The sequence below is a fragment of the Anabaena catenula FACHB-362 genome, from assembly GCF_014698735.1.
GTDB lineage: Bacteria > Cyanobacteriota > Cyanobacteriia > Cyanobacteriales > Nostocaceae > Anabaena > Anabaena variabilis_A.
Window position 1 is genome coordinate 173,015 of record NZ_JACJTQ010000002.1, and the last position, 57,671, is coordinate 230,685.

The following is a 57,671-nucleotide window of genomic DNA, read 5'->3' on the forward strand; positions in this document are numbered from 1 at the left end:
TTATTGCTAACTACCTTTTAATATTTGGGAATTTAGGCTTACCAAGTTTAGGATTAGCGGGGATTGGTTGGGCTGGTACATTTGTCTTCTGGGTAAACTTTCTGGCTGCTGCTGCCGTACTTGCCTTCCATCCTGCGTTTAAAGAATACAAACTATTTGCTTCTCTACAGTTCAATAAAGATGTGTTTGGCGAACTTTGGCAAAATGGCTGGCCCCTGGGATTGGAATACGCTTCTACATTATTCTTGTTTACCTTGATTGCCTTATTAAGCGGCTATATGGGAACAACCCTATTAGCTGCAAATGAAATTGTCGTGCAAAGTATAGAATTATCATTGATTGTGCCGATAGCAATCTCTTACGCTGCCATGACGCAAGTTGGACAAAGGATGGGTGAGAATGACCCCACTGCTGCAAAGATGGCAGGATTTGCCACAATTGCCATTGGTATAGCAACAACTAGCCTCACTGCCGTTATTTTATGTCTATTTCCAGAGCAGATTGCCACCATTTTTTTAGATGCAAGTGAGCCAGATCATCTTATAGCTATCACAACTGCAATTCCCTTGTTGAGAATTTCATCACTTTTTCTCATTGCTTTTGGGCTTAACATGATTGCTTTAGGGACGTTAATGGGTATCCAAGATGCTCGCTTACCTTTAGTAATTAATATAGTATTTCAGTGGGGTATTGGGATGACTAGCGGTTACTTATTTTGCTTCTATCTCAATTGGGGTTCTATCGGCTTATGGTCAGGATTAACTATAGGAATCTCACTATCTACAGTATTTTTAATCTATCGTTTTTACCTTTTGATTTCTGAGATGATCGAATCTAGAGAAGATGAAGAAAAACTAAACAGGAGTGAATTGGCAGATGATGACCAAACTCCTGTCTTAAAATCAGTTTCTTAGTCCCATCGCAGGTTTAACAAACAAGAGCCAGAACAGATTTTTATCCTCTTTGTATAACCCCAACATTTCATAATACTCAGGGATATAGTCTTCCTCACCTCCCAAACCCTTATGATGAGGAAAATGATGTTCCCGATAGGAGGATATTGTTCTCAATACCGGAAATCCATAAATGAACTCTAGCCCTTCATTCCACGATTGTTTTTCAAATAAATTATTGTGTGTTGCTTCGTGTAACAACGCCTCTCCAATGGCAAATTGAAAGATACCAATTGCCCATACTGAAACCAGATAAATAAATACATTGTTTGCCCAAATACTAAATGCAGCAATCAAGAAAATTGCCATCCAGTCTCTCAGCAATGCTAGGAATCCTTTTAGATCGTTCCGTTTAACAAAGTCAATTGGTTTACTTGGTAATTTTTCTTGAAGATTAGCATCAGTCATTTTCTTGATTCCGTTGTTTTTTTGATATTGAATCTAGGTTTATATTGGACTATGTCCCTTCGATGTACTCACTCAGGCAATCTATAACTACCTCCTTAATTGCTGCTTTTGGAGACATTTTTAATAACCATCGGATCGTATTTAAAATGTCCTCTTTTTGAATCATTTCGTAAGATTGATAGGGTGTAGCTGCTTGTTGTGCCATATTCGTATTCACCCAACTCGGACAGATAGCAGTGACTTTAATTCCATGCTTGATTAGATCAAAATGAATAGCTTCAGTTAACCCGAAAAAGGCATATTTAGAAGCACTGTATACACCCCAATCAGGTTCAGCACCTTTAGCAGTGATGCATACTAAATTTACTATCTGACCAAACCCTTGCTGTTTCATAATAGGAACGACAGCTTGGAGAAAATAGAAACCTGCTTTCAAGTTAATCGAGAATATTCTGTCAAATTCATCAATTGATACATCAAGAGTTCCCTCTGTCCATGCTCCGGCATTATTGAAAAATAAGTCAATACGTCCCCAGATACTATAAATTTCTGCAACAACTTTTTGTACAGCATCACGTTCAGTAATATCAATAGGAAACAGTAGTATTTGTGAATCAGGATACAATTTGAGTTCAGCGATTTCTGAAGCAACGGCTTGCAAATGTTCAGCAGAACGCGCTACAAGAGCAACACGAAAACCATCTTCAATCAACCCAAGTGCTACTGTTCTCCCAATACCTCGACTAGCACCCGTCACCAATGCAACTTTTTGCTCCATCATTGATTATTTCCAGCCATTGCTATACTTTTTATTCTTTGTCTGTTAACTTCTGAATAGGCAAATCAAAACAATGTATATCATCAACTTCATTTAACAGATTGATTAATGTTGTAGCTGACTTTAATAATGCTTCTTTAGCAGATAAACCTATAACTTCTTCTTGGTTATCCGTTTTTATTTCTACCCCTCCTGTAAATCCAATATACCTATAATCTATAGTTAATTCATCTCCAAAGTTAATATCTTGTAAAGCAAAAAATAACCCAAGACATGACAAAAGATTGGGATTGTCTGCATGATTAATATAGTCAGCATCATGAGGTTCTTGACTACAGTAAAGAAAATAATCCCCAGCCCATCTCATGCCGGCATTCATCGGAAAATAGTCTTTTGTTTTCAACTCTTCTCGATATTGTGTTTCTGAAACAATATTATCGATAGGAAACAGAGTGATGGGCAGAAAAACTATACTTCCTTTAGGAACAAATTCCAGGCTAAATAATCCCTTGCCTGCATTAGCTATATTAGATTCTCTGACTTCTGTTTTAATGCACAACATTTATCATTTTCCTTGATAAAGTTAGTTAAATCATGACTTCAACTATGGTATCTGACTGGATTTTTTGAATATGCCAGTCGGTAATTTCTTCCCCTAGTATTAGGATGGGAATACCTGGAGGAACTGTTTTTAAACAACTACAACTTATCATGCCTTTAGCTTGCTGGAGTAAGATTTTTTTCTTCTTGCTAAAAAAAGCTTCCCTTGGTGAGCAGCGGATCACCGGAGTACGCACAAACATATTTTCATTAAATTGTTTTATTTGTGCTTGACTGGCAAGAATTTGATAAATTTCCTCAAGCATTTTGGCTACATAAGCAAAATCATCATCAGTATTTTGAAAGGAGAAGATCAGTAATATTCCTTGCTGATTTGAGTATTCATAGCTAATGCCACGTTCATACAATAGTTCACCAATCTCATCACCTGTAGCGCGATTGCTATACAGCCATAATTTTAATGGATCACTAACCAGGGAATCATAAGTTAAAGTATTGCCCCAAGTATCTAGCAGAGAGCGTAATTCCTGACAATTACCAGCAGCTTGTTGGAAAAGAGACTTTCTTTCTGTTTCAAAAGCCAACCGAATAGCTTCTTCTATACTTAATAACAGCAGATTACTCCGCGATGTAGTTTCAAACAATGACAATGCTGTCAAAACTTCTTCTTCTGTAATTCTGGAAGTTTGAGGTAAATGTAACAAAGCTGTTTGCACCAAACTACCAACAAATTTATGTAGACTATGAACAACCAAGTCACATTCTTGAGTCAGGGCTGATAAATTTTCCTCTGCTAAAAAAGGAAAGTGAGTTCCATGTGCTTCATCAACAACGAACTCAATATTTTTATCACGGCAGTAGTTGGCAATTTTCCCCAAATTAGTTGTGATGCCATCATAGCTGGGATGTGTTAAAAAAAGTGCAGTAACTTCCCCTGCTGTTGTTTCTAATGCTTGAATAACTTCTTCATCTGTTGGCATTAATGAACGCGAGGGAATAAAAAATGGCTCTGCCCCTGAAAGAATAAATCCGTGAATTGCTGATAAATGGATATTTAGACCAATAGCAATCTTTTTGTGTTTTCTTGCCATTAGAGTACAGGCGATTAAAATTCCTTGGGTAGCTCCTCCAGTCAGGCAAAATGTACGTTTAGTTTGATATAATTTAGAAATATATTTTTCTACTTCGTCAAATTTGTCACGCTTAAAGAAAGGCAAATCATAAGCGTAGATGTGATCATCAAAATATTCAGATTCTCCTCGAATTCCTTGATGAGCAGGAGTGTGTAGCCGAAGTTTTATATCTGGTTCATGAGATGCAATCATCTTGTAGGTCAACAATTTGCCATCTGTGTAGCTTGCTGTGGGTTCCATAAACCTGGTGTTTAACTTTGAATTTAATAGGTTTGAGAGCATTCCCAATTGGCAAAAATTCTGCTGCTGAATTTATATCTCAGTTGAGATGCTCTCTTGCTTCGATTTTAAATTTTTCTGACCACTGTTAGCAATGACTGAAAAGACTCAATTTTACAGAAAAATGGGTTTTATTTGGGGTAGAGGACGTGTTGTCGCTTCGGGGGCAATTCCATGCCGTAAAGCAAGGAGTAAACCAGCAGCTTCCATGTAACTATTTACGTAGTAAATTTTCCTCTGACTGTGGTCAATTCCCAGAATTGCAGGAGTTATTTCATACTGAGTGTGATTGCCCCGAACCAGAATAACTGGAATGTTTTGCTCAAGAGAGGCAAAAAAGAGAATGTTGCCTATGGCACTCTCTGGCATCACAACTGCTGAGACATTTTCTACAGAAATTCCTTGACATCCTGATGGTAAAGGAGTGTCGTATTTCACAAGACGTGGAGAGTGAGTTAATCCTTTTAAAGTTGAACAGATGAATGCATTAGAGATTAATTCAGCTCCATCCCGTGGGTCACCTAAAGTATGCACTAGGCTAAATTCTTCTTCTGAGTAGTCTAAAGATAATGGTGAATGAGCAGCAGTAAAAGGATAAAAATTCGTCGTCATGTGAGTCAGAATTGCCTCTGCTCCTCCCCAAGGATTTGGCATGACTGTTCCGTGAAAATATTGTTTTTTCACTTCTTCTTCAACTGAGAGAGTTGTAGAGAAAGCAACAGCAGTAGTTTCTGTTTTGGCAACTACATCTAATGCTTCCATCAGTTTTTCAATACCTTCAAATCTGCCAGAAGCATGACCATAGGGAGAAAAAATACATTCAGTGCTCACCGGCCCACTTGTAACTATTACAGGTTCAATATTGATACCTCCCACAGTTCTGAGAGCATTGATGGCATTGAAGATGACATTCAAATATTTATCTTCGGCTTTCTCAATAACCACGCCAATTTTGGCGCGAGCTTCTGGAATCAGAGTAGTATGCCCCAACAATAAATGGCAAATTAGATTGCCTTCTAGGTAAAGAACATTGTCACTAGCATAATAGAGGTCAGAAGCTGTAACGGAGTTGGGATTAACAACTAGATAATCGCAGGCTGAGGCTAAAAGATTTACACTTGGGGTGGCATCACCAGCAAAACCTCCTATTTCTGCACGGACTCCTGTGGGGATAATACTGATTGCTACAAAAGGTTTAGATGATGAAATTTGACGAGGACGAAGATTTAATAAGGAAGGCCAGACAGGTTTTCTATCTGTTTCTAAAAAACTGGTTTCAAATACTAACTTGTTTTCTCGAATTGCAGTTAAAATTATTCGGATTGGTGTTCCTGGTAGTCCAAGTTCTCTAATTCGGTCAGCAATTTCACTCCAAATTAATTGCTGCGGAGGACATTGGATTGCGAAATCTTTGGTAATAACTTGGGACACTGTTTAACCTACTTTATTAGCTCCGACTATTACTTATACATGAAAATTAACAGTTGTAATTGAAATTCAGAAAAAATTAAGTATTTGTATTGCCGTAAATTCACATAGTTTTGTAAGTTGGAATACTTTGTTTAAGTTTGCAAAACCAACATGAGAGAATATGGCCGCCTATGCAAATAAATCAAAAAGCTGAGACGATGCCCAAACTAGACATCGCCTTTTAATCTGTTTAGCTAACCACCGCTTCTACTTTTTCCTTTTCTGGAACATAAGGTTTTTCTGCACCTTGGGCTAAATATGCGGCTAATTGACTTTCAATTTCATCGCGCACAATTTGCCGATATTCCATAAAATGCTCGATGTGAGCGCAGGTAGAAACGTATTGTTCGATCACTTTGGGGTTATGCTTGAGAATGCTAAAGAAGTGATGCCAGAATTTCCAGCGGGTTTCTCTTTTAAAACCTTGTCTCCAAATCACAATTAACAATGCTTTGATAACTACCCATTCTGGCTTTTTAGCTGGTGCTGTCCATTTGGGAGAACCTAACATTAGGAAACAGCGATAGGTGCGATCTAAATAAGCTACAGGATCATATAAAGCACAGAAAGCTTCTACATATTCCCTAGCAAGTTCTTCTAGGGGACGGGTAGGAATGAAGTTCATCAACGTGGTTTGATTGATATTCCCGTCTTTATTTTCCCGCAGTCTACCTTCTTTTGTGAGACGATGCCACAACGCTGTATTTGGTAGCGCTTGCAACATGGCAAAGGTAGTGGAAGGGATGGCTGCTAGTTCTGCAAATCTGACAATGCGATCGCCTGCACCAGCTTTTTCACCATCAAAACCAATGATAAACCCAGCCATTGGCCGCAGTCCAGTTCTGATGATTGTTTCTACTGACTCAGTTAAAGAACTGCGAGTATTTTGGAATTTCTTAGTTAGTTGTAAACTATCTTCATCTGGGGTTTCAATACCCAAAAATACGGCTTTAAATCCACAATCAACCATCAACTCCATCATTTCTTGATCTTGAGCCAAATCAATAGAAGCTTCTGTGTCAAAATTGAAGGGATATTGATGTTCAGCCATCCAAATTTTTAACTCTTTTAGCAACAATTTCACATTGCGTTTGTTGCCAATAAAGTTATCATCTACCATGAACACACCACGTCTCCAACCCAACTCATAGAGATAATCTAATTCTGCTAAAAGTTGTGCAGGTGTTTTGGTTCTGGGTTTGCGTCCATATAATACAATGATGTCGCAGAATTCGCACTGGAAAGGACAACCCCGCGAAAACTGCACTGACATCATGTCATAAGCATCAAATTCTAATAAATCAAAGCGGGGAATGGGTGTACCGGTGACATCAGGTTTTTCTGTAGCGCGGAAAACGCCTGATTTTTCACCTTTCTGCACTGCTTCCACAAACATGGGTAAGGTGATTTCTCCTTCATCGAGAATAAGGTAATCTGCACCTGCTGCTTCCACTTCATGGGGTGTAGATGTGGGATAAGGTCCACCTAATGCAACTAGCTTACCACGCTGCTTTGCTTCTCGAATTTGATCCAGTAAATCTTGTTTTTGGACAATCATGGCAGAGAAAATCACAATATCTGCCCATGCCCATTCTTCCTCAGTTGCAGCGCGAATGTTACGATCTACAAGTTTAAATTCCCACTCTTGGGGTAAAATCGCCGCTACTGTCACCAAACCCAAAGGTGGTAACAGTACCTTGCGATCAACTAACGCTAGAATTTTCTCATAAGACCAAAAGGTTTTGGGAAATATTGGATAAACTAGCAAAATACGCATAGTATCACCCCTCACGATTTATTTGTGATCTAACTGTAACTAAAATTAAGACTATTTGACTTTTTTCTCAATTTGCCTTTAGGATTAATTCTTTTCTCTGGTATTGTCAGAGTATTATGGTATTTTGGATACGGAGCTTTGACAAAAAAGAAATTCTATAAAAAGACAATTAGAGTTATGATGTTGTAGTTATATATTAAGAGTATTGAACTCATGAAGCTTTATGACTAAGGCTTCCCAGCTAGAGCTTTTCAGCTTTGTACCCGAATCTCGCGAACACACTCAATCAAGAGTTATCCAAGAGAGGTCGGGTACTTTTACCGATAACATGAAATTACCCATTCATAGATGGTTCCGCTATTCTGCGGGATTCTCCGCAGCTTGGGTTGAAGGAGTCATCGCAGAATTGGAGCCTCAAACTATCCTTGATCCGTTTGCAGGTTCTGGTACTGTGTGTGTCGCGGCGGATAAGCTTGGTGTAAATTCCTTTGGTATTGAAGCTCATCCTTTCGTTTACAAGCTTGCAAAAGGCAAACTTTCATGGGAAGCCAACATTCATGAGTTTTTGGAAGCAGTTGCCGAAATTAAATGTTCTGCTATAAATCTCCAACCTAATCTTCCCGAAACACTTCCAGACTTATTAAATAAATGCTATTTACATGAAACGTTGATAGATCTTTTCAAAATTAGGCAAGCCTATTTTGAACTAGCTCCATCTTTAACTGAAGAATTACAGTCTCTCATCTTTCTAGCCATCTCTGCTATTTTACGCATATCCAGTCACGTAGGTACGGCTCAATGGCAATATATCCTTCCTAACAAGCGTAAGCTTAAAGTCTGTAAACCATTTGATGCACTAGAAAAACAGATAGCTATGATGCAGGAAGATATGTATTACCTGCAATCTCTTGCTCAATCGAGTCAAGCTACCTTCATACAAGAAGATGCCAGAAGCCTAAAGAGTATTCCTGATCAGCTGGTAGATTTAGTAATAACTTCTCCTCCTTATGCAAATAACTACGATTATGCAGATGCTACGCGTATTGAAATGACTTTTTGGGGTGAAGTTGATTCTTGGGGAGATTTACACAAGGCAGTTCGTCAATTTCTAATCCGCTCAAGTTCACAACACGTTTCCAAAGATCGACTAAGTCTAGATACTTTGATAAGTGAATCACTTGTTGATCCAATTCGGGATGAGTTAATTCCTGTCTGTCAAGAACTGGAAAGAATTCGAGGAACTAAGGGTGGTAATAAGGCATATCACACAATGATTGCCGCCTATTTTAACGATTTAGGATCTGTTTTCCACGCTCTTCGTCGAGTTGCAACACCTGATTGTAAAGTTTGTTTTATAGTAGGAGATTCGGCTCCCTATGGAGTATACGTTCCAGTTGAGCAGTGGCTCGGTAAACTAGCTATTGCAGCAGGATTTGATTTCTGGTCTTTTGAGCAAATTAGGCAACGTAACATCAAGTGGAAAAACAGAAAACACGATGTTCCACTGCATGAAGGACGACTTTGGATAGAAGGTAAATCTATGGCACAATCGCCATCACATAAATTTGGGCAAGATCTAGGCAAACTTCTTGAAGATATCGTACTCGATGATATCCTCAAACCTCAACTACTACAGTTTGCACAAAGCAAAAGCTACTATCTCGATTGGCAACATCCTCGTCCAGCTAGAACTGGTAAAAAAGTTACTTGGGAAGATAAATATAAGAACAGACATGATTTAGATTTTGTGATTGAGATAAACGGTACAGATGACCAGATTGGTAAACCTGTTGCATTTATTGAGTCCGCATGGCGTAGATATACGAAACACTCGAAGAATAAGGCTCAAGAAATCCAAGGTGCTATATTGCCTATTATTGAACTTCATCATTTATCAGCACCATTTTACGGTGCGGTATTAGCTGGAGATTTCACTAAACCAGCTTTGGATCAACTAAGAAACAATGGATTTGCAATTATCTACATTCCTTATAAAGATGTAGTAGCAGCATTTAAGGAAATTGATTTTGATGTCGCATTTGACGAAGAAACTCCCGACGAAATTTATACTACAGCCTCAAAAAAATTAGCTGGTCTCACTAATTTTGATAAACAGAAGCTTCGACAGGCTTTAATGCGAGTTTCAAAGCAAGAAGTTGATCAATTTATGAATAAGCTTAGAAACTGTCTTGAGCGTTATATTACCAAAATAATTCTCATTTCTCTCTTTGGTAAAAGATATGAGTTTGAGGGTATTGATGATGTACTCACTGAAATAAATACACTTGACATTAATAATCCAACTGGTGAGTTTGAAAGGTTTGAAGTCATAATTGATTACAGCAATAATGATACAATCCGAGCAACTTTTCAGGATAAGACTTTGCTTGCAGACTTCTTGAGAAAGCTGGAAAATTGAGGTCAGCCTAGCACTGTGCTGGAACTAAAATTATAGATATCTTGGTAGAGTGATGCCTGCGGTGAGGGAAGCGATAGCGAAGCGCTGCTGCAAGCAGATCGCCATGTTTCATATAGGAGGGTAAAGCGATCGCTGATCTTTCCCTAGATTATGATGTTGTCATTAGCTGTCTTTTCATGGACGAAACCCACTACCAAACCCGCAACGGCTCTTTGCTTCGTAATATCCGTAAAGAAGGCGTTCTTCTATGACGGACGAACAACGGAAACTCATCCTCAAAGCCCAACAGAGTTTAGAAGCTGCAAAACTCCTAATATTCATTTCCCAGCTTTCACACCGCTAATTCTCAAAATATCACTCATAGTTGCACAGTAATTTGGCAAGTCGAAACTAGCGGGATTAATTGCGTTAGCGTAGGTAAAATGGCGATATTTCATGCAGAATCTATCCCATGCAGCCATTTGAATCCGAAACAAAACAATAATCAAATTAGCTAAAGATAAAGATATAGGAATGCGAAGGTAAATCTTTTTGCCTAAATAAGCGCAGACTTCCTTGACTGCTTGATTGACAGTTAATGCAGATTGACCTAAAACAAATCGACGTGGTTCCCCTTTTTCGGGTGGATAATCAATTAAATATTGGACAACTGTGGCAATATCGCGTCCATGAATAAAGTGAAAACTGCCATCTGCTTGTAAGAAGCGAATTATATCAATATATTTGGTAACTTCGGGAATGCCTGTTGTGACAGCGGAATAAGGTTTGTTGTCATCACCACCTAAAACAATGGTGGGAAAAACAGTGGTAATTTTGGGGAAAATAGCTAATTTTTCTATTTTCTGTAAACAATCATACTTAGACCGGATATAATCCGTACCGATTTCTCCGGCTTCTTTTAGTGGTTGGTTGTTGTAATCTAATACACTTGCGGTTGAAAAATATATTACCTGTTGACATCTTTCTGGATTTAATAGATTCATCAACTCCAGAGTTTTAAAGACATTAATATCAAATATGCCCTCCCCACCCCAAGATGTCGCTGTTAGTACTGCCGTATCAATGGTTTTTAGTAAATTAGAAAACTTACTAATTTCTTGCATATCACCCTGCAAAATTGTGATACCTGAACGGGCTGTAGTATCAACTTGTAGTTTATTTGGGTTTCTAACTAGTAGATACAATTCGTGATTGGTGTTTTGAATTAAGGCTTCGCTGATATAGTGACCGATACAGCCACTTGCGCCGGTGACTAAAATGCGTTTTTTGGTCATGAAATTTTCAGTTTTGGTTGTTAATATCAGATTTAGCCGAGTTCTAGACTTGTTACCCCAAATATACGCTTAATGGGTAAGTCTGGAGTTTCTTTAGTGTACATCCGGGCGGCTTCAAATACTGGCTGCATTTCGTGGCGTTGCACTAAGGCTATCGCCTGTGAGTTAATATCTGGAATATCTATAAATACGGAAGAATCAATACTTTTGGTTAGCAAGGCTTGAAATATTTCCTCAGCAATCTCCTCATTGTTGGCAAATAATGGACCAATTCTGTAACCTGATTCGCTGGGTCGAATGACTCCGTAACCCACCAGATGTCTATCTTTGAGAACACCCCAGGCAGCACTGTCTGGCAAAGAGAGCCAATTTTGTAGAAATTTCGCTCTCTTTGTGGGGAAAAATTGACTATCATAAGTCACTAATTCCTGAAAAGGAACTGTTTTCAGGGGGACAATATCAGAAGATACCACACCACTGCCCATCCCTTGGTAGCGAATATGTTTATAGGCGATGTGGAAACCGGACTTTTTGTAATTCTCCTGTTGGGCAATTACCCCATCTAAGCCGATGTTGCGGTTAGTACCAAGATAGTCCATTGCGGCTTGCCAGATTTTTATCCCAAAACCCTGCCCCCGATACTCTGGTTTGACAATATAAAAACCTAGAAAGCCAAAGTGCTGGTCGTAAGCAACAGCGGAAATACACCCTATTGGTTCACCGTTTAACTCGCCCAATAAAAAGCCCTGCGGGTCAGTCTGATAAAAAGACTCAGCATCATAGATACCTGGATTCCAGCCTTCAATTTTTGCCCATGTAATGGCTAAATCTACTTCTAGTCTGCTCATTGGGCGAATTGTTAAGGTGTCTGTATTCATAATATCTTGCTAATTCTATGAATCAGTAGATTAACTTGTTTTCAATAGGGCGAGGATACCTCATCCCTACTGAAATTGCCGGAAAAAGCAGTATCCAGCTATACCAAAGCATTCAGGCTTTTTGCGGTTTCAAAGAAGAAAGCGACGTTTTCCTCTGGTGTTTCTGGGAGTACACCATGACCGAGATTGAGGATGTGTCCCCAGTTGCCGGCTTTGCGAACGGTGTCAAGAATGCGATCGCGGATGAACTCTTTAGAACCAAATAACACACCTGGATCAAGATTACCTTGTACTTTGACGTGCTTACCCAATCTAGCCCGTGCATCTGCCATATCCACTGCCCAGTCTACAGTAATGATATCTGCACCAGAAGCAGGCATTCTTTCCAAAAGTCCGGCACTACCTGTCACCAACAAAATTAATGGTGTGTCAGGATGAGTTTCTTTAACTTTCTCGAACACCATTTTTTGATAAGGTAGGGCGAAGGTATCATAATCTTGAGGGCTTAATTGTCCCGCCCAAGAATCGAACATTTGCACCACTTGAGCGCCACAGTCAATTTGGTAGCGCACATAATCTGCAATAGACTCAGCTAATTTAGTTAATAGCTGATGCAGAATCGTCGGATCTGTGAATGCCATGTTTTTGATGATGGAATAGGTTTTAGAACCTTTACCTTCCACCGCATAAGCTGCCAATGTCCAAGGTGCGCCCACAAAGCCTAACACCGTTGATTGATTGCCTACTTCCTGACTTAATGCCTGCAAAATCGTTTTGATAAATGGCAGGGATGCTTCTGGATCTAATGGATGCAGGTGATCAACTTGTTCTTTAGTGCGTATGGGCGAATAAATAATCGGTCCCTTCCCTTCCGCAATATCCATGTCAATCCCCATTCCAGGTAGGGGGGTGACAATATCGGAAAATAAAATAACTCCGTCGGGTTGGAAAGCTCTCCAGGGTTGGAGGGAAACTTCGATCGCTACTTCTGGAATTTCTGAGCGATCGCGGAATGAAGGATATTTTTCCCGCAAATCCCGATATGCTTTCATATAGCGTCCCGCTTGTCGCATCATCCAGACAGGGGGACGATCTACTTGTTCACCACGAGCAGCCTGAAGGAGGAGAGGAGCCTTTAAGGAAACACCCATTTAACACTTCATCCTAAGTCACTTTTATATTTCACTGTTTAGCTTATCATTCCCAGATTACCCTTTATCAACACACATCAAAAGCTCTTAGAGTTGCTTTACTTAACTTCATAAAACGTCATAAATTGCGCTTTCGACAACTCAAGTAGAGTGGGTTAGAAATTGAAACTTTGTCAAGAATTGCTAATTTATTTTTCACTCCAAATCACTTCTAACCGTTCTTGAGCCTCTTTTAAAGCAGTTTTAGCAGAAGATTTACTTAGTAAGGTTGCCTCAATTGCTCTACCTAAACTTTCCGCTATACGACTATATCCAGCTATGGAGGGTAAAGAATGTGCTAAAGGTAATTGATCAACAAATACTTTTAGTAATGGTTTGCTATCGATGAACTGTTGATAAGTTTGACTGTGAGTAGAAGAAAATGTCACTGGGAAAAATCCCGTTTTTGTACTCCATTCGGTTTGAAATTCCTCACTTAAGACATACTCTAGAAATTGAAATGCAGCTTTTTTTCTGGCTGGTGATGTCTTCATGACAAAAAAGCTGCTAGTGCCTGTGACTGTAGCAGGTATCACTCCTCTGGGTATAGGAAATACTTGGTGATCAACTTCAGATTTCATAATCAATGTCCAAGGTCCAGTAATCTGCATTGCCACACGACCATTAAGAAAAGCATCTTCTTCATAACCTCGTTCGGGAGCAGAAAGCAGAACTGAGCCATCTTTTATCAGGTCTTGCCAAAATTGTAAAGCAGCGATCGCACCTGCATTTGTTAAATTTGGGTAATTATTAGTGACAACCTCTCCCCCAGCACTAAATAAAAAGGGGAACCAGCTAAATACAGTCCATCCTCCTTTCCCTAAAGGCAGCAATATTCCATACTGTTCAGGTCTATGATCTCCATTTTTGTCTATAGTCAATTTTTTAGCAACTTCTCTCAATTCTTCCCAAGTCTTAGGTATTTCTGTGATTCCCGCAGCTTGAAAAAGTTTAGGTCGGTAAAAAATACCAATATTACTAGTGTGCATTGGCACTGACCAAATGTGACCATCTAACTGCATTGCTGTTAATAAATTAGGTCTAATATCTGACTTTAGTGGCAATTTTTCCAACCAATCTTCTAATGGTTGAATAGCTCCTAATTCTGCAAATTGCCCAGTATATTCTGGATAGAATGACAGAATATCTGGCAGTGCTTTACCAACAAATGCTGTTAATATTTTTGGTAATTGAGGTTCAGGTTCAAAGATAGCTTCAACTTGAATATTCTGATGAGTTTGATTAAATTTGTTCACCAGGGTTTGAAAAAAGTATCTATTTGCAGGTGGATTGATTGAATGCCAGAGTTCTAGGTGAATTATACCTTTGTCTTTTGGTGTTATTGGTTGACAACTGAATAAAAATATCAGACAAAAAGCAAAAATCATTACTAAGCTAAAAAATCGACTTATCCATTGTAAAAATTGATTGTCAAAATTAATTATTTTCATTAATAAAAAATGAATATTCATACCTAAGATTCATCTAAACAATAGGTTGTTTTGGACATTATTACTAACTAATTAGATTTGTTGAGCAATAATTTGATGAAGCAGCATTTCTAAGCTATTAGCACAACTAGACTCACTAAATAATCGTTCTATTTGCTCAGAACGGTCTATTATCTCCTTTGGAGTTTCCACTTGATTAATAATTGCTTTTGCCAAAGCATCCACATCATTTGGTGGTACTAAAGTTCCCGATGCTAATACTTCAGAAATTTCACGTGGTCCAACTGGACAATCACTGGCAATAAAGGTGACTCCACTAGCTACAGCTTCTACCAGCACCATACCAAATCCTTCATAATGAGAAGCAAGTATTACTGCCCTAGATAATGAAAAATAAGCTCTAGGATTAGTAACAGTTCCTGTAAAAAGAGCAATATCACTAATTTTTAAAGAATTTGCCAATTCTTGCATTTCTGTTTCTAAATTACCATCTCCTAGTAAAATTAACCGGATATTAGAATGATGCTGACTAGCTAGAGCAAATGCTTTCAGTAAAGTTGGATGATCTTTTTGATGATGAAATCTAGCAGCAGATACAAAAGTAATTAACTCATGATTTTTTAACCATGACTCAGCCGTAGAATTTAACGGCTGATTATTTGTATCAGGTATAGCGGGATTATAGCATATTGCTATGTGACGAGGATTTAAACCCAGATTTAAGAATCTTTCATATAGACTTTTACAAACAAATACTAATCCACTAGCTTGCTGAAGACTACGCAAACTCATCCAATTATCAATACTTATAGATAAGTTTTGAAATATTCCTATCAGTGAGTTGGTTTTGCTTTCAGCCTGTAATTCAGAAATAAAATCAGTATGAATATAACTAATATAGGGAGTTTTTAGACTTCCTGGAATCAGTTGAGAAAGATAAAAAAGTTTGGTTATAAATGCAGTATGAGCAATAACAATATCTGGTTTTAATTCAGCAATTAATTTACTTAACTGTATAGCTATCCATATTTGATGTATCGCTCCCCCGATATAAAATAAACCGCCAGCAACTTTCATAATTATGAGTTTTTCAGCAGCTTGAAAATCAACTATCCATCGTGAATCTAAATCAGTCAATACTATTGTTGAGACTTTGTAACCAGCTTGAGATTGGGAAGCAATTAGGGAATTTGCAGTTCTAGGCGCTCCACCAATATTACTTAAAACTAAATGACAAATATGCTGATTAGATTTCACTATTTTATTGGTTTATTCAAGGTAAACACAGGAATGTTTTAGAGTGGAAACAACGATTGATTGAAATAAAATAAACTAGAAAATTATTGCGTGGCTAAAAAGCTTTTGGTCACACTTGTTTCTGCTCTTGTATAAACATAAGTTTCTGGTGCAGTGATTTTTTGAGTTTTAAATATTTTTTCTGCTCTTTCCCAAAAATCTGTATCTTCCCCATAGGTAATATGTTTAAATCCACCTAGTTCAAAAAAGACTTTTCTTTTGCCAAAAAATGTCGGACCCAAAACACATTCTCTTAGATTAATTAATTTACCTGGTTGATAATAATCAGCAACAATAATTTCTTCTTTACTAAAAAAACCGCCTTCAATCAAATCAATGTCTGGATTACCTTTCATGTATTCAATGCGCGATTCTAAATGGTTGGGTTTATATGAATCGTCACTGTCGAGTAATGTGATGTATTTGCCAAATGATGCTTGAATTCCCGCATTTTTAGCATAACATTGTTTTTTGTTTTGCTGTTTTAAATAACGAATATTGTTGAATTTTTCTAGATAAGGATTCACTACTTCAAATGTATGATCCAGACTACCATCATCTACTATAATTAGTTCCCATTCTGTAAAAGTTTGATTGATAACGCTATTAATAGTATTATCCAAATATGTTGCTCTATTGTAGGTACAGATGACTACAGATATTTCAGGAATTGGATCAAAGTTGATAGGAGTCATAGAAGATTAATTTGGGCTGATTAATTGAATTAAAGTAAGTTTATGTCAGTAATAAAATCATGAACATATAATATATATCATGATTCTATTTAACAATTTATCTGGAAAAGATTTTGGAAATTTATCCAAATTTATTTTAGAAAAAACTCAGTACACATATTTGTGCCTTGTTTCCCTTCTTTCCTGTCCTGTACCCTGTTCCCTCTCTACGCAAATCAATTCATAAATCAAATCAGATTGCTGTAGCTATTTCCATTTAAGTGAGGTACAGGAAGAAAGAATTAACCGCAGATAGAAGAAGATGGTCGCAGATAAACACAGATAAATTTGTACTTCAGTAGGCTAGGATATGCTATATCTAGTTGCTGATTTTATAAACTAGCATGAGTATCATACCAAGGTTCTTTGATTTTCAGACTTTCTAATATAATTTTACCGATAGAAAAACGATAAATAATACCCTTAACTCCAAATATTTTATAGTTTGTAAAAATGCCTTTATATGCTTTGATTAATTCACTTTGTGATAGCCAAGTACCTGGTGTCTCTTCTCCAAAAAGTCCACTAGCACCATATTCAAATTGATAGGGAATATATTTACCTTCTCGTGGTGGTGATGGAGAAACTTGTTGAGTTACTTTTGCTTGGTTGACTGCTTTAAATTTCTGATAACCAAGTTCTTTCAATAACTGAAGTTCTGCTAATAATGCATCCCAAGAAGCCTTGGTTGATTCTATGGATATAAACTGTGGTTTAGTGTCAAATTGCTGTAATGCTTTGACGCATAATAAATCAGCACCTTCAATGTCTACTTTCAGATAGTAGGGAATGCCAAACTCCTCCAAAATGCTTTCAAATCTGCGTCCTTGTACAGTCATCTCCACCGAACGAGTCCCAAAAGAGCGATCGCTTTCCTTTACTCTCTCTGGTGAAATAGTACCCCAAAAACTTCTGTCTAAGTTGGCATAAAAAGTGATAGGTTCGTCCTTGGGTGAAACAGCAACATTTAAAAGGGTAAGTTGACCACTTTCTACATAAGACTTGAGGCGATTTTTTGCAGATTCATAAATGTCAGGATGAGCCTCAATACCAATAACTCGAAAGCCTTTTTTTAAGTAAAATTCTGTATCTTGACCTGTGTGAACACCAACATCAATGATTAAGTTTCTATCCATAAATTATTTACTCCTCGAATAAATACGATGATTAATTTATCTCGATTTACAGTAATTTTACACTATTGATGATATCAGCATACAGGTTGATATGATTAAAAATTATAATTAAATTTCAATGAAAAAAATGATACAATTTCTGCTACAATAGAAAAACAAAATTTACTTCATAGTCAAATCTCAATTTATTGCTCAGGTTGCACTCCCAGCTTTTTTAAGTGATTCTTACCAAGATTCATTTAACTTAAAACAGCATTTACAAGAATTTTTGCATTTGGATTCAGAAACACTAGAGCAAAAATTAGCCGCAGGTACACAACAGTTAGCCGAGTTAGGACATAGAGATTTTGATTGGGAAACTGCAACTACTTTTTATAGTGACAAAGTATGAGAAATGTATTTATTTGAGTTGGGAGCATGTCATTTAGAATGCCCTGAAAATATTGAAAATACGTTATTTTTGATTGTAGATCATGCCCAAAATCGGGTGTTAGATTTTGGTGGTGGGATTGATTGGCACTCATACTATTTGTGCTGCCCTTTGTCCTCAAGTTGAACAAGTAATTTATTGTGATATTAATCCTCTGAATCGTGATTTTGTTCGTCATCGAGCCGAACAGTTAGGGCTAAGTCAAAAAATAGTTTTTTGTTCAGAAATGCCTCCAGAAAATACTTTTGATACAATCATTTCTTTTGATGTTTTAGAACATTTACCAGATCCCTGTGAACAGTTGCTTTCGTTCCATCAAGCCTTAACACCAGAAGGTAAAGCTATTCTGAATTGGCATTTTTTCAAAGGCTTTAATCAAGATTATCTTTTTCATTTGGATGATCCGCAAATAATAGAAGCTTTTTTCAAAACTATTCAGAGTAAGTTTTTGGAAATTTTTCACCCTTACTATACCACGGCTCGTTGCTACCGTAGGTGGGTTTGAAGAAAATTCCTAGTATGCTGGAATTTCCAATATTCCCTGATTCGCATCTAATGTTACTGGTACACCCACAGGCAAAGCTGCATTAGGGCTATCATGACCAAAGGGTAAATCTGAAACGATGGGAATTCCTAAATCACCCAACCGTTCCCTCAAAACTTCCTCTATACTCAAACTCGGTATATGAGGTGGTGCTTCACACTTGGTAAACCCTCCCAAAGCAATACCACGAACTTTAGATAAAACTCCACTTAATCGCCACTGAGTTAACATTCTATCAATTCGATAAGGTGCTTCTGTGACATCTTCCAACGCCAAAATTACACCATCAAGGTTAGGTAAAATCGGTGTTCCTAAAAGATGCGTTGCTACTGTCAGATTACCAGGAAGTAGCACACCTGTTACTGTACCACCACCCCAACCTTTGCCTTTTAAAGGTGCGAGGGGACGACCTTCTAAAATGTCAAATAACCGCTGTATTGACCATTCTGGCTCATCTAACAGGGTAGTGAGTACGGGTCCATGTACACTGCAAATCCCGGCGTTATAGAGACTCCAGAGTAGGGCTGTGATATCAGAAAAGCCTATCAACCATTTAGGATCTGCTGTATTTTGTTGCCAAGTCCAATCTTCTAAAATGCGGGTACTACCAAAACCACCTCTAGCGCAGATAATACCACGACATTCTGGGTCTTGCCATGCTGCTGCTAGTTGGTGACGACGGTGGGCATCTGTACCGGCAAGATAACCATGTCTATCATCTATGCGATCGCTGATTTTAACTCGGTAGCCGTGGGATTTGCAAATTTCTACACTTTTATTAAAAGCCTCAAATTCTCGCAATGCACCGCTTGGGGCAATGACGCGCAATAAATCACCAGGTTGAAGGGGTGGGGGAATGAACATTCAGAATATTCTTAATTATATAGGGCTTGCTGATAGCGGAGCGTGGCGTAAGCCATATAAACATAAAACCTTGATATATTAACACTTTCAGGGTTGAAAAGGATGAATTAGGTGCAAGGAATAGGCGTTGAAACCGTTCATTTACCTATCACTTTTACAGATTCGAGACTATTCTTACCTCCTTCTAATTCTTCCTCCGGTCACTGAGCGTAGTCGAAGTGCTGACTCCTGACTCCTGACTCCTGACTCCTGACTCCTAGCCCTCACGAAAAGACTTTTTCAGCAAGCCCTATATAGACTTAAGGTTGCGGTTCTGGGTGTGAATCTTCCAGATGTTCATCTAGATTCGGTAAAACACGCACTCGATTCATATGATTTAACGCATATTGTGCTGTAGCTTGTACTTCTGGATCTTCGTCTTCCATCGCATGGCGCAACATCTGACTCATTTGACTCATCATGTCATAAATGCGAGATAAATCACGAATAGCATTTTGTCGGACTTGAGGATTTTCATCTTGGATAGAAATAGCTAAAGCTCGGTTCATCGGTTTGAGTGTGCGAATGCCGATTTCTGCTAACGCTGACAAAATTAAACTATGTTGTCGAGAATCAGCACTAAGCATCAAGTCTACTAATGGTTTAATGGCACGGGAGTCTCCTTGCTGCCCTAAATGCCAAATAGCCTTGCGTCGTTTTGTAGCATCATTGCTGTGTAAGTCTTTCATCAATTCATCGGCAATACTCAATGCGGAAATTACAGTAGTTTGTTGAGATGTTAATAATTCTGTTGATCTTGGTGAGGGAACGGTGGGTGCAGGGTTTAAAAAAAATTGTGGACTTTTTTGAGAGGATGGATTTAAAAGTAGTTGTTCTGAGTCTGTCCCTTCTATAAGTAGTTTACTTTCAGATAACTTTTGTGCTAGGTAAAACAATACACCCAGAGTTCCTAAAACTCCAAAACTTATTAATCTCCACCAAATGGAATTTTCTTGTTGGGATTGTATGTTAGGATTTTTTTCTTCAGTGATAGGAGCAGAAGTATTACATTGAATTTTCCCTGATAAAACTGATTTAAGATGCTGTCTGGTAGTCCAATCGGCAACACCATCTGCTCTTTTCAAACCTTGTGCTTGCTGAAATTGAGCTAAAGCATTTTGGGTGCTGGGACTGTAATCTCCATCTATGGAGCCGCTATAGTAACCTAAGGCTTTGAGTTGGACTTGGATGACTTGTACTTCTGCACCTTTAACCCCTGGACTGAGAACTGTTGTTGGATTAGGTGTTGATTCCACTGTAGCCGTGATAGCGCGGCTGGGGTACAAACCCAGTCCAATACAAGAAGTTAATATGAAAATGGAATAGGGAATTACTGATTGGTAATTGGTAATTGATCTTTGCGGTTTAACCCTCATTTTCCTCATCTCCCACTGACTTGGTTAGGGTAAAATTTCTAGTTGATATTCTCTTACATCTAAGGTGATTGTATGCTACTTTTTAGTGATAGATGCTTCTAAAATAGGTTGCTGTTGATTAGTGTTTTCATTGATAATAACTTTGTGATTTTGTCCTGCTAGAGTTTCGCGTTGGTTGATTAAATAAATACTAATTAAAGTTAGGAATACTCCTACCCACTGAATGGGGGTGAGGACTTCTGAGAGAAAAAGATGACCAAATATCAATGCAAAAACGGGTGTGAGAAAGGTAAGAGAACTCAGGCTAGTCAGATTTCCACTAGAAGCAAAGTAGAAAAATAAGCCGTAAGCGATCGCACTTCCAAATATGGTGGCGTAACTTAAAGCTAACCAATCAGATATTACTAGATTTTGCCACTGTTGTACTTCCACCACTGAGGAGATGCCCCACAAAGGCAACCCAGCCAAAATCATATGCCATCCTGTAGCCGTTACTGGGTCAGTATACTTACATACATAGCGGATGAGTACGGTTCCCACAGCCATTGACAAAGCTGCAAGTAACATCAACCATTCACCACTAGCAAATAATTGTTGCCAATTGTCGGTTGTGATATTTACTCCTGAGTCGAGAAGATGAAAAATCCACTCTTGGGGTAAGCCGATTAAACTAATACCCATAACTCCCAATCCTAACCCCAGCCATCCCCACAAACCAATATGTTCTTGAAATAGCCATAAGGACAACAAAGCCACAGCCAAAGGTTGAGAGTCAATCATTACAGAACCTAAGCCTGCACTGGTTCTTACTAAACCCTCTGCCAAAAAACCTTGAAACAGCGTACCATCCACAAGGGCAAATAGGATAATCCACAGCCATGCTAACCACCCTTGAGGTTGGGGTTTACCCATGAATGCGGCAGCTATCAAAATTAACACACCCGCAGGTAATAACCGCACCCCTGCCATGAATAGTGGTGTGGTGTGAGGGATTACCCCTTTCATTGCTACCATTGCCGTACCCCAAAGGAAAAAGGGGGCAATTAATAGTAGGGAAGCTAGGGTAGATTTAGATCCACTGAGTTGCAATTGCATGAGTTAGCTATGGTCTTTGGTGAATTACGTTAAAAATTTAGTTTACCTAATTTTACAGAATCATGTCTTTTTGCGATACCTTCTCTATGTTTGCGGAGCGTATCGTAGACAGAGGCTGAGTTCTACAGACTATCACTGCGATCGCGTAGCATCTTGGAAAGAAGGAATTAATATTTAACAGTAGCTAAATTTTCGCTTCAGAGAGATTGATCAAATTTCGCTGTTATGGGTATTGATTACGTAATAATACTACTGTTAAACTATGTATTCACAAGTAAAAAATTTATACATTTTACATCTAGTTTTGTTTAAACAGGAGTATCTAAATGCCAGTTGGTTTGCCTGAATTCGTGGAAAACCCGGAAAATCGTTGTCCGGTAATTCTCTTACTTGATACCTCTGGCTCAATGTCAGGACAACCCATACAGGAGTTAAATAGAGGTTTAGCGGCTTTTAAAGAAGATGTGATGAAAGATGCTCAAGCTTCTTTAAGTGTAGAAGTTGCTATTGTCACCTTTGGCCCTGTGCGACTGACGCAAGATTTTGTCACCATTGATAATTTTATAGCGCCCAAGCTAGAAACAGAGGGTGTGACACCAATGGGTGAAGCCATAGAATACGCTTTAGATTTATTGGAAACCCGCAAACAGTCTTATAAGGATAACGGTGTTCTCTATTATCGTCCTTGGGTATTTTTAATTACCGACGGTGCGCCTACAGATTATTGGGAAGGTGCAGCGCAAAGGGTGAGAGAAGAAGAAGCACAGCGCCGAATGTTGTTTTTTACTGTTGGTGTTCAAGGTGCAGATATGAACAAACTTAAACAAATTGCACCTCGTCCTCCAGTGATGCTGAATGGCTTAGATTTTCGCTCTTTATTTGTTTGGCTTTCCACTTCTATGAAACGGGTTTCTAGTGGCAAAGTAGGGGAAGCTGTAGCATTACCGCCGGTGGGATGGGGTCAAATTACTACTTAGAGGGTGTATAAGCTAGAAGAACCTCTCCCTAACCCTCTCCTCTTAGGAGAGGGAACATGAAAAGAAAAGATAAGTGGTGAAACGGGGAGTTTTAAAGCCTCTTCCCTTGTAGGGTAGAGGTTTACCAGAGGGGTTTTGAGTTACAAACATCCTATAAAATCTAATAAAATATACAGGATTTATTTATTGTGGGTTGGAAAGCGATCGCTCGTTCTGCTATGGGAACAAGTCATCAAGAGCAAAAAATACCTTGTCAAGATTGCGGAGATTATCGCATTTTTAATGATGTGATTGTCGGTGTGGTTGCTGATGGTGCGGGTAGTGCTAAATCTTCTCATATTGGTTCTAAATTGGCGGTAAAAACTGTAATTAAATGCTTTACTGATATTAATGAACTTCCTGATAAACAAGGTTTTTCTCAACCACTTTCGGAAATAGAAGCTAAGGAAGTTTTTACTAAATTTGTCAAGGAAGTTATTACTGCGTTAAACAAACAAGCAGTTAATAAAGGTTATTCATTTCATGATTTAGCTTGTACTCTTTTAGTTTTTGTGGCTACTCCTGAATGGGTTGCAGCGATGCAAATTGGGGATGGATTTATGGTGGTGCGTTCCCAAGATGCGGAATATCAATTGTTGTTTGAACCAGATAAGGGGGAATTTTTCAACGAAACAACTTTTGTGACTTCAGCTAATGCGCTGGAGGAAATGCAAGTACAGGTAATTTCAGGAAAACAAGAGTTTATTTGTGCTTCTACTGATGGATTAGAAAAAGTTGCAATTCGCTTAAGTGACTGGAAACCTCATCCGCCATTTTTTAAACCTTTGGAGGAATATTTGCGAGAAACAGATAACCCAGGAGGAAATGATGATAATTATATTATTGATTTTCTCAATTCGGAAAGGTTAAATTCTCGCACTGATGATGATAAAACTTTGCTTTTGTGTCTCTTTGAAGAAGAGATTTAGAAATTGTAGGTTGGGTTGTTCGCGTTAGCGTTGCGAAGCAATAGAATGAAACCCAACATTTTCAATATTTATGAGATTTTGTTGGGTTATGCCTTCGGCACGCTCCGCGAACGCAAAGCCTCAACCCAACCTACAGATTTTAGGATTTTAGAAATATATAACCCATCTAATTAAAATTCTATGACAGTTCTTACTTGTGCCAGTACGGGGAAATCAATTACTCTATTGGGTGAAGAGATTGCTAATAGTGGTGAAGCGAAAGTTTGGCGAACTAATCAAAATGGTTATTTAGCTAAAATTTACCATACTCCAACACCTGAACGGGTGCAGAAGTTAGCGGTAATGATAGCACATCCACCCACAGAGCCAAATTCCCATCTTAATCATGTTTCTTTTGCTTGGCCTAAGTCGGCGTTGAAAAATGCTCAGGGTGATTGTGTGGGCTTTTTGATGCCAGAAATTAAAGATGGAAAAGAACTTCTTGATGTTTATAATCCCCGTCGTCGTCAAGCTTTAAAACTTGAGATTGATTGGCGGTTTCTGCACACAACGGCGCTGAATATTGTTTCAATTATTGAAGCACTGCACGCTGCTGGTTATGTTTTGGGAGATATTAAACCACAAAATATTTTAGTGAATAATCGGGCTTTACCTTCAATTATTGATACAGATTCTTTTCAGGTGAAAAATCCGAAAAATGGTAAGGTTTATAATTGTTTAGTTGGTTCTGAGGGATATACACCACCGGAACTGATTGGTAAAGATTTTGATAGTATTGAGCAAACGGAAGTACATGATAGATTCCGGTTAGGAGTAATTATCTATCAATTATTATTTGGTGGTAATAATCCTTTTCAGGGAAAGTGGACTGGTGCGGGGGAAACTCCAGACATAAATGAACTTATCCGTCAGGGTTTATGGGTTAATGGATCAACTAATTTAATTGCAGCAGTAGCAAGAACAATTCCCCTGGAGATTGTTCATCCAGAGATTCAGCAATGTTTTCTGAGATGCTTTAATGATGGGCATAAAAATCCTAATTTCCGCCCTACGGCTAGGAAGTGGTTGGAGGCGTTAAAGGTAGGGAATGATAGGCTAACTATATGTGGCAGGGTAGATAGTCATTACTATAGTAGAACTTATGGTAAATGCTATTGGTGCGATCGCTCTACAAATCTTGGTATTGATATTTTTCCTGGTGTTGTGACAGCAAAACCATCTGTTGTTGTGGAATCAACAGCAACATTTACTACAAATACTTCATCTTTAGTTCAGCAAACTCAATCTCAACCTCATAGTCAACCTGTAACAACTCACGCACTTCAAACAACCCTTTCCGTAAAGAATACCAAGCCGAGAAAATTTGTACTAGCAAGTGCCATATTGGGATTAATGGGAATTTCAATTTCTTTTTTCTATGTGCGTCATAGTCTGTTGCAGACTAATATGCAAACCAATAATGCTTCCTCACAATCAGGGGCAAGGGCTGCTTGTCGGGAGTGTAATACAAATTATCCAGATTGGGCGAGAAGAAGAGGCGTTGAGGGCAGGGTTGAAGTAGCTGTTGATACGGATGCAGAGGGCAATGTTACTAATGTGCGTTTGTTGAGATCCAGTGGTAATGAGAGATTAGATGCAGAACATTTGGAACGAGCGCGGAAGTGGAAACTAAAGCAAAGTTCAGGTGGTAGACAAGGGGTAACGATTGGGACTGAATATGCGATCGCAGGTTCTCAACGTTATCGTGAACTTCAAAAGAGGAAGACACTCCAAAAGCAGAATAAACAGATATGATCACCTGTTAAATGAGGTCAAGAAATAAAATGCTAAAAATATTGTGGTTTTAGCATCTTGCCCGTCTTTGTGTACCTGGATTCAAGGAAAATATATATGATCATGCTGATATCTTTGCTCAAGCTGAACCGACGCAATACCAAATAGCATTGGATATTTTCAATTCAGCCAAAGAATACTGGGAAGCTAATAATATTTCTTTCAAGTTTTTAGTTATTAACAAATAGGTAAAGTGGCTTTTTCACTATTTGGAGATTGTTTATTGTCGTTGTCTGAATCAGGATGTCCAGGATTTAAGGATGTAGAGGATTGCAATTTGTAGATTCTCTGTGAATATTGAATGCTGATGAATATTAATTCAGATAAAAAATATATTTATTTCCTATCATTTACAAAAACCATAAGTGATCAAAAATATCCTGTTAATCCTCTAATCCTGGATATCCTGATTCAGACAATTTAATTATTCCCTGTCTTCCTTTATAATCAAAATACTAAACAATAGAAATAGCCAAACAGGAGTAAATAGATTATTAATAATCAACCTCAACTACTTCCAGGAGAAGGAAGTGTAGGCACTTATGGATACTTACTCAAAGCCGGACGTAGAGGTGATAACCTCACACCTCATCATATACCTGCGGATGCTTTTATGAAAGCCAAAGTTCCGCTTAATTATACAACAGATCAAGGATTTGCCATTATGATGGAACATTTATCACCAGGAAAAGGAGGTCGTCATCGGCAAACAATGTCTTACGGTAAACGCCCTAATTTAAACCTATCGCCCAGAGAAGCATTAGCACAAGAAATTTGGGATGTACGTTGTATTTATCTTCGTCAAGGTTTGTATAATAGAGAAATCAGGGAAAGTTTGCAAACATTAATCAGACAGAATAAATCTACTTGGCCATGGATTTTTGAGAAATAAGGGACAAAACAATGAATCAAAATAATTTATTGGCAACCTTGCAAGAAAATCGCTTAATGCAAACAGAAGAACAAGTTACAAATTTTGAAAATGCTTTAGCTGAAATAGCTGAAAATCCTGATGAAAATAATTTATCTGCCTATCATCTAATTTTAGATGATCAATGTCAACAGCCAGAAGTGATGTTTAGCTTAATTCATTTTCTCGAATCTTTTGATATGGAAAAACAAATTACAGCATTTATTAATGTTGTGCCTCAATTAATGATAACAGCACCTGAATGGACAAAAATTATTCACAACCGGATTTTAAATGATGTATCAGCGTGTGGAGTTTATTGTCACGATCTAGAATTAATAAATCGTAAAAACCCTCATCATTTTATCTATGATCTGTTAAAAGAAAGTGTTATTAATCATATAGAAAGACCTCGTGGTATTTTAGTAGGAGAACTAGCAGAACCTCATTCTTTGGCAAGACTACAAGTAAATGAGGTCAAGAAATAAAATGCTAAAAATATTGTGGTTTGAGCATCTTGCCCGTCTTTGTGTACATGAATTAAAGGAAAATATATATGATCATGCTGATATCTTTTTTCAATCTGAACCGACACAGTACCAAATAGCATTGGATATTTTAAATTCAGCCAAAGAATACTGGGAAGCTAATCATATTCCTCTCAAGTTTTTAGTTATTAACAAATAGGTAAAGTTGCTTTTTCATTATTTGGAGATTGTTTGTTGTGGTTGTCAGAATCAGGATAACCAGGATTTTAGGATGTACAGGATTGTTATTTATAGCTTTTCTGTGAATATTGAATGCTCATGAATGTTAATTCAGATAAAAAATATATTTTCTATCATTCAGAAAAACCTATATTTCCTAAAAAATATCCTGTTTGTTAATCCTCTAATCCTGGATATCCTGATATGGCTTGCGCCACGCTATCAGACATTTTTCAACAAATGTATGATAAAATAATTGACAAACTAGCGTTGGGAAATTTTAAAAATATGCAAGTAACAATTGATTTACCAGATAAATTAACAGCGAAAATTCTCAATAAATGGGGAAATTTACCGCAAAAAATACTCAGCAATCTTGTGTTAGAAGCCTTTCGTGAAAGATTAATTGATTTTGATGAACTAAAAGATTTACTAAATTTTGCTTCTGATGCTGAATTCAAAGAATTTTTGATACAAAAAAATATTCTCCATTCCGCAGGTTTAATTAATTTATATGGTGCTTGTGCTGATATTGATTTTGCGACGGATGAGAGAGGGATTTATCCTGAAACAGATGATGATTTAATTGGGGTTTTTAATGGAAAATAATTCTTTAATTTATTTACTAGATACCAATGTTTGTATCATGTATCTCAAGGGTAAATCTCCTAGCATTAATTATCATCTTGATAATTTAGAACCTGAAAAAATAGCGGTTTGTTCTGTAGTTAAGGCTGAGTTATTTTATGGGTCTATGCGTAGTAATAATCCTCAAAAAGCTATCAATGTGCAAAAGATGTTTATAAAACAGTTTATTTCTTTACCTTTTGATGATGAATGTGCAGAAATTTATGGCAAAATTCGGGCTGATTTAGCAAATACTGGAACTCCTATTAGTTCAAATGATATACAAATTGCTGCTATTGCTTTGGTTAACAATTTGATTTTAGTTACTCACAATGTCAGGGAATTTAGCCGAGTAAAAGGGTTACAAATTGAAGATTGGGAAGGGTAATAATGGGTAAGTACCAGGGACATTATCTGTTTGATAACACTGATTAATAAACTGAAGGGATAATCCATTTTATTATCCTGTTAATCCTTTAATCTTGTATCCCTGACGCACGCTACGCTATCAGACATTTTTCATCTAGTCAGGTATTTTTGGCTTAATTGTGACTGCTAATTCCTTCAGTGGTTCGTCCAGTCATCTCACTAGGATGAATACGGTATAGTGCCATCTCCTCCCCACGACCCCAGGCATCAATCCAGGTGCGATTAATAGCCGGAGAAAGCGTGGGATTTTGCATTTTCACAAATTCCATCACCCGATCAATTTCTTGCTGTTCTGTAATGTGTTCGGCTCGACCTGTTACAGTAACGCTGCGCCAATGCTGGAGATCATTCACTTCTTCAACTTGCAAACATACCTCTGGATTTGCATCCATATACTTGGTCTTCATCCCCAGCGTGGTGAAAATATAAATATCTGGCTCGTCGAAATAATATTGCATTGGCACAACATATGGATGTCCTTCCAGCGCACAAGCAAGATGTCCATGTCCTACTTTTTGCAAGAGATTATGGATCTCTTTTGCGCCCATTTCATCGATATCTAACATGGTTATTCTCCTGTTAAAGATTTAATTGATTTACAAGTAAGTTATGATGCACAAGTAAAGGAAAAATGATCCACTCCGCCTGTTTTTGGACTATCAACAATATCAGCTATGTATTTACCTAGTTTTATACAATCTATGAATACAAATTAGTATGATATCCTACTGTTATAAATCATGTTTAATTAACCTAATGCTTGCAAAAATTTGCTATTTGAGTTGAGCTTAAATGCCATTCTCATATAGCCACATCATATGATCAGTTCTAAGAATTAACCCTCTAACTTTAGTTAGAGACAACTAAGTAGTCCGGCATAAATATTTATTTGATTTATTTGTCGTTGGGATCAGTCTGCTCTTCCAGGGAGCGATCTTGCAGAGGGAAAGACAGTTTTAGCCTAGTTCATCTTTCTTCACATAGTTGGAGACTTTTGGACTGGATGTTGTGTAATCATCAAAACTTACTATCACAAATCATTTAATAATATATATAGAGCATCTAAAAAACAAGTGCTATGCCCAAACGCCTCCTAGTTGTTGAATCACCCGGAAAAGTCAAAAAGCTGAGTCAAATTCTCGGTTCAGATTGGATTGTTCGCGCTAGTTGTGGACATATCCGCGAACTCAGCAATGAGGGTGATGATTCACTGGGATTCACAATGGATGGTAATAGTGTCCGCTGCAATTATATCCCCCGTGACCAACGGGCAAAAGAAACAATTCAACAACTAAAAGCCGCTGTCAGACAAGTTGATGAAGTCGTTTTAGCAACAGACCCAGACCGAGAAGGAGAAACAATCGCATGGCATCTTAAAGAAACGTTAGGATTAAGAGAACCAAAGCGAGTAGTTTATACAGAGATTACACCATCAGCGGTCAAAAGTGCGATCGCTAATCCCCGGAAACTTGACACCAACTTAATCGGTGCAGGATTATGTCGAGATTGCCTCGACAAACTGGTAGGTTACAAAGGTAGTCCCCTAGTTTGGGCATTAAATAACGGCGCAAAAAGCGTAGGTAGAGTTCAAAGCGCCACATTACACCTTATTTGTCAGCGCGAAAGAGAAATTCAAGTTTTTGTCCCCCAAGATTACTGGAGTGTTTGGGTAGATTATCAAGAAGGATTCCGGGTTTTTTACAAAGGTACAGCCAATTCTGCCACAGACACACCAGAACCAGAAACTGAAACTCATGATGATGCAACTAGTAATAACACAGAAAAACCCGAATCTAAGCGCGTTCTCTCAGAAGCAGAAGCAACCAGATTAGTTGAGGAAGCAAAACGTTATCCTCATCAAATTATTCATGTGGAAGGGAAACTTGTTAATCGTCAACCACCTCCACCATTTACCACCTCCACCCTGCAACAAGCAGCCGGTTCCAAGTTGAAATTTGCTCCCGATAAAACCATGCAGGTTGCCCAAAAGCTATATGAGGCAGGGTTAATTACATATATGCGAACAGATTCAGTGATGTTGAGTCCTGAGTTTTGTGCCAGTGCGCGTCAATGGTTAGAGCAAAATGACCCCCAGAATGTTCCCCAGCAGGTAGCCAAGCACCGCAGTAGTAAAACGGCTCAGGAAGCACATGAAGCTATTCGTCCCACAGATGTCTTTCGTCCTTCAGTCCAATTGCGTGCAGAACTCCCTACTGATGAGTTTAACCTGTATGTGATGATTTGGAAAAGAGCAGTTGCTTCCCAATGTCGTCCCGCACAAGTTCGCAAAACTCTGGTAATTACCCAGTCAGGTAATCTTTTATGGCAAGCTAGAGGGCAAGTAATTGAATTCTACGGTTATGCAAAGTATTGGCCTAATCTTAGCAGAGATGCGGTTTTACCTTTATTGCAACAAGGACAAACGCTGACTTTAGAAAATGCAGGACATGACCAAAAACAGACGCAACCACCACCACGTTACAGTGAACCAAAACTTGTACAACTGATGGAACGTAAAGGAATTGGTCGTCCTAGTACCTATGCTCCTACAGTTGCTACTTTAAAGAAACGCAATTATGTGGAGTTGAAAAAAGATAATCTTCAACCTACAGCTTTGGGTTTGGAAGTGGATGAGTTTTTACAAAAGGCTTTACCAGATTTATTAGAAGCGGAATTTACTGCCAAGATGGAGGATGCCCTAGATGCAATCTCTGAAGGAAAAAACTCTTGGCAACATTACCTAACTAGTTGGAATCAAAATTATTTTGTACCTGCGCTTTCCAAAGCTAAAACTGTGGTTGTTAATTCATCAGCTACAGCTAAAACTAATGGTGTGGTTGAGCGCAAATATGAAACTTCTAAAACTCGTTGTCCTAATTGTCAGAACTGTTTAGCTAAAATTCCCAGTAGTAAAGTTAAAAAGAAATACTTTCTTAAATGTGTGAGTGGATGTGAAAATATTGTTTTGTTTTGGAGCGATTTTAACAAAACTTGGGAAGCACCCAAAACTAAAACATCTCCAGATGAAAATGTTCCCAAGCCTTCAGCAAAGATCACTTCATATCCTTGTCCGGTATGTAAGAAACCTTTGGAGGAATACAGCTATATTAAAGATGGGCAGAATAAAACTATGTTGCGGTGTTCTGGTCAAGATTCCTGGAAGGATAAAAAACATAAAGATGTGGCTTATTTTAATACACCAAAAGGATGGTGGAGTCCTAAATTTGGGAATTTAAATAACACATAAGCCAGCTTGCACAAAAGCAACAGTATTTTAAAATCCCAGATTTGTCCATTTAGTACGAAGTACGTTAGGCGCATTAGCGAAGCGAAGCACGAAGTGCGTTAGACGCAAAGGAAGAAAGGAATAGAAAAATTAGCGTGTGGTGCAAGTTGGTATTTGTTCACGATAATAAGCTAATCGGCATTTAAATTGCATATTTTTCATTTTGTGGAAAAAGCTTTAATCCTTCTCCCCTGCTCCCTGCCCCCTGCTCCCTGCCCCCTGCCCCCTGCTCCCCTGCCTCAATGTACAAGTTAAAGGTTTAACAGCTTAGTTTTACAGGTGCGCTAAACTGCGTTAACGCACCCCCGACAAATTAGGAAAACCTAGCGCTGCCAGTATTAACTAAATTCGCCACTATTTTCAATCCAAACTCTTCCTCAAACACTCCTTTCTTATAATCTAAATTCCACAGTTCTAAGGCACAATCATCACCTAAACTAGTAGGGAAAATTAACATCTTAAATTCATGCAGATGGGGAAAGTATTCACACTGCACGCGAGAAATAGCGCCAATCTGTCTTCTATCCAAAGCAACGGCTAATCTTAAAATTGCACTCAATTGACTGACCATTTGCCGATGCTCTTTATGCAATAAGTTCCGGTAATTTTCATGCTTTTTCTTTGGTGCTGATTTGCGGTGATAACGAGCTAAATTAGCAATGATTTCGATCTCAGTTTCGTTATAACCAAGTAAGTCACCATTTCTAATTAAATAGTATGAATGCTTGTGGTGTGAAGAATGACTGACGTAGTGACCACTGTTATGTAAAATGGCAGCAGCCCAGAGTAATTGTCGTTCGTCTTTTCCCCAATTATGTAGTTTAGTTTGAGTTTGATCAAATAAACTCAGTGCAAATGCAGCCACGCGATCGCTATGTTCTAAGTTAATCTGGTATTTCTTGGCAGTTTTCAGGACATGACGCTGACGAATTGAACTTTGGTAGCGCAGTTTATCTTCAATTAAACCATGTGTCAGCATCCAGTCTACAATCACACCTTCCCGCAGAGAACGTTCACAAAGTGTGACTGAGTCCACACCCAACAGGGTCATAGCTTCATGTAAAATTACTGCCCCCGCTAGTATCACTTCTGACCGCTTATCTGGCATTCCTGGAATCGTCGTCCGTTCGACGTTGTTCATGCGCCGTAAGCGATTTACCCAGGTTCGCAAGTCTTGTAGACTAAATTGATAACCACTGAGAGTAGAAGGAACAACACCCAATTTTTCCCTAGCATGAATAGTAGCTAAGGTTTCAATTGTGCCAGATGTTCCTACCAACTTAGGAGATTCACCTGGCTTAAGTTTTCCTAGTACCTCTTCTACCGAACGTTCTAACATTCCCCGCGCATAGGCTTGCAGATATTTAAACTCAATATCGTTGATGGGGTCAGAGGTGATTAATTCTCCAGTCAGTCGCACTGCACCGACTTTGGTACTGGTGAGACTGCGCGGTTCTTGAGAGTCACCCAAAATTAATTCTGTGGAACCACCACCAATATCAACGATGATGTGCGGTTGGTTGTTAAATTCCATCCCCGATAACACACCTAAGTAGATGCGTCGAGCTTCTTCTTGACCAGAAATCAAGTCAACGCTTACACCTACCTCTGTTTCTACCTTCTGCAAAAAATCTTGACCATTGGGGGCTTCACGGACTGCACTAGTTGCTACGGCGATAATGCTTTCTGCTTCTAAGGTTTTGGCAAGTTCTTTAAAACGCCCCAAACAAGCGATCGCTTTTTTGATCACTTCTGGTTTCAATTCTCCAGTTTCCAAATTGCGATCGCCTAATCTCACCGTTTCCTTTTCTTTGGCAATCATCGTAAAAGCTGGTAGCATCGGTTCAATGCTCACTATTACCATGTGTAAGGAATTAGTGCCGATATCAATGGCCGCAATAATCCGGTTGTGCTTGACTGGTTGAGTTGGCATACTCCCCCAATTAGCTGAAACATTCAGCATCTAGGTTTCTCTCTGTTAAAAATAAATGGTCAATCAATAATTGCTGGTCAGTGCTGGTGTGTCAATTGAAGCCGCACTCAATACTTATTACTGCAATCTATAGACTTGTCAGGTTAATTGTCTAGTCACATTATTCACAATTTAAGTAGTGAATTTGTATGCAAGGCTGCAACTTTAGCTGCTGTGTTTACAATTATCAAATAACGATATTCTAGAAACGTGAAGATATGTGAATTGATCAAATATGCTAAATACACCAGAGAGCAACCAAGAACCATTATTACTCGTAATTATCCGGCTATTGCGGTGGCATAAACCAGAAGGCAGGTTAATTTTGATGATTCCTGCATTATGGGCTGTGTTTTTGGCAGCTGCTGGTAAACCACCTTTACCCCTAGTTGGGGTGATTATATTAGGTACTCTTGCCACCAGTGCCGCAGGATGTGTAGTTAATGATGTATGGGATCGGGATATAGATCCGCAAGTAGAGAGAACACGCGATCGCCCTCTTGCCTCTCGCGCCCTTTCTGTCAAAGTTGGAATAGTTGTTGGGATAATTGCCTTAGCCTGTGCAGCAGTTCTCGCTTTCTATCTTAACCCTTTGAGCTTCTGGTTGTCGGTGGCAGCAGTACCTGTAATCTTACTTTATCCAGGGGCAAAGCGGGTGTTTCCTGTACCGCAACTGGTACTTTCCATCGCTTGGGGTTTTGCGGTTTTGATTAGCTGGAGTGCAGTCACACAAAACATTTCTACACCGACTTGGCTACTTTGGGGCGCAACTGTACTTTGGACTTTGGGATTTGATACAGTTTACGCTATGAGCGATCGCGAAGATGATCAACGTATCGGTATCAATTCTAGCGCCCTCTTCTTTGGTAAATACGCCCCTACAGCTATTGGGATTTTCTTCGTCGGTACTGTCATTCTCCTCGCTGGAGTTGGTGTCTTAGTTCATCTCCACACTGCTTTCTGGATTACCTTAATAATTGCTACTCTGGCTTGGATTTGGCAATCTCTGCGCTTACGAAACCCAGAACTACCCAATCCTGTTTATGGTGAAATGTTTCGTCAAAATGTCTGGATTGGTTTCTTAATCCTAGCAGGCATGATTAGTGGTTCCTTGTGAAGTAACCATTAGCAATTAACTATTACCATATGCCTATAGCTTGCGTGACGACGTAGGAGTCATACGGCAGGCTACCACCAACACCAATTTCAGTGTTTTATCGGCAAAGTAATTACAAACTCTGTCCCTTGGGCAACTGCCGAAATAACTTCTATTTTACCCTGGTGTTTTTCAATTATCTGATAACAAATGCTCAACCCTAAGCCAGTACCTTTACCTACTGGTTTAGTAGTGAAAAAAGGATCAAATAGCTTATTGATAATTTCTGGTAAAATTCCTGGGCCATTATCTCTAATTACTACTTTGATATAATTATTATCTAGCTTCAATGTATTTATAAATATTTGTTTATTATCTTTATTTTCATATTCTAGTAATGCATCTATTCCATTACTTATGATATTCATAAATACCTGATTAAGTTGGGCTGGATAACAATCAATTAAAGGTAAATCTCCATAGTTTTTAATAACCTGAATTTGTTTATTAAGTCGATGATTTAAAATTAATAAAGTATTATCAATTCCTTCATGAATATTCACATCCTTCATTTCAGCTTCATCTAATCGGGAGAAATTACGCAATGACAACACTATTTCCCGAATACGTTGAGCGCCTATTTTCATCGAAAAAAACATTTTTGACACATCTTCAGTGAGAAATTCTAAATCAATATCTGCAATTTTTTCCTCAATTATCAAATTTTCATGAGGGTACTGTTCTTGATATAAATTTAATAAATCAACTAAATCTTCTAGATAATTTTCAGCACATTGAATATTTCCATAAATAAAGTTAATAGGATTATTAATTTCATGAGCTATCCCTGCTACCATTTCCCCAAGAGAAGACATTTTTTCTGTTTGAATTAATTGCCCTTGAGTATCTTTTAATTCTTGCAGTGTTTGTTGAAGTTGCTGCGTTCTTTCTTCTACCCTTTGTTCTAAAGTTCGTTGTGCTTCTTGAAGTTCCTGAGTTCGTTCTTCTACCCTTTGTTCTAAATTTTTTCGAGATAATTCTATTTCCTGAGTATAATCTCCCACCCATTCAACTAATCTATTTAAAGATGTTGCTAATGTCCCGACTTCATCATTGCTATTAACATTAGCCCTAAGTTTAAAATTAGATTCTTCGGTGATCTTTCTAGCGGTTTGAGTGACTTCTTTTAGAGGACGGGTAATTAATATGGTAGTATAAAATGCCAGTGCTGCTGCCATTATTGAAGAAAGCAATATACTTCCTAAAATAATTTTTACTCGCAGGTTTTGAGCATGATTAAAACTAAGATTTGCCTGATCTATTTGACTATCAGCACGTCTGATCATTAGAGTTAGTTCATCTGAAAGTTTCTCAAACTGAACATTCAAATTAATATATTTATCTTCCTTGAGCAAGATGATTAACTTTGAGTTGTAAGAATTATTTGTTTGATATAGCAACTGATTTGATTCTATCTGCTGCCAAAAATTTTTGATTATTTGAGTGTAAAAATTTGTATTATTTTTATATTTTTCCACTATGAAAGTGAACTCATCATAATTTACTGCCAAATCATTAGGATTAGCATTGATAAAAAATTTTAGTTTAGATAACTGCTGATTAACCTGAGTAACATCATTCAAAAATCTGTTCTTTTCAAATTCTAACCAAATAGAATTTTCTAAAACAGTAACTAATCTTTGTGGATGTAGTCTTAGGGTTATGACTGCATTTTTTAAATCTTTTAAAAGTGATTGTTGCTGATAAGATAATAATAATTGCTTCTGGGCTGTTTTTTCATAGTGATTCGCAATCAATAAACCACTCACTGTCCCTACAGCAGCAATACTGATTATAACTGTATAACCATAACTAATTTTTTTAGCTATACTCCAGCTATTGCTTAAGTAACTCAGACACTGCAAAATAGGTTTTATGCTTCTCTTAACAAGATATATCATTCATTGATCAACTAGTTTAAGAAATTTCCCTGTCCAATTTTTAGATACACTTTCCGTATTATATTATACTCAGAGTCATTTGCTGTAACTAGTTGCGATCCTTTATATTTCTGGTTGGCTTGAGCAACTAAGAGACTTTGGATTAGTTTATCCTGATTCTTCATCATTTGCGATCGCACTTTTTCTACAAAGTTAGCTGCCATCTGATTACTAATCACAAATACATCGCTAGGCAACAGAGGGCCTGTAGCAATTATAGAAAAATCTTGCTCAGATAAGCCTTCCTTCGCCAGAATATGTTGGTATCTATCAGATGCAGTTGCCCAGGCATCTACCTCTTGCTTCTTTAAGGCTACCACTCCCTGATCATTTAACATGACAATTTTTAAGTCCGTATTGGGATCTAATCCAGCATCTATCAGTAACTTGGTAGGAGAAAGATGACCAGAGGTTGAGCCAACTTTTCGCATGGCAATTGTTTTGCCTCTCAATTGAGCTAGGGACTTAATTTTACTATTTGCACGCACAACAATCAGAGAATGGTAGTTAATTCTCCTGATAGCAATTACAGGAATAGCTTTTGCCCTGGCATTTAAAACCAAGTATTCTGAAGGCCCCGCCAGCACCAAATCCACCTGTCCCAATAACATAGCAGGTGCTGCTGCGGTCGAATTATCAACAGGAAAAAATGCAATAGGTATACCCAATACTTCTTCCAAAGTAGCCCGAAAAGTTCCATAATCGCGCTGCAAATCTTCCAGACCAATAACATCCGTGACTGCAAATTTTAGTTTTTTGGGTGCAGTGACTGCTAACTGATCTGCGGTATTCACTTCAGATGCACAACCAAAAACGAACAGTAGAGAGTACCACAGCAATTTACGGCGTTTCATACATTAAATCAAATAAGTAGTCGTGCAAAATAAATTATCTAGTTAGGGGAGGGAATAGGGAACACTTCTCTTCTCCTGTCGGAGACACTGCGTGAACGAGACGCTCCGCGTTGGCGCAGCCTGTCCGTAGGACTTACGGCAAGCGAGAGTGCATCGCAGGCAACAGTAAAAGAATACAGAGATTTTTATTTTTTGGCAAAATGTATAATTAATTTTGCTGAGGTAATTAATGCTTGTTAATAGTAAGCTTTTGAGCTATTTTCAGCCAAATTTTTCTTGATTAAGACTGATATTTTGATTTTTGCTCAGGAATGCTGTTATTTGGTATAATTACATCCACATCATAACTTATTTTACCAAGAGACGAGGTTAAAATAAGGTTATTATTACGAATTAATTTAATATCTCTGGGTAATATCTCTGGGGCTAGATTCAAAATTATCAGGACTATAGTTTTATTAGTTGGAATATTAATCTACAAGCTAGATTCACCCAACTAAATGCAGCAATCTCTTCTTGCTAAAATCGCTACAATAGGTTTGTTTTCCGTTGGTAGTGTGAGTGTAGTTGCCAGCAGTTTTCTCCTCACAAAAGCTGCCAGTAATACGGGAACAGCGCAGATAGTGACTGATACATCACGCTATCAAGAAATTCGTCATCAAACCTGGTCTGATTTTGAGCTAATCAAACACTTTCCTAAAGAGATACCGGCTGATCCTAAAACTGTGCGGATGGCTTACTCTCCTGGCTCTGTACAAGGAAGTAGTTTTTTGCAAGTTCGTTTCCAACAACCTTCTGAAAAGATTCAAAAATTGCTTTTGCAATACAGTAAAAGTGCTGTGCGCGAATATCGTGGAGGTGATACAAACGATCACAGCAATCAACCCAATGGCTTACCAACAACTTTTTTTTATACTAGTGATTCCGCAACTGAAGCCTTTCCCCAGACTTATAAAATATTTGTCTTAAAGGCACAAGATCAAGGTAAACCAGGTTTCAAATGGAATCATGGGAATAGTTACGGAGTAGCAATTGATAGTTCCACCTCAGAAATTGTCTACTGGGCAGAGAAGTGGTAATCCCATTCCTAATGGGTAATAGAATCTACGACACGCTACGACTAAAGCCTGTGGCATACCAAAAAGGCTTTACCCCTGCGTCAGCACTAAATTGTGGAAATTTCTGGTAACTTGAAGCGTCGTCTAATCTCGTTAATCGGTTCTTGCCAATGTTCTTCCCAGCGATAGCCCAGCAGAAAATCTGCTTTTTTTCCCAGATATTGACCTTTTTGTAGGTTGGCAAAAATCGCTTTGGTTTGTTGGGGAGCTAGGAGGGGATAGTATAATCTAGCTAACCACAGGCTAAATTTAAGTGATTTGCTGTATTTTTGCTCGGCAGCGAAGGCAAGAACGCCAATTTCTCCAGCATAGCTAGTATCAAAGCCAAGCAATACATGAAAAATATCATGGGTGACGACATACCGCAGACTAAAGACATTGCGTCTAGCCACGTCATCTAGCTCAGGACTGATATCTAGCGGCTTCAGGGAGTTTGCCTTCATGTGATCAGCATATTCTCGCCCAAAGGTGCCATGAGGATATTGACTCAATAACTCTAGGTCGATTGGGGGGTAATATCCCACCACTTGTTGCAGTTGAGTCGCTACTACCGGATCGACTTTTGCACCCAACGCCTCGGCTTTGAGAATGGCAAAATCTCCCATGTTTTCGGAATTTTTAGCCAATTGAATCGCTTTATAGACCGTTTTTAGTTTGTAAAACATAATTCTAAGTACTCAGTACTCGGTACTCGCTACTCATAAACACCCTAACTGCTGGACTACTGTAAACAACCGTTACACTTCATTGCAAATTAACAAGCTAGACGTAACAACATGATAACTTTTGATCATGTTATGAATTTGTACAAGATTTATCAAAGGAGAACATAGTGGCAATGGAATCAAACTTACTAACGGGCGCAGTTGTAGAAAACCAAGATATTAGCGAATACGTAGCTCATCTACAGATGCACATGACTCTTCAAGCTCGCAACCTGGTTCCAACCCTAAAACAGACCATAGAAGATAGTCGCCAGCAACTACTCCATCAAACCCAAGCCAACTTTGAGAAGATAGTTTCTCGGCAAGGTCTATAGAAGAGTACAGACCATACAGAATTTTAACCGGAATTAACATAAAATAAAGGCAGATGTTGTTGTGTCCACACCAAAGGTGTACTCAAAATATCTGCTTTTTATGCTTTTTTTAAGTATTGAGTTAAGAAAATCACTCTTTTGGAGCAATAGCTAGGAGCGGAAAGCCGTTAAGATTATTGCAGCATTACCTCACCAATCGCAATCAGTAAAGGCTAAATGGCGGCTTGAATCAAAATGAATTCACTACTTTCTCGAAACCTCAGCGTTGTAATTCGACCAGTCCAATACCGGGATCTGGACGGCATTGAGCGCTTAACTCAAGATTCATTTGCAGCCCACTCTCCCAAGGGAGCATTTTTTACCATGCAGTGGCTGCGTCATTGGTTTGGGTTACTCAAGTTTTTGAGTTGGTTTCCCAACCCATTCCAGTACCGCTTCTGTGGCTATGTGGCAGAACAAGGGCGGATGCTTTTGGGGATGATTCAAGTCTCACCGTTTAACCGTACCCGCAGCACTTGGCGAATTGATAGGGTAATGTTAGACCGTGCTGTTGACAAGCAAGGCGTAGGCTCCCAACTTTTGCGCCACTGCTTTGAATCAATTTTAGAAGCTCGTACTTGGTTATTGGAAGTTAATGTTAATGATATAGAAGCTCTAGCGCTCTATCGACAAAATGGATTTCAGCGACTAGCGGAAATGACATACTGGGAAATTAGCCCAGAGTTGTTGGTTGAATTGGCACAAGCCGAACCAGACCTACCGAACCTATTACCAGTCAGTAATGCTGATGCCCCATTGCTATATCAATTAGATACAGCATCAATGCCTCCTTTGGTACGTCAGGTATTTGACCGCCACACCCATGACTTCAAAACCAGTTTATTCGGCGTTCTCTCAGATGCTGTCAAACAGTGGCTGACTAAAACCGAAGTCGTTAGCGGCTATGTATTTGAACCCCAGCGCAAAGCAGCAATTGGTCATTTTCAGGTACAACTTGACCGTAAAGGGGAAAATCCCCATGTCGCAACTCTGACTGTTCACCCGGCTTATACTTGGTTGTATCCAGAATTGTTGTCTCAATTAGCCCGCATTGCCCAAGATTTTCCTCAACAAGGTCTGCAACTAGCTTCCTCCGATTATCAGCCAGAGCGTGAGGAATATTTAGAGCGCATTGGGGCTAAACGCATAGAACATACCCTGATTATGTCGCGCTCAGTTTGGCATAAGCTGCGGGAATCAAAATTTGTCTCCTTGGAAGGTATTCAGTGGCCAGAAGTGTTGCAAGGACTGCAACCTGCACGCAAACCCATACCCGGAGGAATGTCATGGATACCAAAACAGCCACCGTCTAAGTCAGACAGACCGGTGCCAACTAAGTCAGAAATTGTTTCTTTTGGTAGCCACAACTTTAATATGGATGCATCTGGCCAATCTGAGCCAACAGATGCACAGCAGGAGACGAATTAGCGTGATAGTTCAGCAGCAATCAAAGTCTTTAATCTCAGCTTTGGGCGTGGATGTCGGTAGCAAGCGCATTGGTCTGGCGGGGTGTGATGGTACTGGTTTAATTGCCACAGGTCTCACTACCATTGAGCGCAGGTCTTTTAAGGAGGATGTAGAGCAAATACAACAAATAGTGAATGAGCGCCAAGTGCAAGTTCTGGTTGTGGGTCTACCATATTCAATGGATGGCTCTTTGGGTTTTCAGGCTCGTCATGTCCAAAAATTTGCTACTAGACTAGCTCAAGCGCTCAATTTGCCTGTGGAATACATGGATGAGCGATTAACTTCTTATCAAGCCGAACAAATGCTGATAGCAGAAAATCGCTCGCCTTCGCGTCATAAGGGTCTAATTGACCGCAAAGCTGCTGCTCTGATTCTGCAACAATGGCTAGATAACAGGCGAAGCACTTCCCCTAGATCAGTAGCATTTACTGAGGATTGATACCTTTTAACATGGTATTCTGAAAACTATTACTCAACTGTATATCCAGCTTTTTGGTTGACATTGGCTATCATTAAGATATTTCAATGATCTCCACAGTTGCGGGTATTGATAAATTTACATAATGCGGCTATGTCTTCCTCTCAATTTTCTGACGAAAATGACCAGTCTAACGTTGGTTCTATCACTCTGACAGATGACGACGGGCGATCGCTCGAATGTTATATTGAGCATTCGCTATCTGTAGATGAGCAAGAATATGTTTTACTTTTGCCAGTAGACTCACCCATAGAAATCTTTGCGTGGCAAGATGAAGGTGAAGAAGAAGAGGCTATCTTGGTAGAAGATGATGCTACGATTAACAAAGTTTTTCCCACCGCTCAAGCAGTTCTATCTGAGCAGAACCTGATCGTCAAAAATACTGCTTATGCTTTGACGGTGGCTGGTGAGCTACCACCAGTTGAAGAATCAGAACTCTTTACTTTAGAAATTGAAGATGACGAAGCAAATTTAGAACCAGAGCAACTACAATTACTCGCCAGTTTCTACCATGAAGATCAGGAATATGCAATTTATACACCCCTCGATCCCCTGCTATTTTTTGCCCGGATAACGGATACAGGTAAGCCAGAATTGCTATCTCCTGAAGAGTTTCGGAAAGTTCAACCTTTATTAGAAGAGCATCTTTTTAATCAGGTTGAATAATCCCAATTGATAATTAAACACTAATAATTAGAAATACCATTTCTCAATTGTGAAGTTTAAATTTTTCCATTGCCAATCTGACTAGATTACGTTTATTGGCAGTGGAAATTTATTAATCAAAAAATTGCCTAATTTGGAACTCGTAATTACAGAATAGAGTAACTTGATTTGTTAATAATGGAAGAAGAAAAATCAAGCAGGTTTTAGCTTTGTTGATCTTTTTTTACCTAGTTAGTAGGTTGCACTATTTTCAATTAGTTGACTAACCCACCTGGGAATGATTTCTCTGGCGCACTGTTGGTACTAGTGTAAAATGTCAGCATAGTTATGTTTATTTACGCTTTTCTACTTAATTACGAACTAAGAATTACGAATTATTATGACTTGGAACAATCTCTTACAACCTGACTTGATTTTACAAGGTTCAGTTTTGAACCTGACACCAAATACCATCCAAAAATATGGGCTGAAAGGGCTGGTGTTGGATGTGGATGACACTTTAGTACCGATTAAAGTTAGGGAGGCTTCCCCAGAACTGCAACAGTGGGTAGAAGAAATCCGTACTTGCACTGCACTGTACTTAGTCAGCAATAACCTGAGCGAAGGGCGAATTGGTAGTATTGCTCGCTCCCTTAACTTACCTTACTACCTGGGTGCAGCTAAACCCTCACGGCGCAAAATCAGGGCTGCATTGCAAGGGATGAGTTTACCTGTACATGAAGTGGGTATGGTAGGCGATCGCTTGTTTACTGATGTGATCGCAGGTAATCGTCTAGGAATGTTTACCATTTTAGTGGAACCAATTGTCCATTCTGATACCATCCTCCGTTCTCATCCCATCCGTAACTTTGAAGTTTGGGTATCAGAAATATTAGGAGCCTCCATTACGCCTAAACACACAAAAATTCACAAAGATTGATAAATCATCAGCAAACTAAATCTAAAGAAATCATTAAGCTTTCTTGCTTTTGCTCAACAATTCAGAGATTATATATGCTAATTACATCAGGGTCAGCCAAAAAAGGCCCTAGCAGATAACAGATAAATATAAACCCGTACAGCGTCAGCCTTCACTATAGAGGGATTGGCGCTGTACAATTTTTAGTACTGAGTACTGAGTAAAGGGTGTAGGAGGAGAATAACCTCTTGCCCAATGTCCAATGCCCCATGCCCCATGCCCCATGCCCAAAACAATAGTTGTTAAAATCGGTACTTCTAGCCTAACTCAACCAGAAACAGGACAATTAGCCCTTTCTACCATTGCGACTTTGACGGAAACCCTGTGCAATTTAAGACACCAAGGGCATCGCGTAATTTTAGTTTCCTCTGGTGCTGTGGGTGTGGGTTGTGCGCGTTTGGGTTTAACAGAACGTCCGAAAGCCATAGCCTTAAAACAAGCTGTAGCAGCAGTTGGGCAAGGTCGCCTCATGCGTATTTATGATGATTTATTTAGTACTTTAAATCAACCTATAGCTCAAGTATTACTAACGAGAGCAGATTTAGTACAACGTAGTCGTTATCTCAATGCCTATAATACTTTTCAGGAATTATTAGGTCTGGGGGTAATTCCGGTTGTGAATGAAAATGATACGGTAGCGGTAGAGGAATTGAAATTTGGTGATAACGACACCCTTTCCGCTTTAGTTGCCAGTTTAGTCGAAGCTGATTGGTTATTTTTGCTGACAGATGTGGATAGATTGTATTCGGCAGATCCTCGTACTGTGCCAGATGCCCGTCCTATTTCTTTAATTAGTAATATGAAAGAATTGGCAGAATTACAAATTCAAACGGGTGGACAGGGTTCACAGTGGGGAACTGGGGGGATGGTAACAAAGATTTCGGCTGCTAGAATTGCGATCGCAGCTGGTGTGAGAACTGTAATTACTCAAGGACGTTTTCCCCGCAATATTGAAAAAATTATTCAAGGGGAAGCTATAGGTACGCATTTTGAACCGCAACCAGAACCAACTTCAGCGAGGAAACGCTGGATTGCTTATGGTTTGGTTCCTACGGGTAAATTATATTTAGATGATGGGGCAATAAATGCCATTTTGCAAGCGGGAAAATCTTTGTTAGCGGCGGGAATTAAGGCTGTAGAAGGGGACTTTGAGAATCAGGAAGCAGTGCAGTTGTGCGATCGCAATGGTAACGAAATTGCGAGAGGATTGGTGAATTATAACAGCGAAGATTTGCAAAAAATCCGTGGTTGTCATTCACGGGATATTGCCGGAATTTTGGGATATGCGGGTGCGGAAACTGTGATTCACCGGGATAATTTGGTGTTGATTTAGGAGTGTTTTTAACGCGGAGGAACGCGGAGGTTCACGCGGAGGTTCGCGGAGTTTTTATGGAGGAGAGGTTATGGTTCCTCGTTCCCAGGTTCTACCTGGGAATGCAATCAAGAAGGCTCTGCCTTCTGGTAATCTGTATAGAGGCAGAGCCTCATCAAATGTATTCCCTGTCAGAGACAGGGAACAAGGAATGTAACGATGCGTTATTTAGACTGATTCAAAGCCACTACATCTTGCAACCTGGAAATCACAAATGACTTCTCTAAATAAGACAACAAACCGCCGGCTTTTGGTCCCCGTTCTTTATTTAAAAACGATAGATACAAAGCCTTAAAAGCATTCGCTTGTTGAATCTGTAACTCCTTAGTAGTTGAGAATATTAAAGTTTGCAATTCCTCAGCTTCCCAGTTAGAAATATTCTGCAAATTCTCTACCAATTTATGCAAATAAGCAATTTGTTCTTCAGTCAATTCATTTGCTTTTTCTGGTACTTGTTCCAAATAGAGAACTAGCTTTTCTTCCTCATCTGCATAATCTTGTAACCACAATTGAGCAGCAGCAATTCTTTGATTAACAATTTGCTGATCATACTCAGTTAAAGGCTGTTGACTACGTTGTTTTACCTCTTCTTGAATATTCAAACGCGGAACTTGCAACAGAGAAATCAGCGTACTAAAATCAAAAGGTTGGAAAGTTTTAACTTCATCCCCTAATTGCGCGTAAAATAACGGCATTAATTCCTCAGTTAATTCAGGAGAATTGAGATACTTGTTTATTAAAGTATCGTAGTCTCTGAATAAACGAGTAACAGTTTCATAATTGGGTGCAAAATTGATTACTGACCTTGGCTGAGTTCGCAACATCAAAAAGCGCAGTAATTCAGGAGGAAGTAAAGCCGCTATTTCCTTTGCACTCGAACCAACTCCTTTAGAAGAACTCATTTTCGTGCCATTCACAAGAATAAATTCATAGGGAGAATGGAAAGGAGGTTGCTTTTGTAAAACCTTGCGAGTTATGGAATTAGCAACATCTCTAGAACCACCTTTTTGGGAATGGTCTTTACCAGCCATTTCGATAGTTACACCCAACACATCCCACTTAGCAACCCATTCGACTTTCCAAGGTAATTTACCATTACCATCAAAAGGAGAAACCCAGCCAGAATGACCACAACCTTTTACATAGTCGGTTGCGTCTGGGTTACAAGTGTAAAAAACTTCTGAACCGTTGTAGTCTGTAGTTACAGTTGTGGCGATTTTGCCGCAGTTTTCACAAATAACTTGAAAAGGATACCAATTATTGGGTCGGTCTGCTTTACTTACCTCTTTATAAGCTTCTCTGACCAAGTGAGCATTTTTGAGGAAAGTATCGATGTAAGAATTGAGTTTTCCAGTGCGATATAAATCACGCAAAAAATAAGTTTCTGGTTTAATTCCTAGATACTCAAAAACTTGAAAAAATTCACCAATGAAATACTTAGCGTAATCACTAGCTGTATCTTCTGGAGAAGGCACATTACACAATGGAAAACCAAGATAAGGAGCAAATTTTTCCTGATCTAAATATTTAGGAACCGTATCCAGCGCGTCATAATCATCCACACCGTACGAGAACTTCACGGGCTTACCTGCGTGTTTCAAGGCACGGTAAATAACGTCATGGATAACCACACCCCGTAATGAACCTACGTGTACCCTACCGGAGGGAGTTTTGGAATCATTAACTACCTGGTAGCCTTGTGCATCAGCAGCGATTTTATCAGCCCAGAACATTTGACATCTATATTTTTGACGATGCCTTATATTCTAACTCCTACAAGGTTTTCATCAACTCTAAACACTTGTGCATTTGTTGGTGCATTGTTTGGGTGTCAGCATGAAAGCGTCTACCATGTCCTGGTAATACCCACTCAAAGGAGTAATTAGCCAATTTAGCCATTGATTTTATCTGTTCTGGCCAGGAATACCAGCAAACATCATGGAATGCTATCAACTGATGTAAGTCGTCGGACCATGCGAGATGGTCGCCAGAAAAAAGAAATTTGTTTTGATAAAGTAAAACTGTGTGTCCTTTGGTGTGTCCAGGAACGGGGATAATTAAGAAATCTGGAGTTAATGGAAATGGTTCTGAACCAGTTAGCTTAATTTCCACATTCTCTGTATCTGAAGAAATCTCATCTTCATGGAGGATACGTTGACAGTGAAAATGGTCAGCAAATTTTTGATGGTCTGCAACATCATCTCTATGAGTCAGGTACATATAACTAATCTTACCGAACTCTTCGAGACGCTTAACTAAAGGTGGGGTAAAGCGAGGAGAATCTACTAAAATGTTACCTTCAGGAAGTTGAATTAAATAACTAGCAGCACCATAAGAGTTTTCTGAATGATAGCCGCAATGGTAAATATTTTCAGCAACTAAAATGGGGAAACTTTGTTGAGCCAGTTTGATATCTTTGGGTTTTTCAACTGTACCAATGGAACTGGTAGGACAGGCTAAAAGTGCTTGAAGTGCGGCTAATCTTTCGGTTTCGTTTGTTGGTTGATGGTAAACTGCTGATTGTTCATCTACACGATGAAATACTTCGGGAGTCATCCAACGACAGGTATCACAATCAATGCAGGTGGTATCAACGTAAAAATTGCCGATGATATTTTGGGGACGACGTTGGTTTAAATGAGCCATATTCAAACCTCTGCTGAGATAAAAATTTTATATCTCTAAGTTAGCAAAGTTTAACTATTAATTTGATTGACGAAAAATATCAGAAGTGTGACAATCATCAAGAACAAACAATTAAGATTATTGACCATCGGCACCTAATCATCAAAAGTCGTCAAAATATCCTTTAATTGAACGGTGGAATAAGCGACAAGGCCAGCAGAAAGATCCACAAATACTTACTGAGGCGATAACAGCGACAACTCGCCAACTGTGATGACGTGAAGTACCAGATTCTGAGGAATTGTCTTCTGTATCTTGATTTAGCTCTGGCACTGAATTAGAAAGCTGACTGACTGTACTAACCCCTTCAATTGCCGCTCCCATTAGATAAGCTACCAGGGCAATACTTAGCCAGTGATTTATCATTTTGTACTGATTTAATTTTGAGAACCTATTCGGCTATGAGTAATCATTCAATTTATGATGCTACTGATGACCTTGCCCAAGAGATAGTCGCCCTTCAGCAGTATCACGAATTAGGGGCAGCTTGGATTCAATATAAGTATTAATACTATTATCTGTCTGCATATCCAGACCTTGCTTGGCTGTTAATTGCTGAAGAAGCAATTGTACTAATGCGGCATCGTCAAACTGGAGTAAGGTGCTGACTTGGGTTGATTCGATTACAGCCCAGAGTTGTCGCATCAATTTAGTAGTTATCATGAGGTTTAAATTATTTAATCTTTTCTTTATATTCTCATACTTTTACAATTCTGGCTGAGTTTTTGTTTCAGGCTTGATAAATCGACACAAATCCAGTGATTGGAAGCTTCCCTGTCCACAAGCAGAACCAATCCTTATGAGTATTTTCGTAATTAATATGTATTAATTCGCATCAATGAACTAGATTTGTATAGCCCCTGACTTTTAGTCAGAGGGCAATTTACTACTTACTAAGAATCTCCTCTAGCCGCTTTATTGCGAGCTAGTTCTTGTTCAATTTCACTTCGTTCATAATCCTTGGCACCGAAACTCCTTTTAAGTGGTTCATTACCCAATTCTTCGCCAGCACGTTTGAGCATATTGATCGGATTTTTCTGCCTACTTCCAGTTCCCAAATCTTTAGGAATTACTTCACCGGCTCGTTTACCACTTTCGATATAGTCTTCTTCAGTTGCTGGTGTTGTGTAGACTTTTTGTTTATGCCGCTCTTGAGTCGAGTAATAAGGTTTAAAAGGCTCATTTGTTGCTATTCTACGCTCTTTTGTAGAATAAAACGGCTTATTCATTTCTGTTTTATGAGTTTTTTCTGAATAAAAACCATCTGCATGAACTGAAAGCATAGGTAAACCCATGAGCCAGATTAAACCAGCTAGTATGAGTAGGGAAATATGTCGGGATAGTTGATTAAACACTCTTTTAATTACCTGCATTGAATAAATTTCCTCGTAGGTATTTCACAAATACCTAAACCTTAAACAAACTTCGTTCATATAACTTCTTCCTTTGGTTGAGTTAAGTGTCTATAAAAAGTAAGGTAGACAATTGCAGATCCTACTTTGATGAGCAATGATTAGCAATTTTGAATTATTTTTGAATTATTTAGAAGACAGGTTTATCCTCAGGGTAAAGCAATGCTTATTGGTGTCAATTTAATCGGAGATGTCTTGGGGAAAAATTTATAACTAAGTTTAAAAGAAATAATGATAGTATAATCAAATACTATTAACTTATTGACTATCAACAATAACCATGAATTCTGCCGCAGTTTATCACCGGATTCTTACACCCCTCACCTTTATTGAACGCAACGCCAAAGTCTATCGTGACAAAGTAGCTATTATTTATGGACAGCAACATTTCACTTATAGTCAATTTGCAGCCCGTATTAATTGTCTAGCTTCAGCTTTACGTCATGCGGGAATGGAAACAGGGGAACGTGTAGCATTTTTTTCCTTCAACACTCCCCAAATGCTAGAAGCCCATTTTGCTGTACCTCTAGCGGGAGGTATTTTAGTGTCTATTAATACTCGTTTAGCATCTGAAGAAGTCGCTTACATCCTCAATGATAGCGGGGCAAAATTCTTATTTGTCGATACAGAATTAGCAGATCTAATTCGCCCAGTTCAAAATATATTAAAAACAGTCAAACATATTATTAATATTAGTGATATAGAAGGCTTTACACCCTTAGGAGGAGAAGATTATGAAGCATTTTTACAAACTGGGAATTCTGAATCTTTAGCTTGGGTCATTAGGGATGAAATGGAGACGATTTCCATTAATTACACAAGTGGGACTTCCGGCTATCCCAAAGGTGTAATGTATTCCCATAGAGGTGCATATCTGAGTACATTAGGAGAAATAATTGAGACAAACTTAACTTCTAACTCAGTTTATCTTTGGACTTTACCAATGTTCCATTGTAACGGCTGGTGTTTCCCTTGGGCGGTGACAGCTATTGGTGGAACTCATATTTGTTTGCGGAAATTCCACCCTGGAAAAGTTTGGCAGATAATTGCACAAGAAAAAATAACTCACTTTAATGCAGCACCAGTTGTGTTAATTTCTCTCCTCAACTATCGAGAACGTCCGCAAAGTTTAGAACAACCTATCACTATTACCACCGCAGGCGCACCACCATCACCCACATTAATAGAAAAGTTCACTTCTATTGGTGCAAAAATTATTCACGTTTATGGTTTAACGGAAGTTTACGGCCCTTATACAGTCTGTGCATACCAATCAGATTGGGATAATTTAAACAACGAAGCAAAAGGAACATTATTAGCTCGTCAAGGTGTACCTTATATTAGTGGAGATGGGTTGCGGGTAGTAGATAAAAATATGGATGATATCCCGGCTGACGGAAAAACAATGGGGGAAGTGATCATGCAAGGAAATATGGTAATGACAGGTTATTATGATGACCCTGATAGTACAGAACGGGCTTTTCGTGGGGGATGGTTTCACAGTGGTGATTTAGCAGTAATGCACCCTGATGGTTATATTGAAATTCGCGACAGAATGAAAGATATCATTATCACTAATGGCGAAAATGTATCTAGTATTGAAGTAGAACAATGTCTTTACCGTCATGAAGCAGTATTAGAATGTGCTGTAATTTCTGTACCTCATAAAAAACGAGGTGAAGCGCCTAAAGCTTTTGTTACTCTTAAAGAAGATATGCAAGTTACGGAACAAGAATTAATCCAATTTTGTCGTAGTCAGATAGCTGCTTTTAAATGTCCAACAGCTATCGAATTTACTACTCTTCCTAAAACTAGTACGGGTAAGATCCAAAAATATATTTTGCGAGATAAAGAATGGGTAGGTTATGACAGAAAAATTCAAGGTGCTTAATCATAGGTGGCAATTTACCCACACCAGAAAGTAAGATTTCTTTGGTAGATGTGTCAGACTATAAGGCCGTTATCAATTGAGAAAAGTTGGCTGAAATATTAGAGCTTGGAGGTAAGTATGTTAGGTGCAATTGCAGGTGATATCATTGGTTCTATTTATGAATTTTACAATATTCAAACTAAGGATTTTCCACTTTTTGACGATAGATGTCATTTCACAGATGACACAGTATTAACTATTGCGGTTGCAGAAGTAATTCTCAATGCAGATACATTTCCCGATAATACTAAATATATTGACAAATTTCAATATATTGAAACCTTCCAATCTTATTACCATGAATATCCTTATGCTGGTTATGGCGGTAATTTTATGCTGTGGGCAAATTCTAGTAGCACCGAACCCTACAATAGTTGGGGTAATGGTTCTGCCATGCGCGTTAGTCCAGTAGCATCTGCGTTTGATAATCTTGATATCGTGTTAGAAGAAGCCAGACACAGTGCGGAAGTCACTCATAACCATTCTGAAGGAATCAAAGGCGCACAAGCAACAGCAGCATCTATATTTTTAGCTCGTACAGAGAAGGATAAAACTGTCATCAAATCCTATATCCAAGATACGTTTGGTTATAATTTAGAGCAAACCCTAGACGAAATTAGACCAAATTATAAATTTGATGTTTCTTGTCAAGGTTCTGTTCCCCAAGCAATTATTGCTTTTTTAGAATCAACTGATTTTGAAGATGCAATTCGTAATGCTATTTCTATTGGTGGAGATAGTGACACTATTGCTTGTATTACAGGTGGTATTGCCGAGGCATTTTATGGTGGTGTTCCAGAAGATATTGCCGAGTGGATATTTACTAAATTAGATGATAATCTTTGGAATGTTACTGACAAATTCATGTCTCAATACTATGCTTAAGATAGCAGAATTAATACGGTTGTAGTAATCTGTAAATTCTGCCGAGATGCTAAAATTGTATTATCCAAAACCTTGCTGCTATGTCCATCTCCCAAGATTTTGAACTACCCAAAGATGTAATATTTCCAACTGGAGATTTATATAGTGATGAACCACCATTGGATTTTGAACTGCCAAAAGATGTAATATTTCCGACTGGAGATTTATATAGTGATGAACCACCATTGGAAAGTGATTCACATTTGCGCCAGATAATTCTGCTTATCCAATGCTTAGAATTGTGGTGGGGAAACCGCAATGATTTTTACGCTTCTGGTAATTCGACTATTTACTACAGTCCACGTCAACATAAATCAGAAGACTTTCGTGGACCAGATTTTTTTGTGGTGCGAAATGCTGACAGACGACCTCGCAAAAGTTGGGTTGTTTGGCAAGAAGATGGTAGATATCCCCATATTATTGTAGAACTAATTTCAGATTTAACAGCATCAGTTGATAAGGGTCTTAAAAAACAAATTTACCAAGATATATTTCGCACTCCTGAATATTTTTGGTTTGACCCCAGTAATTTAGAATTTGCTGGGTTTATTTTAGTTGGTGGTACTTATCAACCTATAGAAATTAACTCCCAAGGTTGGTTATGGAGTCAGCAGCTAAGTTTATATTTAGGTATTCATGAAAATAAATTGCGTTATTTTACAGCCGAAGGATTGATCATCCTGACACCTGAAGAATTTGCAGAACAAGAAAAACAAAAATCTGAACGTCTAGGAGCCAAACTGCGAGAATTAGGAATTGACCCAGATACGATTTAATTAGGAAAGAGTGGGTGGGAAAATCCCGCCCCTAACAATTAAGTACCTCAGCAAAATTAACAAAATTGTAAGAATTCAGGAGTCAGGAGTCAGGAGACGCTACGCAGACCTATGGCTTACGCCACGCTGCGCTATCGGTTCAGAATGCTTATGAAATGAAGAATAGAGAGAAGTGAGATTTTATCAAAATCATCAAAGTTGACTAAAAAAGCCTTTATTCTCCTGGCTTGGAGTATTCTCTATCCTGAATACTTACACAAAATTAATTATACATTTTGCCAAAAAATAAAAATCTCTGTATTTCCTATTCCCTCTCCTAAATATGCAATTTACAGCAGATTGCAGATCAATGAGGCTTCGCCGTGAGCGTCAGCCGATAGCTTGCGTGGCGTAGCCATACGGTACAGAATCTAGATTGAAACCTATACACATTCGCCAGTTTTACTTCTGAACGGCAGTTGCTTTATGCCGGGGAACCCGTCCACCGCACTGCCTCCTCCTGACTCCTGACTCCTGACTCCTGACTCCTGCTGTATTCTGCACAACTGCTTATGGTAAAAATAAATATGCAATACACTCACGCACTGATCACAATTGCGACTGTTAATTTTGATAGTTTGGTGAATTTCTATACTCAGGTACTGGAACAAAAACCAAAAAACCTCATTTCCAGTGTCTATGCTGAGTTTGAAATTTGTAGCCTCAGCTTAGGTATTTTTCATCCCAAAAAAAATTATGAATCAGAATTTGCCACTAATGCCAAAAGTCCGCTAAGTTTGTGTTTAGAAGTGAGTAATTTAGAAAATGCCTTAACTCACTTACAATCTTTAGGCTATTCTCCACCAGGAGAGATTTCTACAGCTTCCCACGGAAGAGAAATTTACGCCTACGACCCTGACGGCAACCGTTTAATTTTACATCAATCCCATTAGTCATGAGTCATTAGTAAAAAATAACTGACAACTGACAACTAACAACTGAAGAATTACCAATGTCAATAACTCAAAATTACAAATTAAATCTAATTCAATGGTATCCCGGTCATATTGCCAAAGCTGAAAAAAATCTCAAAGAACAGCTAAAGCGGGTAGATGTGATTTTAGAAGTTAGAGATGCGCGTATTCCTTTAGCAACAAACCATCCCCAAATGAATGAATGGGTGGGAACTAAAGCACGGGTATTGGTGATTAACCGATTGGATATGATTTTGCCACAAGTGCGATCGCACTGGATAGACTGGTTTAAAAGCCAGGAACAAGTCCCCTATTTTACCAATGCTCAACACGGTCAAGGTATCACAGCCATAACCAAAGCCGCACAAGCAGCAGGAATAGAACTTAATCAACGCAGAAAAGATCGCGGAATGTTACCCCGTCCTGTTCGTGCTGTAGTTATTGGTTTTCCCAATGTCGGTAAATCAGCATTAATCAACCGGCTGATAGGAAAGCGAGTCGTCGAAAGTGCGGCGCGTCCCGGTGTCACTCGTCAACTGCGTTGGGTGCGAATTTCCGATCAGTTACAATTGCTAGATGCTCCCGGTGTCATTCCCTCAAGAATGGAAAATCAACTCGCAGCAGTCAAATTAGCCATTTGTGACGATATCGGTGAAGCCTCTTATGATAATCAACTAATAGCCGCAGCGTTTGTAGATATAGTCAATCAACTCCAAGAAACCCATCCTCATTTCTTACCAGCATATCCCTTACTTTCACGCTACGAAGTTGACTCCATCATCCATACAGGTGAAGCATATTTGCAAGTCTTAGCAGAACATCGCTATCAAGGAGATGTGGAACGCGCTGCTAGAACACTCATCACCGATTTTCGCAAAGGTCTTTTAGGTAATATCCCTTTGGAAATTCCGCCTCATGTTTAACTTCTAATTTTTAAGTAAGCAACTCTCATTCTAAAAATCAACATTGTCCCTGCTATAAATAATATTCCTAGTAAGAGGTTTTTCCAACTCAGGCTTTTATCACTTTCACTAATCAAAATAGCTTCTAATATGATAGAAGGTAATAAAATGCCACTAGGAACTAATAGCTTAGATAATATCACCCTATTTTTGGACAAAAGACTAAGGAGAGCTAAACCTGCACCCAAAGGAATAAAAGTCAACGCATAATAAAATACTTTCTGATTAAAGGGAATTAATTCCAGTAAATTAAAAGAGTAATAACGTTGTACTTTGTCTATATAGACTTGAATCGTTGATTTATAATATGTGATGATAATTTGGTGAAATTTATTGTCTGTAAAAACATTGGGGATCATCAGTTGTAAATCTGAGCCATTTTCTCCAGTAATTGGTGTTCTTAACCTTAAATCTAGAGAATGTCCCTGCTGGGAAAGTGTCAAGTTACGCCGCAAATAATTACCAGAAATTGAGATTATCCGCGCTGGCCCAGTCTGTTGAGGATTGTCAGTGGCAATAGTAGTACTCAGTGTAAATTCAGATTTTTTGCTGATTCTTTGACTGATATTTTTCACCGGTTCGGCTGTTTGTAACCATTGGCTAGAACTCAAAAAAACGCCTTTACTTTCTCCTATATTGGTTGGATTTCCTTGCCATAATAGTTGTGGTAAATTTACCGTTTCTTTTTGATCACAACATTTACCGTTTAATTGATAATTAGCTAGGAGAGAATTACCCAAACTTTTAAAATAATTAGGATCATTTAACCCTTTTTGGGCTTGTTCAGTTGTTATAGCTCTATCAGTAATATAAACTTCAGAAATATATCCTTGCCAAGGTCTATTACCTGTACTTTCATTACCAAGTAAAAGTGGATAATTTAAATCCCAATTACTTAAGTTTGTCGTGCTTTGCCAAAAAATAGAAGTAATTAAAATGACAGATATATAAGCCAAAATAAATCCTGTGATTTTTTTATTTGAGGGTTTTGAACGACTTGCTGCAATTTGTGTAAATATGTTATTTAAGCTTTGAATATTCCAGAAATAAAAGCCTAAACAACCCAAACATCCCCCAAAAGTATTGTTAAAAATATCGGCTGGAGTAGGAGTTCTTGAAGGTAGAAATATTTGCAAAACTTCAACTGTCGAAGATAAGCCAGCACTAACCAGGAAAACAATAATAATTTGTAATCCTACTTTGATTTTAAGTTTCTGCAATAAATTTGCCAAATAGAAACCCACAGGCATAAATAATAAAACATTGTTTACCTGATCCTGAAAAGAACTGGCATTGTTAAAACTAGAAAAAAAATCTGATTTAGAAAAACTATTAGGCAATGAAAAATTGAATGGATAAAGCGTAGCTATAGCTACTATCAGAATAGTAACCAATACAAATACCACATTCACCAGATATAATTTTATTCCTGTAGTTTTTAGAGAAAAATGTTGGTGTCGATTCATAAATTTCTAATGATAAAAAAATACAGACTTAATCAGTATTCCCCAGTTTGGATATATCAAACTTTACGGGGAATTACCAGTTCAAAATTACAATTCAAAATTACCAATTTAAAATTTTAATTTCCATAAATAAATTCAGGTGTTTGTTTATGGTGCTTTTCCGGTAACATTCTTTTAGTGACTTGGTATTAATTAAGCCGAGTATAAGAATTATATAATCTCAAATTCAGTTTTACTGTCGCCCGATATACAGCAGCTTTTGCAGAATTAAAAATCAAAAAAGTTGATGAGGAAGGTTTTTCAGAAATTTTGTAGCTTGCTTCCCCCTAGGGGTATGGTTATTCTACTTACACTGTGTTTTACTAGTAATGATTTTGTCTCTCTAAAGGTAATTTTTTAGTAATATTTACTACAGATGAAGTTGCCATAATGCCGTTAACAGTATCATAAAGAAAAGGTAAGGTGAGGAATTACGCAAACAAACCTGGTTTATCCCCAAAACTGGTGTTTAGGAGCCGAATGTTTGGTATCTAATGCGTAAATCCTGAGAAAGATTAGCCTTGATGCTTACCAACTTCCAGTATAAATGTATTACACTTATGACTGAACTCACACTACTCCTAACTCAGGGGGATACCAAAACTTCGGTTTTAGTAGCTCAAGAAGTATTTACTATCGGTCGTTTGTCAGAATGTGACTTGTGTTTACCTTTTGCAGGAGTTTCTCGCCAACACGCCCGAATTAGGAAAATCTCTAATGGTGTGTGGATGATTGAGGATATGGGTAGCAAAAACGGAACGCAAGTAAATGGAATTCCTGTTATGTCTGCTCAGGAGTTGTATAACCGCGACGTTATTTATTTGGGAAATGTCAGTTTGGCAGTAATTTTATCAAATACATTGGAAAATTTACCGCCTCAGTATGTAGCAACTGAAGAACCGAATAGTCAGCAAATAACAATTCTTAGAGATGTCGAAAAACTGCAACAACAATGGATAGAAGGTAGTGAAATTAATGGTAGTAATAATAAAGATAAAACTATTGCCCGCCTCAAAGATTTGGTAGATATAGCTAAAAATCTCTGTGCGGCAGCATCTATTGAAGAAATTTTTTCTCAGGTACAAGAACTAGTTTTTCGTTATATTGATGGTATTGAAAGATTGGCATTATTAGTTGATATTGATAGTACTGGTACGTTGAAGTTAGTTAATTCTGCGACTAAAACCATTTTTCAACAAAAATATTTGCCTGCTGATGGGAGTTGGATTAGTCGCAGTATTTGTCAAAAGGCATTTGCAGATAAGGTAGCTATTCAAAGTGCTGATACCCATTCTGATGAAAGGTTTTCTAGTGAACAGAGTATTTTAGTGAAAGGTATTCGTAGTGCAATGGCAGTACCTTTATGGGATGAAAATAAAGTTGTCGGTGTTCTGTATGGTGATGCTCATCTTTCTTCTTCCCAATGGAAAAGCGAAGGTGAGGAAGAACTTAAGTTTTTTTCAGCTTTAGCAAATCTTGTTGCTTCTAGCGTTCAACGTTGGTTATTAATAGAAAAACTGAGAACTGAAGAGGTAATTCGTCACCGATTAGAACGTTATCATTCTCCGGCAGTTGTACAGCAGTTAATAGCAGTGAGAGAATTTACCAATGGACGTTTGGCTCCTACCGAAAGTGAAATCAGT

At 38.4% G+C, this 57,671-nt stretch carries 54 protein-coding genes and 1 pseudogene (2 of these 55 running past the window's edge); 28 read left to right on the forward strand and 27 right to left on the reverse strand.

The genetic code is table 11. The annotated features are described in order from the left end of the window. Window positions 1-914 carry the 3' portion of an MATE family efflux transporter gene (locus H6G68_RS02710; protein WP_190905233.1) on the forward strand. Its footprint begins 520 nt before the window's first position, so the window shows 914 of its 1,434 coding nt (coding positions 521-1,434); its start codon lies off the left edge, out of view; it ends in the stop codon at window positions 912-914. On the opposite strand, the gene H6G68_RS02715 is transcribed toward H6G68_RS02710, so the two are convergent. The 6 genes from H6G68_RS02715 to H6G68_RS02740 all read right to left on the reverse strand — a co-directional run bounded on the left by H6G68_RS02715 (window position 903) and on the right by H6G68_RS02740 (window position 7,359). Continuing rightward, entirely contained in the window at window positions 903-1,361 is a 459-nt protein-coding gene (locus tag H6G68_RS02715) for a fatty acid desaturase (protein WP_190905234.1), read from the reverse strand. The genes H6G68_RS02710 and H6G68_RS02715 overlap by 12 nt on opposite strands. A 49-nt stretch (window positions 1,362-1,410) precedes the next feature. Beyond that, window positions 1,411-2,142, reverse strand: a complete 732-nt coding sequence (locus H6G68_RS02720; protein WP_190905235.1) for an SDR family oxidoreductase — start codon at window positions 2,140-2,142, stop codon at window positions 1,411-1,413. 28 nt (window positions 2,143-2,170) lie between these two features. Next, a complete protein-coding gene (locus H6G68_RS02725; RefSeq protein ID WP_190905236.1) occupies window positions 2,171-2,701 on the reverse strand; it encodes an SET domain-containing protein-lysine N-methyltransferase in 531 nt (176 codons plus the stop codon). Between the two features lie 25 nt (window positions 2,702-2,726). After that, on the reverse strand, window positions 2,727-4,073 hold the full coding sequence (locus tag H6G68_RS02730; RefSeq protein WP_190905237.1) for an aminotransferase class I/II-fold pyridoxal phosphate-dependent enzyme: 1,347 nt from the start codon (window positions 4,071-4,073) through the stop codon (window positions 2,727-2,729). Between the two features lie 153 nt (window positions 4,074-4,226). Continuing rightward, entirely contained in the window at window positions 4,227-5,543 is a 1,317-nt protein-coding gene (locus H6G68_RS02735; protein ID WP_190905238.1) for a DUF3326 domain-containing protein, read from the reverse strand. Between the two features lie 229 nt (window positions 5,544-5,772). Next, a complete protein-coding gene (locus tag H6G68_RS02740; protein ID WP_190905239.1) occupies window positions 5,773-7,359 on the reverse strand; it encodes a B12-binding domain-containing radical SAM protein in 1,587 nt (528 codons plus the stop codon). A 223-nt stretch (window positions 7,360-7,582) separates the two neighbouring features. On the opposite strand from H6G68_RS02740, the gene H6G68_RS02745 reads away from it, so the two are divergent. After that, window positions 7,583-9,778: a DNA methyltransferase gene (locus H6G68_RS02745; RefSeq protein WP_190905240.1), complete on the forward strand. Its 2,196-nt coding sequence runs from the start codon at window positions 7,583-7,585 to the stop codon at window positions 9,776-9,778. A gap of 317 nt (window positions 9,779-10,095) precedes the next feature. Here H6G68_RS02745 and H6G68_RS02750 read toward each other — a convergent pair whose 3' ends face one another. The 7 genes from H6G68_RS02750 to H6G68_RS02780 form a co-directional block, all read right to left on the reverse strand. Beyond that, window positions 10,096-11,052 (reverse strand): NAD-dependent epimerase/dehydratase family protein, encoded by a 957-nt coding sequence (locus tag H6G68_RS02750; RefSeq protein ID WP_190905241.1) that lies wholly within the window; start codon window positions 11,050-11,052, stop codon window positions 10,096-10,098. Between the two features lie 32 nt (window positions 11,053-11,084). After that, the gene (locus tag H6G68_RS02755; protein ID WP_190905242.1) at window positions 11,085-11,930 is read right to left on the reverse strand and encodes a GNAT family N-acetyltransferase; all 846 of its coding nucleotides are present in this window, start codon (window positions 11,928-11,930) and stop codon (window positions 11,085-11,087) included. Window positions 11,931-12,028: 98 nt separating this feature from the next. Next, window positions 12,029-13,081 carry a uroporphyrinogen decarboxylase gene (gene hemE / locus H6G68_RS02760; protein ID WP_190905243.1) on the reverse strand — a complete coding sequence of 351 codons (1,053 nt, stop codon included), beginning with the start codon at window positions 13,079-13,081 and terminating at the stop codon, window positions 12,029-12,031. Window positions 13,082-13,269: 188 nt separating this feature from the next. After that, a complete protein-coding gene (locus tag H6G68_RS02765) occupies window positions 13,270-14,592 on the reverse strand; it encodes an ABC transporter substrate-binding protein (RefSeq protein ID WP_190905244.1) in 1,323 nt (440 codons plus the stop codon). Window positions 14,593-14,643: 51 nt separating this feature from the next. Further along, entirely contained in the window at window positions 14,644-15,828 is a 1,185-nt protein-coding gene (locus H6G68_RS27540; RefSeq protein ID WP_190905245.1) for a glycosyltransferase, read from the reverse strand. A gap of 83 nt (window positions 15,829-15,911) precedes the next feature. Beyond that, window positions 15,912-16,562, reverse strand: a complete 651-nt coding sequence (locus H6G68_RS02775; RefSeq protein ID WP_190905246.1) for a glycosyltransferase family 2 protein — start codon at window positions 16,560-16,562, stop codon at window positions 15,912-15,914. A 371-nt stretch (window positions 16,563-16,933) separates the two neighbouring features. After that, on the reverse strand, window positions 16,934-17,737 hold the full coding sequence (locus tag H6G68_RS02780; RefSeq protein ID WP_190905247.1) for an FkbM family methyltransferase: 804 nt from the start codon (window positions 17,735-17,737) through the stop codon (window positions 16,934-16,936). Between the two features lie 187 nt (window positions 17,738-17,924). Here H6G68_RS02780 and H6G68_RS02785 point away from each other — a divergent pair. Then, a pseudogene (locus tag H6G68_RS02785) lies at window positions 17,925-18,672 on the forward strand (class I SAM-dependent methyltransferase). Between the two features lie 9 nt (window positions 18,673-18,681). On the opposite strand, the gene H6G68_RS02790 reads toward H6G68_RS02785, so the two are convergent. From H6G68_RS02790 to H6G68_RS02800, 3 genes are all read right to left on the reverse strand, one after another. After that, on the reverse strand, window positions 18,682-19,575 hold the full coding sequence (locus tag H6G68_RS02790; RefSeq protein ID WP_190905248.1) for a S66 peptidase family protein: 894 nt from the start codon (window positions 19,573-19,575) through the stop codon (window positions 18,682-18,684). Window positions 19,576-19,874: 299 nt separating this feature from the next. Next, window positions 19,875-20,990, reverse strand: coding sequence for a peptidoglycan-binding protein (locus H6G68_RS02795; protein ID WP_190905249.1), 1,116 nt, complete (start codon window positions 20,988-20,990; stop codon window positions 19,875-19,877). 75 nt (window positions 20,991-21,065) lie between these two features. Further along, a complete protein-coding gene (locus H6G68_RS02800) occupies window positions 21,066-22,085 on the reverse strand; it encodes a DMT family transporter (RefSeq protein ID WP_190905250.1) in 1,020 nt (339 codons plus the stop codon). Window positions 22,086-22,411: 326 nt separating this feature from the next. Between H6G68_RS02800 and H6G68_RS02805 the strand changes: the two genes are divergently transcribed. The 10 genes from H6G68_RS02805 to vapC all read left to right on the forward strand — a co-directional run bounded on the left by H6G68_RS02805 (window position 22,412) and on the right by vapC (window position 28,495). Then, window positions 22,412-23,062 carry a vWA domain-containing protein gene (locus H6G68_RS02805; protein ID WP_190905251.1) on the forward strand — a complete coding sequence of 217 codons (651 nt, stop codon included), beginning with the start codon at window positions 22,412-22,414 and terminating at the stop codon, window positions 23,060-23,062. 188 nt (window positions 23,063-23,250) lie between these two features. Next, window positions 23,251-24,030: a protein phosphatase 2C domain-containing protein gene (locus H6G68_RS02810; RefSeq protein ID WP_190905252.1), complete on the forward strand. Its 780-nt coding sequence runs from the start codon at window positions 23,251-23,253 to the stop codon at window positions 24,028-24,030. A 45-nt stretch (window positions 24,031-24,075) separates the two neighbouring features. Beyond that, window positions 24,076-24,204 carry a hypothetical protein gene (locus tag H6G68_RS27545; protein WP_277925351.1) on the forward strand — a complete coding sequence of 43 codons (129 nt, stop codon included), beginning with the start codon at window positions 24,076-24,078 and terminating at the stop codon, window positions 24,202-24,204. A 6-nt stretch (window positions 24,205-24,210) separates the two neighbouring features. After that, window positions 24,211-25,824, forward strand: coding sequence for a TonB family protein (locus tag H6G68_RS02815; protein ID WP_190905253.1), 1,614 nt, complete (start codon window positions 24,211-24,213; stop codon window positions 25,822-25,824). A gap of 92 nt (window positions 25,825-25,916) precedes the next feature. Next, window positions 25,917-26,051: a barstar family protein gene (locus tag H6G68_RS27850; RefSeq protein ID WP_422595382.1), complete on the forward strand. Its 135-nt coding sequence runs from the start codon at window positions 25,917-25,919 to the stop codon at window positions 26,049-26,051. Between the two features lie 425 nt (window positions 26,052-26,476). Then, window positions 26,477-26,755: a hypothetical protein gene (locus H6G68_RS02820; RefSeq protein WP_190905254.1), complete on the forward strand. Its 279-nt coding sequence runs from the start codon at window positions 26,477-26,479 to the stop codon at window positions 26,753-26,755. Between the two features lie 11 nt (window positions 26,756-26,766). Then, window positions 26,767-27,261, forward strand: a complete 495-nt coding sequence (locus H6G68_RS02825) for an Imm30 family immunity protein (RefSeq protein ID WP_190905255.1) — start codon at window positions 26,767-26,769, stop codon at window positions 27,259-27,261. A gap of 1 nt (window position 27,262) precedes the next feature. Further along, window positions 27,263-27,460, forward strand: coding sequence for a hypothetical protein (locus H6G68_RS02830; protein WP_190905256.1), 198 nt, complete (start codon window positions 27,263-27,265; stop codon window positions 27,458-27,460). Window positions 27,461-27,720: 260 nt separating this feature from the next. Beyond that, entirely contained in the window at window positions 27,721-28,089 is a 369-nt protein-coding gene (locus H6G68_RS02835) for a hypothetical protein (RefSeq protein ID WP_242045112.1), read from the forward strand. Continuing rightward, window positions 28,079-28,495, forward strand: coding sequence for a type II toxin-antitoxin system tRNA(fMet)-specific endonuclease VapC (gene vapC, locus H6G68_RS02840; protein ID WP_190905257.1), 417 nt, complete (start codon window positions 28,079-28,081; stop codon window positions 28,493-28,495). Before H6G68_RS02835 ends, vapC begins: the two co-directional genes overlap by 11 nt. Before the next feature lie 154 nt (window positions 28,496-28,649). Here vapC and H6G68_RS02845 read toward each other — a convergent pair whose 3' ends face one another. Further along, on the reverse strand, window positions 28,650-29,084 hold the full coding sequence (locus H6G68_RS02845) for a pyridoxamine 5'-phosphate oxidase family protein (protein WP_242045113.1): 435 nt from the start codon (window positions 29,082-29,084) through the stop codon (window positions 28,650-28,652). A gap of 530 nt (window positions 29,085-29,614) precedes the next feature. Here H6G68_RS02845 and topA point away from each other — a divergent pair. Continuing rightward, window positions 29,615-31,783, forward strand: coding sequence for a type I DNA topoisomerase (gene topA, locus H6G68_RS02850; protein WP_190905259.1), 2,169 nt, complete (start codon window positions 29,615-29,617; stop codon window positions 31,781-31,783). A 352-nt stretch (window positions 31,784-32,135) separates the two neighbouring features. Here the strand turns inward: topA and H6G68_RS02855 are convergent, their stop codons facing one another. Further along, window positions 32,136-33,785 carry a Ppx/GppA phosphatase family protein gene (locus H6G68_RS02855; RefSeq protein ID WP_190905260.1) on the reverse strand — a complete coding sequence of 550 codons (1,650 nt, stop codon included), beginning with the start codon at window positions 33,783-33,785 and terminating at the stop codon, window positions 32,136-32,138. Between the two features lie 244 nt (window positions 33,786-34,029). On the opposite strand from H6G68_RS02855, the gene H6G68_RS02860 reads away from it, so the two are divergent. Continuing rightward, complete coding sequence (locus tag H6G68_RS02860) at window positions 34,030-34,911, forward strand: 4-hydroxybenzoate solanesyltransferase (RefSeq protein WP_190905261.1); 882 nt, start codon at window positions 34,030-34,032, stop codon at window positions 34,909-34,911. Between the two features lie 89 nt (window positions 34,912-35,000). Here H6G68_RS02860 and H6G68_RS02865 read toward each other — a convergent pair whose 3' ends face one another. Together H6G68_RS02865 and phnD are read right to left on the reverse strand one after the other, a co-directional pair. After that, window positions 35,001-36,851 carry a sensor histidine kinase gene (locus H6G68_RS02865; protein ID WP_190905262.1) on the reverse strand — a complete coding sequence of 617 codons (1,851 nt, stop codon included), beginning with the start codon at window positions 36,849-36,851 and terminating at the stop codon, window positions 35,001-35,003. Between the two features lie 11 nt (window positions 36,852-36,862). Then, the gene (phnD, locus tag H6G68_RS02870) at window positions 36,863-37,744 is read right to left on the reverse strand and encodes a phosphate/phosphite/phosphonate ABC transporter substrate-binding protein (protein WP_190905263.1); all 882 of its coding nucleotides are present in this window, start codon (window positions 37,742-37,744) and stop codon (window positions 36,863-36,865) included. A gap of 500 nt (window positions 37,745-38,244) precedes the next feature. Here phnD and H6G68_RS02875 point away from each other — a divergent pair, with 500 nt between their 5' ends. Beyond that, the gene (locus H6G68_RS02875) at window positions 38,245-38,823 is read left to right on the forward strand and encodes a hypothetical protein (RefSeq protein WP_190905264.1); all 579 of its coding nucleotides are present in this window, start codon (window positions 38,245-38,247) and stop codon (window positions 38,821-38,823) included. An 86-nt stretch (window positions 38,824-38,909) separates the two neighbouring features. Here the strand turns inward: H6G68_RS02875 and H6G68_RS02880 are convergent, their stop codons facing one another. Continuing rightward, a complete protein-coding gene (locus tag H6G68_RS02880; RefSeq protein ID WP_190905265.1) occupies window positions 38,910-39,527 on the reverse strand; it encodes a Coq4 family protein in 618 nt (205 codons plus the stop codon). Window positions 39,528-39,700: 173 nt separating this feature from the next. Between H6G68_RS02880 and H6G68_RS02885 the strand changes: the two genes are divergently transcribed. The 6 genes from H6G68_RS02885 to proB all read left to right on the forward strand — a co-directional run bounded on the left by H6G68_RS02885 (window position 39,701) and on the right by proB (window position 44,842). Beyond that, window positions 39,701-39,901 (forward strand): hypothetical protein, encoded by a 201-nt coding sequence (locus H6G68_RS02885; RefSeq protein WP_127053373.1) that lies wholly within the window; start codon window positions 39,701-39,703, stop codon window positions 39,899-39,901. 234 nt (window positions 39,902-40,135) lie between these two features. Next, window positions 40,136-41,368 carry a GNAT family N-acetyltransferase gene (locus tag H6G68_RS02890; RefSeq protein ID WP_190905266.1) on the forward strand — a complete coding sequence of 411 codons (1,233 nt, stop codon included), beginning with the start codon at window positions 40,136-40,138 and terminating at the stop codon, window positions 41,366-41,368. Then, window positions 41,346-41,846 (forward strand): Holliday junction resolvase RuvX, encoded by a 501-nt coding sequence (gene ruvX / locus H6G68_RS02895; protein WP_190905267.1) that lies wholly within the window; start codon window positions 41,346-41,348, stop codon window positions 41,844-41,846. Before H6G68_RS02890 ends, ruvX begins: the two co-directional genes overlap by 23 nt. 132 nt (window positions 41,847-41,978) lie before the next feature. Further along, complete coding sequence (locus H6G68_RS02900) at window positions 41,979-42,551, forward strand: DUF3727 domain-containing protein (protein ID WP_190714767.1); 573 nt, start codon at window positions 41,979-41,981, stop codon at window positions 42,549-42,551. Window positions 42,552-42,930: 379 nt separating this feature from the next. Next, window positions 42,931-43,470, forward strand: coding sequence for a YqeG family HAD IIIA-type phosphatase (locus H6G68_RS02905; RefSeq protein ID WP_190905268.1), 540 nt, complete (start codon window positions 42,931-42,933; stop codon window positions 43,468-43,470). 262 nt (window positions 43,471-43,732) lie between these two features. Beyond that, complete coding sequence (gene proB, locus H6G68_RS02910) at window positions 43,733-44,842, forward strand: glutamate 5-kinase (protein ID WP_190905269.1); 1,110 nt, start codon at window positions 43,733-43,735, stop codon at window positions 44,840-44,842. Between the two features lie 203 nt (window positions 44,843-45,045). On the opposite strand, the gene lysS is transcribed toward proB, so the two are convergent. From lysS to H6G68_RS02935, 5 genes are all read right to left on the reverse strand, one after another. Further along, window positions 45,046-46,614: a lysine--tRNA ligase gene (gene lysS, locus H6G68_RS02915; RefSeq protein ID WP_190905270.1), complete on the reverse strand. Its 1,569-nt coding sequence runs from the start codon at window positions 46,612-46,614 to the stop codon at window positions 45,046-45,048. Window positions 46,615-46,654: 40 nt separating this feature from the next. Then, complete coding sequence (locus H6G68_RS02920; protein WP_190905271.1) at window positions 46,655-47,527, reverse strand: MBL fold metallo-hydrolase; 873 nt, start codon at window positions 47,525-47,527, stop codon at window positions 46,655-46,657. Window positions 47,528-47,668: 141 nt separating this feature from the next. Continuing rightward, a complete protein-coding gene (locus H6G68_RS02925) occupies window positions 47,669-47,932 on the reverse strand; it encodes a hypothetical protein (RefSeq protein ID WP_190905272.1) in 264 nt (87 codons plus the stop codon). Between the two features lie 60 nt (window positions 47,933-47,992). Further along, a complete protein-coding gene (locus H6G68_RS02930; RefSeq protein WP_127053371.1) occupies window positions 47,993-48,229 on the reverse strand; it encodes a hypothetical protein in 237 nt (78 codons plus the stop codon). A gap of 230 nt (window positions 48,230-48,459) precedes the next feature. Then, window positions 48,460-48,939, reverse strand: a complete 480-nt coding sequence (locus tag H6G68_RS02935) for a hypothetical protein (protein WP_190905273.1) — start codon at window positions 48,937-48,939, stop codon at window positions 48,460-48,462. A 319-nt stretch (window positions 48,940-49,258) separates the two neighbouring features. On the opposite strand from H6G68_RS02935, the gene H6G68_RS02940 reads away from it, so the two are divergent. From H6G68_RS02940 to ylqF, 5 genes are all read left to right on the forward strand, one after another. Then, a complete protein-coding gene (locus H6G68_RS02940) occupies window positions 49,259-50,869 on the forward strand; it encodes a long-chain-fatty-acid--CoA ligase (protein ID WP_190905274.1) in 1,611 nt (536 codons plus the stop codon). Window positions 50,870-50,986: 117 nt separating this feature from the next. Continuing rightward, window positions 50,987-51,793, forward strand: coding sequence for an ADP-ribosylglycohydrolase family protein (locus tag H6G68_RS02945; protein ID WP_190905275.1), 807 nt, complete (start codon window positions 50,987-50,989; stop codon window positions 51,791-51,793). An 80-nt stretch (window positions 51,794-51,873) separates the two neighbouring features. Further along, complete coding sequence (locus H6G68_RS02950) at window positions 51,874-52,608, forward strand: Uma2 family endonuclease (RefSeq protein ID WP_190905276.1); 735 nt, start codon at window positions 51,874-51,876, stop codon at window positions 52,606-52,608. Window positions 52,609-53,174: 566 nt separating this feature from the next. Continuing rightward, window positions 53,175-53,540 carry a VOC family protein gene (locus H6G68_RS02955; RefSeq protein ID WP_190905277.1) on the forward strand — a complete coding sequence of 122 codons (366 nt, stop codon included), beginning with the start codon at window positions 53,175-53,177 and terminating at the stop codon, window positions 53,538-53,540. A gap of 59 nt (window positions 53,541-53,599) precedes the next feature. Next, complete coding sequence (gene ylqF / locus H6G68_RS02960) at window positions 53,600-54,484, forward strand: ribosome biogenesis GTPase YlqF (protein ID WP_190905278.1); 885 nt, start codon at window positions 53,600-53,602, stop codon at window positions 54,482-54,484. Here ylqF and H6G68_RS02965 read toward each other — a convergent pair. Continuing rightward, window positions 54,481-55,989 (reverse strand): VanZ family protein, encoded by a 1,509-nt coding sequence (locus H6G68_RS02965; RefSeq protein ID WP_190905279.1) that lies wholly within the window; start codon window positions 55,987-55,989, stop codon window positions 54,481-54,483. The two genes, ylqF and H6G68_RS02965, sit on opposite strands and share 4 nt — an antisense overlap. A 599-nt stretch (window positions 55,990-56,588) precedes the next feature. On the opposite strand from H6G68_RS02965, the gene H6G68_RS02970 reads away from it, so the two are divergent. Next, window positions 56,589-57,671, forward strand: the 5' portion of a protein-coding gene (locus tag H6G68_RS02970; RefSeq protein ID WP_190905280.1) for an adenylate/guanylate cyclase domain-containing protein. It continues 534 nt past the right edge of the window; only the first 1,083 of its 1,617 coding nucleotides appear in the window; the start codon lies at window positions 56,589-56,591; its stop codon lies beyond the right edge, outside the window.

Excerpts from the sequence above, each read along its gene's own strand:
- H6G68_RS02715 (WP_190905234.1), bottom strand. The coding sequence starts at position 1,361 with ATGACTGATGCTAATCTTCAAGAAAAATTACCAAGTAAACCAATTGAC.
- H6G68_RS02720 (WP_190905235.1), bottom strand. The coding sequence starts at position 2,142 with ATGATGGAGCAAAAAGTTGCATTGGTGACGGGTGCTAGTCGAGGTATT.
- H6G68_RS02725 (WP_190905236.1), bottom strand. The coding sequence starts at position 2,701 with ATGTTGTGCATTAAAACAGAAGTCAGAGAATCTAATATAGCTAATGCA.
- H6G68_RS02730 (WP_190905237.1), bottom strand. The coding sequence starts at position 4,073 with ATGGAACCCACAGCAAGCTACACAGATGGCAAATTGTTGACCTACAAG.
- H6G68_RS02740 (WP_190905239.1), bottom strand. The coding sequence starts at position 7,359 with ATGCGTATTTTGCTAGTTTATCCAATATTTCCCAAAACCTTTTGGTCT.
- H6G68_RS02745 (WP_190905240.1), top strand. The coding sequence starts at position 7,583 with ATGACTAAGGCTTCCCAGCTAGAGCTTTTCAGCTTTGTACCCGAATCT.
- H6G68_RS02750 (WP_190905241.1), bottom strand. The coding sequence starts at position 11,052 with ATGACCAAAAAACGCATTTTAGTCACCGGCGCAAGTGGCTGTATCGGT.
- H6G68_RS02755 (WP_190905242.1), bottom strand. The coding sequence starts at position 11,930 with ATGAATACAGACACCTTAACAATTCGCCCAATGAGCAGACTAGAAGTA.
- hemE (WP_190905243.1), bottom strand. The coding sequence starts at position 13,081 with ATGGGTGTTTCCTTAAAGGCTCCTCTCCTCCTTCAGGCTGCTCGTGGT.
- H6G68_RS02765 (WP_190905244.1), bottom strand. The coding sequence starts at position 14,592 with ATGAATATTCATTTTTTATTAATGAAAATAATTAATTTTGACAATCAA.
- H6G68_RS02775 (WP_190905246.1), bottom strand. The coding sequence starts at position 16,562 with ATGACTCCTATCAACTTTGATCCAATTCCTGAAATATCTGTAGTCATC.
- H6G68_RS02780 (WP_190905247.1), bottom strand. The coding sequence starts at position 17,737 with ATGGATAGAAACTTAATCATTGATGTTGGTGTTCACACAGGTCAAGAT.
- H6G68_RS02790 (WP_190905248.1), bottom strand. The coding sequence starts at position 19,575 with ATGTTCATTCCCCCACCCCTTCAACCTGGTGATTTATTGCGCGTCATT.
- H6G68_RS02795 (WP_190905249.1), bottom strand. The coding sequence starts at position 20,990 with ATGAGGGTTAAACCGCAAAGATCAATTACCAATTACCAATCAGTAATT.
- H6G68_RS02800 (WP_190905250.1), bottom strand. The coding sequence starts at position 22,085 with ATGCAATTGCAACTCAGTGGATCTAAATCTACCCTAGCTTCCCTACTA.
- H6G68_RS02805 (WP_190905251.1), top strand. The coding sequence starts at position 22,412 with ATGCCAGTTGGTTTGCCTGAATTCGTGGAAAACCCGGAAAATCGTTGT.
- H6G68_RS27545 (WP_277925351.1), top strand. The coding sequence starts at position 24,076 with ATGAAACCCAACATTTTCAATATTTATGAGATTTTGTTGGGTTATGCC.
- H6G68_RS02815 (WP_190905253.1), top strand. The coding sequence starts at position 24,211 with ATGACAGTTCTTACTTGTGCCAGTACGGGGAAATCAATTACTCTATTG.
- H6G68_RS02820 (WP_190905254.1), top strand. The coding sequence starts at position 26,477 with ATGAAAGCCAAAGTTCCGCTTAATTATACAACAGATCAAGGATTTGCC.
- H6G68_RS02825 (WP_190905255.1), top strand. The coding sequence starts at position 26,767 with ATGAATCAAAATAATTTATTGGCAACCTTGCAAGAAAATCGCTTAATG.
- H6G68_RS02830 (WP_190905256.1), top strand. The coding sequence starts at position 27,263 with ATGCTAAAAATATTGTGGTTTGAGCATCTTGCCCGTCTTTGTGTACAT.
- H6G68_RS02835 (WP_242045112.1), top strand. The coding sequence starts at position 27,721 with ATGTATGATAAAATAATTGACAAACTAGCGTTGGGAAATTTTAAAAAT.
- vapC (WP_190905257.1), top strand. The coding sequence starts at position 28,079 with ATGGAAAATAATTCTTTAATTTATTTACTAGATACCAATGTTTGTATC.
- H6G68_RS02845 (WP_242045113.1), bottom strand. The coding sequence starts at position 29,084 with ATGGGCGCAAAAGAGATCCATAATCTCTTGCAAAAAGTAGGACATGGA.
- topA (WP_190905259.1), top strand. The coding sequence starts at position 29,615 with ATGCCCAAACGCCTCCTAGTTGTTGAATCACCCGGAAAAGTCAAAAAG.
- H6G68_RS02855 (WP_190905260.1), bottom strand. The coding sequence starts at position 33,785 with ATGCTGAATGTTTCAGCTAATTGGGGGAGTATGCCAACTCAACCAGTC.
- H6G68_RS02860 (WP_190905261.1), top strand. The coding sequence starts at position 34,030 with ATGCTAAATACACCAGAGAGCAACCAAGAACCATTATTACTCGTAATT.
- H6G68_RS02865 (WP_190905262.1), bottom strand. The coding sequence starts at position 36,851 with ATGATATATCTTGTTAAGAGAAGCATAAAACCTATTTTGCAGTGTCTG.
- phnD (WP_190905263.1), bottom strand. The coding sequence starts at position 37,744 with ATGAAACGCCGTAAATTGCTGTGGTACTCTCTACTGTTCGTTTTTGGT.
- H6G68_RS02875 (WP_190905264.1), top strand. The coding sequence starts at position 38,245 with ATGCAGCAATCTCTTCTTGCTAAAATCGCTACAATAGGTTTGTTTTCC.
- H6G68_RS02880 (WP_190905265.1), bottom strand. The coding sequence starts at position 39,527 with ATGTTTTACAAACTAAAAACGGTCTATAAAGCGATTCAATTGGCTAAA.
- H6G68_RS02885 (WP_127053373.1), top strand. The coding sequence starts at position 39,701 with ATGGAATCAAACTTACTAACGGGCGCAGTTGTAGAAAACCAAGATATT.
- H6G68_RS02890 (WP_190905266.1), top strand. The coding sequence starts at position 40,136 with ATGAATTCACTACTTTCTCGAAACCTCAGCGTTGTAATTCGACCAGTC.
- ruvX (WP_190905267.1), top strand. The coding sequence starts at position 41,346 with ATGCACAGCAGGAGACGAATTAGCGTGATAGTTCAGCAGCAATCAAAG.
- H6G68_RS02900 (WP_190714767.1), top strand. The coding sequence starts at position 41,979 with ATGTCTTCCTCTCAATTTTCTGACGAAAATGACCAGTCTAACGTTGGT.
- H6G68_RS02905 (WP_190905268.1), top strand. The coding sequence starts at position 42,931 with ATGACTTGGAACAATCTCTTACAACCTGACTTGATTTTACAAGGTTCA.
- proB (WP_190905269.1), top strand. The coding sequence starts at position 43,733 with ATGCCCAAAACAATAGTTGTTAAAATCGGTACTTCTAGCCTAACTCAA.
- lysS (WP_190905270.1), bottom strand. The coding sequence starts at position 46,614 with ATGTTCTGGGCTGATAAAATCGCTGCTGATGCACAAGGCTACCAGGTA.
- H6G68_RS02920 (WP_190905271.1), bottom strand. The coding sequence starts at position 47,527 with ATGGCTCATTTAAACCAACGTCGTCCCCAAAATATCATCGGCAATTTT.
- H6G68_RS02925 (WP_190905272.1), bottom strand. The coding sequence starts at position 47,932 with ATGATAAATCACTGGCTAAGTATTGCCCTGGTAGCTTATCTAATGGGA.
- H6G68_RS02930 (WP_127053371.1), bottom strand. The coding sequence starts at position 48,229 with ATGATAACTACTAAATTGATGCGACAACTCTGGGCTGTAATCGAATCA.
- H6G68_RS02935 (WP_190905273.1), bottom strand. The coding sequence starts at position 48,939 with ATGCAGGTAATTAAAAGAGTGTTTAATCAACTATCCCGACATATTTCC.
- H6G68_RS02940 (WP_190905274.1), top strand. The coding sequence starts at position 49,259 with ATGAATTCTGCCGCAGTTTATCACCGGATTCTTACACCCCTCACCTTT.
- H6G68_RS02945 (WP_190905275.1), top strand. The coding sequence starts at position 50,987 with ATGTTAGGTGCAATTGCAGGTGATATCATTGGTTCTATTTATGAATTT.
- H6G68_RS02950 (WP_190905276.1), top strand. The coding sequence starts at position 51,874 with ATGTCCATCTCCCAAGATTTTGAACTACCCAAAGATGTAATATTTCCA.
- H6G68_RS02955 (WP_190905277.1), top strand. The coding sequence starts at position 53,175 with ATGCAATACACTCACGCACTGATCACAATTGCGACTGTTAATTTTGAT.
- ylqF (WP_190905278.1), top strand. The coding sequence starts at position 53,600 with ATGTCAATAACTCAAAATTACAAATTAAATCTAATTCAATGGTATCCC.
- H6G68_RS02965 (WP_190905279.1), bottom strand. The coding sequence starts at position 55,989 with ATGAATCGACACCAACATTTTTCTCTAAAAACTACAGGAATAAAATTA.